This window comes from Achromobacter sp. HZ34 (genome assembly GCF_002209485.1).
Taxonomy (GTDB): Bacteria; Pseudomonadota; Gammaproteobacteria; order Burkholderiales; family Burkholderiaceae_B; genus Bordetella_C.
Map to the genome: position 1 here is coordinate 288,221 of NZ_NJIX01000008.1, position 57,671 is coordinate 345,891.

Consider the following 57,671-nt stretch of genomic DNA (forward strand, 5'->3'; position numbering starts at 1 on the left):
TTGGACACCTGCCAGATGCCGTAGATCCACACCACCAGCAGGCCGATTTCCGTAAGAAGGGTCACCGTGGGCGAGAACAGCGCCCACACGGTATTGACGCGGTCGTTCACTTCCAGGTTGCGATTATTGGCATCGCGAAAACGCTGCACTTCGCGTTTTTCCTGGGCAAAGGCCTTGACCACCCGGATGCCGGGAATGGTATCGGCCAGCACATTGGTGATTTCCGACCACACCCGGTCCACTTTCTCGAAGCCATGGCGCAAGTGATCGCGCACCACATGGATCATCCACGCGATGAAAGGCAGGGGCACCAGCGTGACCAGCGCCAGCCAGTGATTGATGGAAATCAGGATGGCCGCGGTCATCACGATCATCAACACATCGGTGGCGAAATCCAGAAGATGCAGCGAGAGAAAGACGCAGATGCGATCGGTTTCGCTGCCGATGCGTGCAATCAGATCGCCCGTGCGCTTGCCGCCGAAGTATTCCAGCGACAGGTTCTGCAGGTGCGCATAGGTGGCGGTACGCATGTCGGCGCCTATGCGTTCGCTGACCCAGGCCAGGATATAGGTGCGCGCCCACCCCAGCACCCAGGCCAGCAGGGCCGAGCCCAGCAGCCCCAGCAGCAGCCAGCGGACAGTGTCATAGTTGATCGGCGCCCCGCTCTGGAACGGGATCAGCACGTCGTCCATCAACGGCATGGTCAGGTAGGGCGCCACCAGGGTGGCGGCGGTCGCCAGCAGGGTCAGCACGAACCCGGTGATCAGCGGCGTCCGATACGGCCGGGCGAAGCGCCACAGGCGCAGCAATGCCCAGGTCGATGAGGGGGCGGCGGCTTCGCCATCACAGGTCGGGCATTCTTCCTGCCCCGCCGGCAACGGCGCCTGGCAGCTGGGGCAAACCCGGACGTCTGGCACCTCTTCCGCCATGGCGGGCGTACCGGCAGGCGCATTCAGCGTCGCATGCCGGCGCGTGTAGGCGTCCAGCAGGCGCAGCGCCGCGGGGTTGCGGCCCAGCGTATAGCGCCAGACCGCCAGCCGGGCGTGCTCACCATAGAGTTCCAGCGCGCCCGCCCCGGCGTGATCGGACAGCGTCAACACGCGTGTGTCGGCCAGCGCCCAGCGCCGCCATTGGGCGTGGTCGGGATCATGCGCCAAAATGGCGCGATCGGTTACCAGGAGCAAGCCTGGCCGGAACTTAAGCTCCGTATCGAGGTCTAGTTCCAACGATGCCAGTACCGACTCGTCCGGACCCAATTGGGCCAGGACGTCGGCAGGCAAATTGCTGGGCAATAACTGACCGTCGTATGTGGAAACAGACGAATGATTCTTCATCGAAAACGTTCAAAACCGCGATCGGACCAACAAGGCAAGTTCGCGGTTCCAGCTGGGGGGCTGAAAACGTGTTCCTTCCTTACAACAGAGCAAGCACCATGAGTACTGGGCAATGCCCGACAAAATGGGCCTCATTTTCTATAATCGGCAACATCTGCCAGAATCGCGCAGACAAACAAAAAGCGCTTGAAACGCGCCTCGGTCCTACCGCGGCCCTGCCGCAAATGCCTGGATGCCCTTCCGTCCGCCATCGGATATCTGCTCAAATTAAAACATGAAAAAGAAAGACATTGAATTTCTCGATGTCGTGGCTTTGCGCGGCCCGAACATTTGGACCTACCGGCCGGTGCTGGAAGCCTGGGTCGATATTGGCGAACTGGAAGAATTCCCCTCCAATCTCATCCCCGGTTTCTACGAGCGCCTGTCCACCTGGCTGCCCACGCTGATCGAACATCGCTGCAGCCCCGGCGTGCGCGGCGGCTTCCTGCAACGCCTGCGTGAAGGCACGTGGCCGGGCCATATCCTGGAACACGTCACCCTGGAACTGCAGAACCTGGCCGGTCTGCCCGGCGGCTTCGGCAAAGCGCGCGAGACTTCCGAACGGGGTGTCTACAAGGTGGTCGTGCGGGCCTGGCAGGAACAGGTCACGCGCGCGGCGCTGGCTGAAGGCCGCGACCTGGTCATGGCGGCCATCGAGGACCGTCCCTTCGATGTCGACGCCACCGTGGCGCGCCTGCGCCGCCTGGTCGACCGCCACGGCCTGGGCCCCAGCACCGCCTGCATCGTCGATGCCGCGGATGACCGCGACATCCCTTATACCCGCCTGTTCGAAGGCAATCTGGTGCAGTTCGGCTACGGCGCGCGCCAGCGCCGCATCTGGACCGCCGAGACCGACAAGACCAGCGCCATCGCGGAAGGCATCTCGCGCGACAAGGACCTGACCAAGGCACTGCTGTCCGAATGCGGCGTGCCGGTGCCGGAAGGCCGCCTGGTCAAGACCGCCGCCGAGGCCTGGGAAGCCGCGCAGGACATCGGCCTGCCCGTGGTGGTCAAGCCCTACGACGGCAATCACGGCCGGGGCGTCTTCACCAACCTGACGACCTACGAGGAAGTGGCATCGGCCTATGCCGTGGCCGACGAGGAAGGCAGCGGCGTGATGGTCGAGCGCTTCGTGGTGGGCAACGAACACCGCCTGCTGGTGGTGGGCGACCGCATGGTGGCCGCGGCCCGCGGCGAGCCGGCCTGGGTGGTGGGCGACGGCGTCTCCACCATCGACGAGCTGATCGAAAGCCAGATCAATTCCGATCCCCGCCGCGGTCGCGGCGAGGATTGCCCGCTGAACCCGGTGCGCCTGGACTCCGCGGCCCGCCTGGAAGTGGCGCGCCAGGGCCTGACGCCGGAGGCCGTGCCCGCCGCCGACCGCCGCGTGCTGATCCAGCGCAACGGCAATGTCGCCTTCGACTGCACCGACGTGGTCCATCCCGAAGTGGCGCGCGCCGTGGTGCTGGCCGCGCGCATCGTCGGCCTGGACGTGGCCGGCGTGGACCTGGTGGCCGAAGACATCTCGCGGCCGCTGGAAGAACAGCGCGGCGCCATCGTCGAAGTCAATGCGGGCCCCGGCCTGTTGATGCATTTGAAGCCGGCCGAGGGCACGCCGCGTCCGGTCGGCCGCGCCATCGTCGACCATCTGTTCCCCGAAGGCGAAGACGGCCGCATCCCCGTGGTGGGCGTCACCGGCACCAACGGCAAGACCGTGGTATCGCGCCTGATCGGCCGTCTGCTGTCGCTGTGGGGCAAGCATGTGGGCGTGGCCTGCAGCGAAGGCCTGTATTTCGACCGCCGCCAGGTGCAGAAAGGCGATTGCGCCAACTGGGCGTCCGGCCGCCGCGTGCTGATGAACCGCTCCGTCGACGCTGCCGTCATCGAGAACAGCAGCGCCGTGGTGCTGGGCCAGGGCCTGGCCTACGATCGCTGCCAGGTTGGCGTGGTCACCAATATCGACGCGGCCGATCATCTGGGCGACTTCGACATCAGCGATGCGGACCGCATGTTCAATGTGCTGCGCACGCAAGTGGACGTGGTGCTGCCCTCGGGCACGGCCGTGCTGAACGCGCGCGATCCGCGCGTGGTGGAAATGGCCGCCCTTTGCGATGGCGACGTGCTGTATTTCGGCATCGATCCGCGCAATCCCGTCATCGCCTCGCACGTGGCGCTGGGCAAGCGCGCGGTGTATGTACGCGACGGCCAGGTGATCATGGCCACCGGCTCGCAGGAAGAAGCGCTGGCGGCCGCGGCCATCCTGCCGCTGACCCACGGCGGCCGTGTCGCCTTCCAGCTGGAAAACGTGCTGGCCGCCGTCGGTGCGGCCTGGGCGCTGGGCGTGCCGGTGGACCTGATCCGCGTCGGCATCGAGACCTTCGACGTCGACCAGGCCGATGCGCCCTGGCAGTTCACCGCGTATGAACGCGACGGCGCCACCGTGGTGGTGGACGGCGCGCACAATGTGTCGGCGCTGCACGCGCTGACCGACGCCATCCAGCACTTCCCGGCCCGGCATCGCACCATCGTCTACGGTGCCGGCCTGGACCGCCGCGACGAAGACCTGGTGGCCCAGGGCCTGGCGCTGGGCGCGGTGTTCGATCGCGTGGTGCTGTACGACGACAGCACCGTTCCCACCAAGCGGCCGGCCGGCCAGGCGCGCGCGCTGCTGCGCGCCGGCCTGGAACAGGCCCAGCGCGTAAAGGAAATCGTCGACGAGCCCGACCACGCGCTGGCTGCCAACGACGTGCTGGCGCGCCTGCGTCCCGGCGACTTCGTGCTGCTGCAAACCGACGAAGGCGCGTCCGAACCCACCATCAACCTGGTCCGTCGCTGGATCCAGCAAAGCTGACGACAGGAATCATCCGCATGGAAGTCTCCCGCATACGCGCGCTGCGCGGCCCCAATCTGTGGAGCCGCAATACCGGCATCGAGGCCATCGTGACCTGCTCCGATGCCGAATGCTCGATCGACCGCCTGCCGCAGTTCGAAGCCCGACTGCGCATGCGTTTCCCGCAACTGGGGCTGCTGCGGCCCGAAGGCCACCTGGAAGACGTTTCGCTGGCGCACACGCTGGCCCACGTCGCTTTGGCGCTACAGGCCCACGCCGGTTGCCCGGTCACCTTCTGCCGCACCCAAGCCACCATCGAACCCGGCATCTACCAGGTGGTGTTCGAATACAGCGAGGAATCGGTCGGCCGCCTGGCGCTGGAACTGGCCGAGCAGCTTTGCCTGGCGGCCATGGACGACCAGCCCTTCGACCTGGCCGATGCCCTGCACCGCCTGCGTGACATGGACGAGGACCTGCGCCTGGGGCCCAGCACCGGTTCCATCGTGAATGCCGCCGTGGCGCGCGGCATCCCTTTCCGCCGCCTGACGCAAGGCAGCATGGTGCAGTTCGGCTGGGGGTCGCGCCAGCGCCGCATCCAGGCTGCCGAAACCGACCTGACCAGCGCCATTTCGGAATCGATCGCGCAGGACAAGGACTTGACCAAGATGCTGCTGGACGCCGCCGGCGTGCCGGTGCCGCTGGGCCGCACGGTCGACAACGTCGAGGACGCGTGGACCGCCGCGCAGGCGCTGCAAGGTCCCGTGGTGGTCAAGCCGCGTGACGGCAGCCAGGGCCGCGGCGTGGCGGTGAACATCGAGACCCGCGAACAGATCGAAGCGGCCTATGCCGCCGCCGAAGCCATCAGCGACGACGTCATCGTCGAGCGCTACATCCCGGGCCACGACTTCCGCATGCTGGTGGTCGGCGACACCCTGGTGGCCGCCGCGCGCCGCGATCCGCCGCAGGTGTCCGGCGACGGCAACCACACCATCAGCGAACTGGTGGCCGTGGTCAATACCGATCCCCTGCGTGGTGACGGCCATGCCACCACGCTGACGAAGATACGCATCGACGACATCGCCAAGGGAGTGCTGGCCAAGCAAGGCTATACCCCTGACTCCGTGCCGCCCGCGGGCGCGCGCGTGGTCCTGCGCAACAACGCCAACCTCAGCACCGGCGGCTCGGCCACCGACGTGACCGATGAAGTGCATCCTGAAATGGCGGCGCGCGTGGTCACGGCCGCGCGCATGATAGGCCTGGATCTATGCGGCGTGGACGTGGTGGCGGAGTCGGTGCACCAGCCGCTGGAAGACCAGCGCGGCGGCATCGTGGAAATCAACGCCGCGCCGGGCCTGCGCATGCATTTGAATCCGTCGTTCGGCAAGGGCCGCGCGGTGGGTGAAGCCATCATCGCCAATATGTACAAGGAAGGCGAGGACGGCCGCATTCCGGTGGTGGCCGTGGCGGGCACCAATGGCAAGACCACCACGGTGCGGCTGACCGCGCACATCCTGGGCCAGAACGGCAGCACGGTGGGCATGACCAATTCGGATGGTGTGTATATCGGCGACCGCCGTATCGACACCGGCGATTGCAGCGGCCCGCGCAGTGCCCGCAGCGTGCTGCTGCATCCCGAAGTGGATGCGGCCGTGCTGGAGACGGCGCGGGGCGGCATCTTGCGCGAAGGCCTGGCCTTCGATCGCTGCGACGTGGCCGTCGTGACCAACATCGGCATGGGCGATCACCTGGGCCTGGGTTATATCAGCACGGTTGAAGACCTGGCGGTGGTGAAGCGGGTGATCGTGCAGTATGTGGCCAGCAAGGGCACGGCGGTGTTGAACGCGGCCGATCCCATTGTGGCGGAGATGGCGCTGGCCTGCCCTGGCAGTGTCACGTATTTCGCGCACGACAAGAATCATCCGCGCATGGTCACGCATCGTGCGCAGGGCTTGCGGGTGGTGTATCGCGACGGCGACAGCATCGTCGCCGCGCAGGGGGGGGACGAGCACGCCATTGCCCTGTCCAGCATTCCCTTGACGCGCAGGGGCAGCATTCCCTTCCAGGTGGAAAACGCCATGGCCGCGGTTGCCGCGACGTGGGCGTTGGGGGTGGATTGGACGCAGATCGAGCGGGGCCTGGGGTCTTTCGTGAACGACGCCGCGTCGGCGCCGGGACGCTTCAATGTGTTCGATTATCGCGGTGCGACGGTGATTGCCGACTATGGGCACAATCCGGACGCCATGATTGCCCTGATCCAGGCGGTCGACGCCATGCCGGCCAAGCGCCGGGTGGCGCTGATCAGCGGGGCGGGCGATCGCCGTGACGAGGACATCCGGCGGCAGACCGAACTGCTGGGCGAGGCGTTCGACGAGGTGCTGCTGTACCAGGACCAATGCCAACGAGGCCGTGCCGATGGGGAAGTCATCGCGTTGCTGCGCGAAGGCTTGCGCAATGCCAGCCGGGCGAAGTATTCGGACGAGATCGACGGCGAGTTCATTGCCATCGATACGGCGCTGGGACGTTTGAAGGCCGGTGACCTGTGCTTGATCCTGGTCGACCAGGTGGAAGAGGCCCTGGCGCATATCGCGCAACGCATCGAGGAGAGCAACGCCAGGGCGTAGAGACTGGGGAGACTGCACTTCCTGGATTCGGGGCCGCTCGCCTGGACATTTCGGGCGCCTTCCCTCCTCCCCGAACAAGCCATGGGCGCCCGCAGGGCGCCCATGGCTTTTTTTATCGGCGAGGCGAGCCCCGCTGCAAGCAAATTGATCAGCAGTAACAAACCTTTAATTGGGGCCCTCCCCGGGAACGCTTATTGCTCTACCCCAGAGCACAAGCGCGGCCATCCCCCGATGCCCGGCGCCCATCATCAACCAGGAGGTTCCCCATGCTTCACTACGCCGTCGTCTTCTTCATCATCGCCATCATCGCGGCCGTGCTCGGCTTTGGTGGCATCGCCGCGGGCGCGGCCGGCATCGCGAAGATCCTGTTCTTCGTATTCCTCGTGCTGGCCCTGCTGTCCATCCTCAGCGGCGCCTTCCGCAGGAAGTGACCACGCTCGGCCCCTGACTTCAAAAAGCAGGCCATGACGCAAGAATGGCCTGGCTTTTGAAGCCAGGGCCACGCAAGCCCGTAATTCCCATTTTTGGACTGATCGCGAAATCGGTTCGGCAGGACATGCCGATCGGCACTATTCGTTGCAGATGTCCTGTTAAAAAATTCGCGTAGCAACCAGGAGGTACCCCCATGATGCAAACCCGTAAACTGATCGCCGCCGCCGCGCTGGGATTTGGCGCAGTCGTCACCTCGGTCGCCTATGCCGCCGACGATGCCAAACCCAAACAATCGGTCGGCGAATATACGTCCGACGCGGCAATCACCACCAAGGTGAAGGCCGAAATCGTCGGCAACTCCGCGCTCAGCGTGCTGGACATCGCCGTGGAAACCCAGAACGGCGTGGTTACCCTGAGCGGTTCGGTCGCCACCGCCGCCCAAAGCGACGAAGCGACTCGCGTCACCCGCACCGTCAAGGGCGTGACCCAGGTGAAGAACAACCTGAAGGTCGATCCCTCCAAGTCGCACAAGTAAGCAAGACGCCGCGCGCGGCCAGTCCCGCGCCAGGAAAAATCGCCGCGATCCGGTAAAGATCGCGGCGATTTTTTATCGCCAGTGCCATTCGCCTGCGCGCCTGAAGCACTGCTCATCCCGCTCCACCGAGAAGACGGCCGCGCGTAGCCTGCCGCGCAGGGAACGAAAGAAGACGTGCGTCCACAAATTGCACCGCGGTGTACCGCCGCCGTGCCAGTGCTGATCGCGTCCGATCAGCCCCATATTCGAATGGAGCCGTCGATGACGAACGTTTCTTCTTCCCACCCTCCGGACCCAACGCCGAACGACCCGGCAAGGCCAGTCGACCCCGTCGGCCAAGGCCGTGTCGGCGTACTCGGTTTTCAGCCCGGCAACGCCGGCACACCGTCCGGCGCAGCGCGCAGCTCGCTGGGCCGGGCCTCGCCCAAGACGCTTTCATTGCCTTTCGGGGACGTGAAGCTCTGCATGAAACCGGGCAAGGCAGGAGACGACCACAAGCCACGCTTCGCGCTTGCCTTGCAAATGCCCATGCCCCCGTCAGCCATCCCAGCCTCCATCGCGCGGCCGAACCAGGCGGAAATCGACGACGCGGAACACGGAGTCTACCTTTCAGAAGCGGCGGCGCAAGGAAAGATGCGCAAGGAGCGGAACCTGGCGAACCGGCATCTGCAAGGCCAGGAGATACTATCCACGCCAAAATTACACAGTTCGGAAGACCCGCGCAGTACAGATGGCCAGGTCAGGCTGATTGCCGACAGAAGGACCGTTCCCCTCGATGTGCAAGCGTATTGGGGCCGGTCGCGCGGTGCGTACGAGACCCGCCTCGACGTGCCCTATTGCACCATGTCCTCCGGCGCCGGGGTAGCGAACAAGATGAATGTACGCATGCTGGACGGGCAATTCGAAGCCCCGCTAAGCGACATCCTCGTCGACGGTTTCGATCTCTCCATCGATGGACAGAAACAGAAGGTTCACCTGCACGCCATGTTCAATGGACATGGCGGCCGGCGTTGCCTGGACCACGCGAAGAATGCCTATTCGTCCGTGCTGCGGAAGAACCTGGAAAGATTCTGCCAGGGGAAGTTGTCGGACCGGGCCGTCGTCAATGCGCTGAATATCACGTCCGTCGAGGCGTCCCGCAGCCTGGCCCCGGAGACCACAGGCGGCGCCACGGCCAACGTCATCGTCACCATCGGCGACAAGGCCTGGATATCGACGCTGGGCGACGTAGGCGCCATTCTCGTCAGGCCCGACCGGACGGAGCAACTCAGCGACCCGGACACAGTCGGTCCGCGCGCCCTGGGAGACCATGACATTCCTGGGGTCAGCGCCCGTCCCAAAGTGTTCTCGATAGCGTTGTCCGACATGCAGGACGGTGGCGGCAAGCACTGCTACCTGGTCCAGTTCACCGATGGCGTACGCAAGACAATGTCGGAATCGACCATCGCGCTGCGGGTCAGGTACCGTGACTCAAAGGGATATACGCCCGCACTCATTGCCGAACAGCTCGTCGAAGAAGCGGCCTATCGCGGTACCCGCGATGATGCAATGGTGATGGTCATCCCGGTCTCAGCGCTGGTGACACGTCAGGCTGCCACGCCTGCGAGCTGAATCACCAGACCAGGAACAGCAACACCCACGCGTAGCAGAACGGCGCCAGGCCAGCCGCGAACACCAGCCACGCGGCCAGGCGGCGGCCCACGCCGGCGCCCTGGCGTTGTCCCATCACCCGCCAGGCCAGGCGCAGGGTCCACGCGATGGCCAGCGTCAGCAACGTGAAACGCACCGGATTGGCCCAATGCGCGGCCATCCCTTCGTGCTTGAGCAAGGTGATGGTGGTGGACGTCAGCCCCAGGAACACGCCGATGCCGGCCGTGGGAATCAAGGGCTGCGCCAGCTTGTGCAGGCCCGCGCCGCCGATCCAGGTGCGCGGCGCCAGCGCCGGCAGGATGCGGTCGGCCAGCCACAGCGCCAGGTACAGCACGCCGCCGATCACGGCGGTGGTGGCCGCCACGAAGATCAGCAGGCAGGCGCCGTCCAGCCAGGAAAAGCTGTCGTTGACTTCCGGATAGTGCGTCAGGATGAACCAGGGCGCGTTGTCCAGCAGCGGCCAGGTGATGTCGCGCTCGATCAGCCACGTGGCCAGCCACTGCTTCATGGTCACGAACCACGGGCTGGAGGTCCACAGGAACGCGCCCATGGCGATGCCCATCATGCCGTACACCATCAGCACGGTCTGCCAGACGTCGCCTTCGGACGTCTCCACGACTTCATGTTCAGGCGAACGCGGACCCAGCGTCAGGGCGCCGCGATAACCGCTGCAGCGGCCGCACATATGGCAGTCGCCCGCCGTCTTCATCTGGCGCAAAGGCACCAGCGGGGCACAGTTGATGGGCTCGATGCGGATGACGGGATGGCGCCAGGCCTGCTCGTCCACCTTGAAATGCCACGGCGCCAGCTTGGCCAGCAGATTGAATACACCGTTGACCGGGCACAGGTATTTGCACCAGACCCGCTTGCTGCGGCCATAGCGCCAGCCCACGATCATGGCGGCCACGGTGGACCCGCCCAGCACCGCCAGCACCGCCAGCGGATATTGATACACGCTGACCATCTGGCCATACACCGTGGTCAGCGCAAAGGCCACGAAAGGCCAGCCGCCCCAGCGCATCCAGCGGGGAATGGCACGCCCCTGGCCCCGTTCGCTGGCCCATTCGGTAAGCATGCCTTCCGGACAGAACAGCCCGCACCAGGCGCGTCCCATCACGGGCATGGACACCAGCACGAAGGGCCACCAGATGCCCCAGAAGGCGAACTGGGCGACGATGGTCAGGTTGTTGAAGACGGACGCAGTGTTGTCGGGCAGGGGCATGGCCGCCGGCACGATCAACAGAAACGCATATAGCGCGACGATGCCCCACTGCAGCTTGCGCAGCAAAGAGGCATGGTCGCGCAGGAAATCGGCGACCCGCGAGCTTGCCCGCCCCAGTCGCCCCGCTGCCACAACAGCCATCGTACTCACCTGCCTTGCGTACCGCGTCCGGTACGCTTTTGTGTTGCCTGAGTCCCAGACTTTAACAGTTCAGGTTCAACAGTTCGGGTTCAACCCTTCAGCCGACCTGCCTGGCGGCCTGCGTCTTCTGGGCCTGCAGCCGCGCCGCCTTGGCATCGACCATGCGCAGCGTCAGCCACACACCGATCCAATACACGGCGAATGCCAGCACCGAAATCAAGGCCGGCATGGCGCGATAGCCACCGAAGTCCGCCAGGATCTTGCCCAGGCCGCCGCTATCGCTAAGCAGCCAGCTGGTGTCCCAGACCGGATCGACGATCGTCGGCACCACGTCCAGGGAGATCAGGCGGTCCAGGCCACCGATCAACAGGGAACCCGCCAGCAGCAACAGCAGGAATTCCGTCAGGGCAAAAAAGCGCCGCCAGGTAATCAGCTTGCCGCCCAGTTGCAGCAGCCAGAACGTCAGCAGGGCCGCGATGAAACCGCCCACGCCGGCCAGCGCCAGCATCCACGCGCCGCCACTGGCGTCGCCGGCCGACACCGTGCCGTACAGGAACACCACGGTCTCGCTGCCCTCGCGCGCCACGGCGATCATGACCAGGATCAGCAAGCCCCACCAGTTGTCCTTGCTCACCGAGTCGCGCGCACCGGTCTCCAGCTCGCGCTTCAGGGTGCGGCCGTGCTTCTTCATCCACAGCACCATCTGCACCACCAGCGCGCAGGCCACCAGCGCCATGCCGGCCTGGAACCATTCCTGGCCCTCGTCCGACAGCCACGACGACACGCCCAGCAGCACCAGCGCCAGCGCGCCCGCCAGGGCCAGGCCCGCGGCCACCCCGCCCCATAGATAAGGCAAGCCACGGCGTCCCTCGGGGGAGGAGCGCAGCCAGGTGTACAGAATGCCTACGACCAGCAGGGCTTCGACGCTTTCGCGCCAGACGATAAAAGAGACCTGTTCCATGACACTGCCGATCCGCACGAGGCGGACCGCTTCATTCCTTGGGTTTGACGACCAGCGTACCCTTTACGTCCTGATGAAAATCATCGAAGAAAGGATATTCGCCGGGTCGCGAAATCGTGATGACGACAAACGACTTGACGCCGGGCCCCAGCACTTTCTCCTTGCGCAGGGGAATACTCTCGAACTCGACCGGCTCTTTGCTCTCGTTGCTCAGTTCGATCTTGAATCGACCCGCCGGCACTTCCAGCCGTTGCGGTTCGAACGTCCCATCCGCCTTGAAGGTCAGCTGGAACGTGGGTAATTCATCAGCCAGCGCCGGCATGCCCGCGCTGGCCGAGGCCAGCAACAGGACCGCCGACGCCAGGAGCGATCGGCGATGTGTCATCAGTAGCCGCCCTTCTTGCCGGTGCCGGCGTAGACGAAGTCATACTCCAGCTCGAACGGTTGGAAGAACGGGCCCACGCCGGTTTCCTTGTCGATGTGGCGGCCGAAATGGTTCATGCTGTCGGCCGTCGGCGGCGCTACGTAGTACTTCAGGTGGTACTTGCCCGGGCCTTCCAGCTTGACGTTGTCGCCATAGTGCGGGCCGTCGTTGGCAACCATGGGCATCAGTTGGCCCTTGATCACGTTCTGGCTGCCCTGCTTCTGCAGCTCGAACTTCACCACCAGGTAGGGCATCCACTCGCCTTCCGGAAAACCGGTGGGATTGCCCGCGGTCGCATGGATGTCGGCTTCCAGATGGATGTCGGAATCCTTGGCGGCGCGCATCACGCCCGGGGGGTCCATTTCAATAGGCTGCAGATACACCGCGCCGATTTCCATGCCGCCCTTCTCTGCCGGCTTGCCGATCGGATATTCAGCGGCCAGCGCCGCGCTCGAAAACACAATACCGGCGGCCAGGGCCAAGGCCTGCTTCATCATGGGACTACTTCCTTCTAGTTATGCAATCGACCAAATAGACCGTCGGCTTTGCATACCGTTCCCGAACATCACCTCGAAACCACAAGAATAATGTAAACAAGAACCGTTCGCATAAGCCTAACGCACGAAGCTTACCATAGCCTTAAAAGGCGCCGCGTAAGCTGGGGGTCGAGAGCGGGGTTAAGTGACGCGTCACGAAATGGTAATACATCTCATCACGGCGAGGAAATTAGCAGAACGTTCGTCAAGAAAACATTAACGTGGCCGCAAAACAAAACGGCCGGGCGAACCCAGCCGTATTCAGCCGCCTTTCTCCAGCCGCCTTCCCAGGCGCGTCGCCTCAGCCGTACAACCCAGCCGCGCGCTCACGCCTGTAAACGGCCAGCGCTGCCGACCTCACTTGCGATTGTTCGGCGTCGTTCCCGGGAAGGGAAAGTTCGAGAACATCGAGCGGGTCTGGTCCTGCATCTTGTCCTGCATCTGCACGAACAGGTTCTTGCTCTGCTCGATGTAGCTGTTCATCATGTTCTGCATCATCGGCGTCTGCCCGTTCATGAACTGGGTCCACGCCTCGGGGCCGAACTGATTGCCGTACAGGCCCTTGGACTGCTCAGCCATGCGGTCCTGGATTTCCATGAAGGCCTGGATGTTCTTTTCCAGGTAAGACCCCATGATGCCCTGCATCGCGTTGCCGTAGAAGCGGATGATCTGCGACAGCATGTTCGACGAGAACATGGGCACACCGCCACCCTCTTCTTCCAGGATGATCTGCAGCAGGATGCTGCGCGTCAGGTCTTCGCCGCTCTTGGCGTCGATGACCTGGAAATTCTCGGAGGCCAGCACCAGCTGTTTGACATCGGCCAATGTGATGTAGGTGCTGGTCTGCGTGTCGTAAAGACGGCGATTCGGATATTTCTTGATCAGGCGAAGTGCCGCGCCTGTTTGTGTCTGCGTCATGGTTGTCCCCAGCTTGGGTCGATCGCGTTGTACTTATGAGAAAAGATTTGTCTTCCACGGTTCCGGCATGCACGCGCGGCGCCTGGCCCGGGCGGCGCGCGCGCAGCCTCTCCGCACCCTCAATGCATATGCAGGCCGCCGTTCAGCGAGAAATCGGCGCCGGTGGCGAAGCCCGATTGGTCCGAAGCCAGCCACGACACGATGGAGGCGATTTCCTCCGGCGTACCCAGGCGCCGCACCGGGATCGTGGCAACGATTTTCTCCAGCATGTCAGGGCGGATGGCGCGCACCATGTCCGTGCCGATATAGCCCGGTGAAATCGTGTTGACGGTCACGCCCTTGCTGGCCACTTCCTGCGCCAGCGCCATCGTGAAGCCGTGGATGCCGGCCTTGGCGGTGGAATAATTGGTCTGCCCGAACTGCCCTTTCTGGCCGTTGACCGAGCTGATGTTGATGATGCGGCCCCACTGGCGGTCGACCATGGGGTCCAGCACCTGCTTGGTGACGTTGAACAGGCTGTTCAGGTTGGTATCGATGACCGTGCGCCAGTCGTCCAGGGACATCTTGCGGAACAGCCCGTCGCGCGTGATGCCGGCATTGTTCACCAGCACGTCCACATGGCCGTAGTCCTGCCGTACCTTGTCGAACGCGGCCTGCGTGGAATCCCAATCCGAGACGTTGCCGACGGACGCATAAAAGGTGTGGCCCTGGGCCGCCTGCTCGTCCAGCCACTGCTGGTAATTGCGGCTGGGACCGCAACCCGCGACCACGCGAAACCCGTCCTTGGCCAGGCGCTGGCAAATCGCGGTGCCGATGCCGCCCATGCCGCCCGTCACATATGCCAATTTATCGCTCATTGAATTCTCCTGTTTGTCTCGCGGGGGTATTTCAATCCGGGAATGCGTGCCCCGGAGGTGCAGCAACGGTTTTCGAATCCTGGGCCCATGCTACATGGCCCGTACTTTGACATAGCGGCCCGGCGCCGGCTCCAGCGGCGGATAGGCCTTGCTGCCTTGCTCGGCGGGCGCCTTGATCTGGCGGCCGCTATGCGGCGCCAGCCATGCCAGCCAATCCGGCCACCAACTGCCGGCGTGTTCCGTGGCGTGCGCCAGCCACGCCATCGGATCGCCGGGGAGAAACTCATCGCCACCCGGGGTTTGGCCTGCCTTCTGGTCCACCGTCCAATAACTGCGCCGCTGCTTGGCGGGCGGATTGATGACGCCGGCGATGTGGCCCGAGGCACCCAGCACGAAGCGGCGCTGGCCGCGCAGCAGCTGCGTCGAAGCATAGGCGGCCGGCCACGGCACGATGTGGTCCTCGCGCGAGCCGTAGATATAGACGGGCATCGCCAGGCGGGTGAGATCCAGCGGCTGCCCGGCGGCGGTGCAGCGGCCGGGCACCTTCAAATTGTTTTCCAGATAGGTATTGCGGAAATACCATGCGAAAAACGGTCCCGGCAGATTGGTGCCGTCGGCGTTCCAGAACAGCAGGTCGAAGGCGGGCGGGGTCTGGCCTTTCAGGTAATTGCCCACCACGTAGTTCCACACCAATTCGTTCGGGCGCAGGAAGCTGAATGTCGTGGCCAGTTCGCGGCCCAGCATCAGCCCGCCATTGCCCAATTGCCGGTCGCGCAACAAGGCGTGGGTTTCGTCGACGAATACATCGAGTATCCCCGTATCGCGGAAGTCCAGCATGGCCGTCAGCAAGGTCAGGGCCGCCACGGGTTGCTCGCCGCGCGCCTCGGCCAAGGCCAGCGCCGATGCCAGCAGCGTGCCGCCGACGCAGAAGCCCAGGGCATTGACCTGCTCCTGGCCGCTGATCTCGCGCGCCACGGCAAGGGCGCGCAGCACGGCTTCGTCCAGGTAGTCCGACCAGGTGGCGTGGTCCGCGCCGTCTTCGTCGCCCGCTACCGGATTGCGCCAGGACACCATGAATACGGTGAAGCCGGCCTCCACCGCATGGCGCACGAAGGAATTGGCCGGCTGCAGGTCCAGGATGTAGAACTTGTTGATGTTGGGCGGAATGATGACCAGCGGCCGCGCGTGGACCTTGGCCGTGGCGGGTGCGTACTGGATCAGCTGGAACAGCTTGTTCTCGTACACGACCTGGCCCGGCGTGGTCGCCACGTTGACGCCCAGTTCGAACTGGCTTTCGTCCGTCTGCGAGATGCGGCCCTTGCGCAAGTCGCTGATCAGATTGGACATTCCCACATCCAGCGCCTTGCCGGCCGAGGCCACGATGGACTGCTGGGCCTCCGGATTGAGCGCCAGGAAGTTGGACGGCGCGATGGCGTCGATCCACTGCATCACGGAAAAACGCAAGCGCGCGCGCATGGCGTCGCTGACGTCGGCGGCGTCGACCATGCGCTGCATGGCCTTGGCGGACAACAGATAGGCGTGCGCCATCAGCAGATGCTGGGCGCTGCTGCTCCAGGCCTCACCGGCGAAACGGCGATCGCCAGGCGCGGCGAGGCGGCCCTGGCGGGCGTCGTCCATCAGGCCTTGCCAATCGCGGGCGAACTCCGCCTGGATCTGGGCCAGGACGGCTGGCGCCACGCCCACGGAACCGGGCCATGCTGCGGATGGATGGGCTGTCACCTCGACACCTTGTTATGAATGGCTTTTGCGGGGATGGTGCATTGCGGTCACTGTTACTGTCAATGCGGGAAATCTCAGGGGTATTGCGTCGCAGCGTCCGGCTGCAGCCACGCCAGCATAGCCATGCGACCGGTGGCGCCGTCGCGGCGATAGGAAAAGAAGCGCTCGCGGTCGTTATAGGTGCACAGGCCGCTGACGTGGACGTCCTGCACGCCGGCGCGGCGCAGGCGCAGGGCCGCCAGGTTGGCCAGGTCGGCCAGCCACTTGCCGGGACGGTCGGGATAGGGACGGAAAAACGTGGCGGCCTGCTCATCGCCGGCGGTGAACGCGCGCAGCACGTCTTCGCCCACCTCGAAGGCAGCGGGGCCGATGCCGGGGCCGACCCACGCGCGCCATTGGGTTGCCGCGGGATTCTTGCGGCGCAGGGCGGCCAGCACGTTTTCCAGCACCCCGCCCGACAGGCCACGCCAGCCCGCGTGCGCGGCGCCCAGCACGGTGGCGTCCTGGTCGACGATCATGACTGGCAGGCAATCCGCGGCCATCACGGCCAGCACCCGGCCGGCTTGCGCGGTGACGGCGCTGTCGACGGCAGGTTCCTCGTCGGCTTGGGCCTGGGCTTGGCCTTGGGCCTGGCCCGGGGCTTGGGCCTGGGCCTGGGATTGCGCCTGGATTTGCGTCGATCCGCGCGGCAGATCCGCGTCGATGACCTCGCTGCCATGCACCTGGCGCAGCCACAAGGGCTCGGCGGGCAGCATGGCGCGCAGCCGGCGGCGGTTCTCCGCCACGGCCTGGGGGTCGTCGCCCGCGCGCAGCCCCAGGTTCAGGGTGTCGTGCGGCGCCCGCCCCACCCCGCCGCCGCGCGTCGTACAGAAATAGCGCACACCGGGCCAGGCCGGCCCCGTGACGACCGGCAGGCCGGGCAAATCAACCAAGGGGGTTTGCTGCATGAAGCGTCTCTGAGGTAGATGCCAAGGGATGCCGTCTCATCACTGCCACTGCACGGTATCGAGGACGGCCTGCATGTCCGCCGGCGCGGGCGCCTCGAAGGCGCGCTCGCCGGCGCCGCCCGGGTCGTCGAAATGCAGGGCCCGGGCATGCAGCATCTGGCGTGCAGCGCCCGCCACGCAGCGGCCACCGTACAGGACGTCGCCCAGCAACGGATGCCCCAGGCTGGCCATATGCACGCGAATCTGGTGGGTGCGGCCGGTTTCCAGGCGACAGGTGACCAAGGTGGCCGGCGTGTCCTCGGCCAGGCCCCAGCGGCGCGGTTCGTAATGGGTGATGGCCTGCTTCGGCGCCACCGGACGTTCCACGCTCATCCGCACCGGCACGCGCGGATCGCGGCCGATTTCCCGGTCCACCGTGCCTGCCGCCGCCAGGTGCCCATGCGCCAGGGCCATATATTCCCGCCCCATGCTGCGCGCCTGCAGTTGGCGCACCAGATGGGTCTGGGCCCGTTCCGTGCGCGCCACCACCAGCAGGCCGGACGTGTCCTTGTCCAGCCGGTGCACGATGCCGGCCCGCGCCACGGACGCCAGTTCGGGATAGCGGTACAGTAGCCCGTTGAGCAATGTGCCGGTCCAGTTGCCGGCGCCGGGATGGGTCACCAGGCCGGCCGGCTTGTCCACCACGATCCAGTCCGGACTGGCCTCGACCACGCCAAAATCCACCGGTTCGGGGGTATAAGCCAGGCTTTCCGGGGCCGGTTGCTCGAAAATCGTGAGAACATCGCCCGGTCCGACGGTCTGGCGCACCTTGGCCGGAGCGCCATTGACCAGCACGTGCCCCCCCTCGATCCAGCCTTGCAGGCGGCTGCGTGAGTGCTCCGTCAAAAGGCCCGCCAAAATCTTGTCCAGGCGGTCAGAAGGGGCGTTCAGGGGCAGGCGCAGGGTCTGCGGTTCGTCGTCGGACGGGAAATCCGCAATCGCGGCTGTATCGGACATGGAGACAAATCATATAATCGACCGCAGCCATGCTAACACCAAGGAAACAACCGTCGTGATTCTCCGCGTTCCCGCCCATCCAATCCACGCCTCCCGATTCGGGTCGGTCGCGCGTACATTCTTCCTGTTGCTCTTCACCCTGGTCCTTGCCGCCTGCGGCACGACCAACTCCAAATACGACAAAACCGCCGGCTGGAGCGCCGAGCAACTGTACGCCGATGGCAAGCAGGAAATGTCGGCGGGCAATTGGAAAGATGCGCGTGAGCGTATGACGGCCGTCGAAAGCCGTTACCCCTTCGGCATCTATGCCCAACAAGCGCTGATCGATGTCGCGTACATCAACTGGAAGGACGGTGAAAACGAGCAGGCGCTCGCGGCCATCGACCGGTTCCAGCAGCTTTACCCCAATCACCCCGGCACGGATTACGTGCTGTACCTGAAGGGCCTGATCAACTTCACGCCCGCCAGCGCGTTCATGACCAGCGTCACCGGCCAGGACCCCAGCGAGCGCGACCCCAAGGGCCTGCGCGCGTCGTATGACGCCTTCTCGGAGCTGATCAAGCGCTTCCCTGACAGCAAGTACGCACCCGACGCCACGCAGCGCATGGCCTGGCTGGTCAACGCCATCGCCATGAACGAAGTGCACGTGGCACGCTACTACTACGAGCGGGGCGCCTACGTGGCCGCGGCCAACCGCGCGCAGACCGTGATCACCGATTTCGAAGGCGCTCCTGCCGTGGAAGAGGCCCTGTATGTGATGGTGCTGTCCTACGACAAGCTGAAAATGCCGGAACTCAAGAACGACGCGCAGCGCGTGCTGGACAAGAACTATCCGAACAGCAAATTCCCGTCGCAGGGTTTCACGGTCGACAAGGAATGGTGGGATCCGTGGGGCTGGTTCTGATTTCAGCCTGATCGAAGCCGCTTCGATCTGGAAGAATTCAAGGAAAAAAAATGGGCCGCGCATTGCGGCCCATTTCTTTGCCTGGAGATTTCCTGCCGAAAATTTTCTTCAGCCGGGCTTACTCCGCCGCGTCCGTCCCGCCCTTGGCCGCGCGCGCTTCCTCGCCCTTGCGGTCCAGGAAGCCCAGCGCCTCGTTCAGCTCACGCGTGCGGGCGAAGGGCGGCAGCCCGCGCCATAGCCGCTTGCCGTAGCTTTTTTCCACCAGGCGCCCATCGCCCACCATCAGCACGCCCCAATCCGACATGGTGCGGATCAGGCGCCCCGCGCCCTGCTTCAACGAGATCGCGGCTTCCGGCAACTGGTATTCAGCAAAAGGATTGCCGCCCCGTTCCCGGCATTCGCGCAAGCGCGCCTCGATCACGGGATCGTCCGGCGGCGCGAAAGGCAGCTTGTCGATGGCGACCAGCGTCAGGATGTCGCCGGGCAGGTCGATGCCTTCCCAGAAACTGGCGCTGCCCACCAGCACGGGATGCGTCAGCGTGCGAAAGCGGTCCAGCAGCTCGCGCCGCGTGCTCTCGCCCTGGCGCAGCAAGGGCCACTCCACCCCGGCACGATCGAACTCGTCTTCCAGCAGGTTGGCGAAACGCTCCACCGCGCGCAGCGTCGTGCACAGGACCAAGGCCCCGCCCGGGCTGGCATGCAGCAAGGGCATCAGCGTCTCGACGAAACGTTCGGCGTAGTTCGGCGCCTGCGGCTCGGGCAGGCCCTTGGGCACGAACAACAGCCCCTGGTTGCCGTAATCGAAAGGCGACTCCCAATGCCCCGTCGTCGCATCGCGCAAGCCCAACTGCCGGGTGAAGTGGCCGAAATCGCCGTGCACCGACAGGGTGGCCGACGTCAGGATCCAGGCTTGGCCCGGCTTGCGGAAGCGCGAAAACGCCTGCGCCACGGACAGCGGCGCCGAGTGCAGGCGCACATGGTGCAGGCCGTGTTCGACCCAACGCACGGCCGGCCCGGACCACTGCAGCCGGCCCATCGCGGGAATGGGCTTGCCGGCTGATTTGGCGGCTGCATGGGCCGCGGCTGTCGCCGCATGGGCGGCGTCGGCGCGCTCGGCCGCATTCGCCGACCGCCGGGCCGCCCCTTCCAGCAGTTCTTCAGCCAGCGCCTGCTCGGCGTTGTGGGACATCTCCACCACACCGTCCAGCGCCATCACGGAATCCTGCGACGCCGCCCAGGCCGCCAGCACCTCGGCGTCATCGGGACCGTCGTCGGCACGCGGGCCGCCGGGCCGGCCGGGGGTCGCCCACTTCTTCAGGCGGACCAGCAGATCCGCGCCCAGGCGCGCGGCCGCCATCAGGTCGGGATGCTTCTCGGCCACCTCGGTCAGGGCCTTGGTCACCGTCTTGATGGTGTTGGACAGGGCTTCCAGCGCGGCATCGAATTCATCCGCGTCGGGCATGGCTTCGAACGTGGCCTTGCGCCCAGGCATGCGCTCGACGGCCGCACAGGACAGGCGCAGCTCGCGCGCGGCGTGCTCGACCAGGCGGCCGGCGTCGCTCCAGTTGGTGGCCTCCCGCGCATAGGCCAGGCCGGCGGCCTCGGCGGCGCGGCCGAAATCCAGGAACTGATGGGTGGAAACGCTGCTGCCCAGGAAGCGGGTCGCGGTATCGGGCAACTGATGTGCTTCGTCGAAGATGACGGTATCGGCTTCGGGCAGCAGATCCGTCACGCCCTCCTCCCGCAGCACCAGATCGGCCATGAACAGCGCGTGGTTCACCACCACCACGTCGGCCTCCTGGGCCTGGCGGCGGGCCTTCACCACGAAGCAGTCGCGGATGCGCGGGCATTCCTGCCCCAGGCAGTTTTCGCGGGTCGATGTCACGCGCGACCAGATATCGGCATCTTCCGGCACCTGGGCCAGATCGGCGCGGTCACCGGTCTTGGTGATCGCCGCGAATTTCTGGATGTGGCGCAGCTGGCTGACCTCGCCGCGCGATTTCAGCGCGCGTTCATCGCCCGACAGGCGATCCAGGTGATAGTGGCAAACGTAATTGCCCCGCCCCTTCAGCAAGGCGGCGGTAATCGGCACGGCCAGCGCCGCCCGCACACGCGGCAGGTCGCGCGAGAAAAGCTGGTCTTGCAGGGTACGGGTGCCCGTGGAAACCAGCACCTTGCCGCCCCCCAGGAAGGCCGGCACCAGATAGGCCCAGGTCTTGCCGATCCCGGTGCCCGCCTCGGCCACCAGGGTGCCGCGCTCCGCGATGGCGCGTTCGATGGCCTGCGCCAGCGCCACTTGCGACTCGCGCGTGCGGTAGCCCGGCAGGGCGCGCGCCAGCGGGCCGTCGGCGGCGAAAAAATCGGTGATATCCAGGTCCAGCATAGGGGGAGCAGTAAAGAATGGCGCGACCCCGTGCAGACGGGGTCGCCAACCGCAATGATACCGTTCCACCGTGTATCTCGCGGTAAAAAGGGACAAAATCCCCCGCCGTGCGACTCAGCCGATGTTGAGCGTGTGGCACAATCCGCCTCTTGCCCACGGGGCGTCCCGGGCGGCAAGCCCGCCGGGGACGGTTTTCTTTTTCCATTTTGTCGTTGTATCGAGATGTCCGAAACTTCCGCTACCACGAGCGCCGGCCAAGCCGGCGTCGATCAGGCCCGCATCATTGCTCAGCTGGCTGAAGAACTCGGCGCGCGCGCCACGCAGATCGCCGCTGCCGTCGAATTGCTCGACGATGGCGCGACCGTGCCTTTTATCTCGCGCTACCGCAAGGAAGCCACGGGTGGCCTGGACGATACCGTCCTGCGCAATCTGGAAGTCCGCCTGGGTTACCTGCGCGAACTGGAAGAGCGCCGCATCGCCATCCTGGATTCCGTTGGCCAGCAGGGCAAGCTTACGCCCGAGCTGGAAACGGAAATCCGCGCGGCCGACACCAAGCAGCGCCTGGAAGACCTTTATGCGCCCTACAAGCCCAAGCGCCGCACGCGTGCCCAGATCGCCCGCGAAGCCGGCCTGGAGCCGCTGGCCGAAGCCATCCTGGCCGACGCCGCCTGCGATCCCGCCGAGCTGGCCGCGCAATACCTGAATGCCGAAGCCGCCATCAACGACGCCAAGGCGGCGTTGGACGGCGCACGCGACATCCTCGCCGAGCGTTATGCCGAGGATGCCAACCTGTTGGCCGACATGCGTGCCCATCTGTGGGGCACCGGCCTGCTGTACTCCAAGATGGCCGACGGCAAGGAAGCCGAAGGCGCCAACTTCCGCGACTGGTTCGATTTCAATGAGCCGCTGCGCACCCTGCCCTCGCACCGCGTGCTGGCGCTGCTGCGCGGCCGCCAGCAAGGCGTGCTGGAACTGCGCCTGGGCCTGGAAGCCGAACTGGAAGCGCAGACGCCGCATCCCTGCGTGACGCGTGTCGCCAGCCATTTGAAGCTGGGCAACAACCTGTTCGGCCTGGATGCGTCGCCGCGCAACCGCTGGCTGGGTGAAGTGTGCCGCTGGACGTGGCGCGTCAAGCTGCTCACCACGTTCGAAAGCGAACTGGTCGGCCGCCTGCGCGAGGAAGCCGAAGCCGAGGCCATCCGCGTGTTCTCGGCCAATCTGAAGGATCTGCTGCTGGCCGCGCCGGCGGGCCCCAAGAACGTGCTGGGCCTGGATCCCGGCATCCGCACCGGCTGCAAGGTGGCGGTCATCGACGCCACCGGCAAGGTGGTGGACAACGCCACGATCTATCCTTTCGAGCCGCGCCGCGACCGCGAAGGCTCGATCAAGGTACTGGCTGCCCTGGCCGCCAAGCACAAGATCGAACTGGTGGCGATCGGCAACGGTACGGCCTCGCGCGAAACCGAGAAACTGGTGGCGGACCTGTCCACGGCCTACCCCGACCTGAAGCTGACCCGCGTGGTCGTGTCCGAAGCGGGCGCTTCGGTGTATTCCGCATCGGAACTGGCCGCGCAGGAATTCCCCGACCTGGACGTCACCATCCGCGGCGCGGTCTCCATCGCGCGCCGCCTGCAGGATCCGCTGGCGGAACTGGTGAAGATCGAGCCCAAGGCCATCGGCGTGGGCCAGTACCAGCATGACGTCAACCAGCGCGAGCTGGCGCGTTCGCTGGACGCGGTCATCGAGGATTGCGTGAACGCGGTGGGCGTGGACGTCAACACCGCCTCGGCGCCGCTGCTGACGCGGGTGTCGGGCCTGAATTCCCTGCTCGCCAAGAACATCGTTTCCTGGCGCGACGAAAACGGTGCGTTCCCCTCGCGCGAAGCGCTGCGCAAGGTGCCGCGCTTTGGCGACAAGGCCTTCGAACAGGCGGCCGGCTTCCTGCGTATCCAGGGCGGTGAGAACCCGCTGGATGCATCGTCCGTGCACCCGGAAGCCTATCCCGTGGTCGAACGTATCCTGGACCGCATCAAGACCGAAGTGCGCCAGATCATGGGGCAGCGCGATGCGCTCAAGGGTGTCTCGCCGTCGGACTTCACCGACGAGCGTTTCGGCCTGCCGACCGTGCGCGACATCTTCACCGAACTGGAAAAGCCGGGCCGCGATCCGCGTCCCGAGTTCAAGACGGCGACGTTCAAGGAAGGCGTGGAAACGCTGAAGGATCTGCACGAAGGCATGATTCTCGAAGGCGTGGTGACCAACGTCGCCAACTTCGGCGCCTTCGTGGACATCGGCGTGCACCAGGATGGCCTGGTCCACATCTCGGCCCTGTCGGAGAAATTCGTCAAGGATCCGCGCGATGTGGTGCGGGTTGGACAGACCGTGCAGGTCAAGGTGCTGGAAGTCGACGTGGCGCGCAAGCGTGTGGCGCTGACCATGCGTTTGAACGACACCGCGCAACCTGCGCGCCGTACCGCCGGTGCCGAAGGCGGCGGCCGTGGGGCCGGTGCCGGCCGCCCGGGTGGCGCTGGCGGTGGGCAGGGCAACCGCGGCGGTCGCGGCGGCCAGGACAGCCGCGGCGGCAACGGTGGTGGCGCTGGCGCCGCGATGAACAGCGCGATGGCCGATGCGTTCGCGAAGCTGAAACGCTAAGGCGGACGACTGGCGCGGGGTGCTGGCAACACAGCACCGCAGCCGCGCCGACCGCACTGTTGCTAGTCGCGACGCAAAAGGGGATCTCGATAGAGATCCCCTTTTTTCCGACCCTTGGCACTTTGCCAGACCCGAGCTTGCGCAAAACTACCTTCACGCGTTCGATTTGAAGCTGTCGTCCGCGCGCATCAGGAACAGCTTCAGCGCCAGCAGGAAGCCGCCGAACATGAAGATGCCGCCGGCGACCAGGCTGGCGCCTATGGACTGGCGATACATGTCGACGACAATGAGCTGTTGCTCCGGCGCCAGGGCGGCAACCGCGCTCAGGCCGCGTTCCAGGAAGGTGCCGGCGTCGATGCCGGCGTTCAAGGTAGCGAACTGCATATTCAACACATAGGCCATGACAGCACCGGATACCGCGGTGCCCAAGGACCCGCCGAGCGAACGCACGAAAGACATCGTTGCGGTAGCAGCGCCACGCACCGACTCACTCACCGAGTTCTGCACGATTACCGTGGCGATGGACATGCCCATACCCATTCCACACCCCAGCACGCCAACCGCGAACAGAAAAGCGGGCACGCTGAATCCGAAGTGCGCGAAAACCGCCAGCAGCACCAGTCCAAGACACTCCAATCCCACCCCCAGCGGCAACATCGCGTGAATGCGCGCCGGAGTGGTGCCAAAGCGCCCACCCACCACCGAGCTGATAACCATGGTCGCTACCTGCGGCAGGACCATGGCGCCCGATTGCGTCGGTGTCTGATGCAATACCAACTGGTAATAAAGCGGCATGAAAATCAGCGATCCCATCATGGCGAAGGACATCAGGCCGGACGCCGCCACGCATATCGAATACGAGGCATTGCGAAAAAGCTTCAGGTCGATGAGCGGTTCGCGTGCCCGCCGCTCGACAAAGTACAGCATGGCAAACGCGCCGATCGCCACCACGATCAATGCCGCTCGGGCGAAATCGCTACTTGCCAGCGGAATCCCGGCTGAATTGAACAGCAGCAACAACGCCGAGGTGCCGACAGTCACCAGTGCCGCGCCCATATAGTCGATCGCATGATGGCCACGCTGCAGACCGCCGGGCAAGGAGGAAAGCACCAGAAGCAGTGCCGCGATACCCAGTGGAGGATTGATCAGGAATATCCAGCGCCAGGAAAGATGCGTCGTGATGACGCCCCCCAATATCGGTCCGGCAACACTGCTTACCGCAAAAGTCGCGGTAAACAGGCCTTGATAGCGCGCCCGGTCGCGGTTCGGCACGATGCTGGCGATGATGGTCTGCGCCAGGGTCATGAGCCCGCCCGCGCCCAGCCCCTGCAGGGCCCGCGCCAGGATCAGACCCGGCATGGAATCCGCGACGCCGCACAGTACCGAGGCCCCGACGAACAGGACGATGCTCAATGCGAACAGCGGCTTGCGGCCGTACATATCCGAGAGCTTGCCGTACAGCGGCGCGCTGACGGTCGACGTCAGCATGAAGGATGTCACCACCCAGGCCAGGTGGTTGAGGCCGCCCAACTCCGTGGTGACGACCGGCAGGGCCGTCGCAACGATGCTCTGGTCCAAAGCCCCCAGCAGCATGGCCAGCAGCAGGCCGGCAAATACCCGCTTGCGCGCAGCGGGCGGCAGAACCGTAGATGAAATGATCAGATTTCCCAGGGCGGGGTGGTATTGAAAGTTACCGGCTCCGGCAGCAGGAAGCGGGCGATGAGATCCGCGTGTTCCTGCGCCGTGATCAAGGCCACGACCTGTTCCGGCTTGGCCTTGGGGCCGCGCTGGATGGACGTGGAGAATGGCTCGCGCGATGCGGCGCCCATCAACAGCATGCCGGACTGGCCTGGCAGCGAGGGCGCCAGGCGCATGATGTCGGCGCGCACGCATTGCGCGGCAGCGTCGATGTCCAGATCGTCGGTCAGGTGGCTGAGGTCGTGCAGCGTATCCAGCAACTGCGCGCAGACGAAGTCCTCGAAGCTGCCGTAGCGCATTTCACTGTCGTCCTGGTCATGCAGGACGACGCCGCAACCGGTCCGTCCGTCGGCCAGGCGGATCAGGGCATACACGTCGCCCGCGCCGGACATGCCGAATGGCAGGAAGGCATTGCCATGCTGGCTGGACGGCACCAGCCACTCTTCACACAAGGTGCGGGCCTCGTCCAGGCCGGTCCATTCGAAATCATAGGTGCTGGCCAGGGCCGGCGGCTGGCTTTGCAGGATGGCTTGGTAGTTGTCCTGGAAATCGTCCGGATAGGCCGTCAACCCGCGCTCGATACAGTCGGCCAGGACCGGCGCGACCGGCACGCCGATTTCAGTGGCCAGTTCCCGCAAACCGGTGAGATCTTGCAAACCGCCCATGTCAGGCCGCCTGCAGGCTGGCCAACGCTGTCCGCGTCGCTTGAGCGCCGGAGTCGGACGCGTCGGCATCCAGGCCTTCCGGGCTATGCGCCACGACCGCGCCATCCATCTCGACCACGTAGCCAACTCGTTTGACGACTTCCACGCCCTCCACTACCACCGAAGTCTGGGAATCGTAATTCGCCAACACCTTGGCCCCACCGCCCTGCAGGCGCTTCACTACCGCCCCCGCTTCCTTGGGATCGGCGTAAGCCACCGACAGCAGCAATTCCACGCCTTCGGCCGACATCAGACGGAAGCGGAACTTGCCCTCCTCGTCGCGGAAGCTGACGAAACGCGCGCTCTTGGCGGCGGCCTTCTTGCCGCTACCCTTGGCAGCGGCACTGCCGCGCAAGGTCCGCAGGCCCACTGCCTCACGCACGCGCTCCATCAGCGGCGCGGCCAGCTTGCGGGCCTTGACGGCGCCCGCCAGCAAGATGTCCTCGATGTCGTCCGGCCGCGCCATCAGGGCGTCATAGCGCTCGCGCTTCTCCGCCAGCTCGCGTTCCAGGCGATCGCACAACGCCTGCTTGGCTTCGCCCCAACCCATGCCCGCCAGCAGCGCGGCACGGAATTCGGCCGATTCCTCGTGCGTCGCAAACGCGCGGAACAGCGTGAACAGGTGGCTGTCGTCGGGATTCTTGGCTTCCCCCGGCTGGCGCGAATCGGTGACGATGCGCATCACCGCCGCGCGCAGCGCCGCGGCACCGCCCTCGAAAAGCGGAATGGTGTTGTTGTAGCTCTTGGACATCTTGCGGCCGTCCAGGCCCGGCAAGGTCGCTACTTCCTCGGCGATCACCACTTCGGGCAGCACGAAATAATCGCCCTTGTACGTGTGGTTGAAACGCTGGGCGATGTCGCGTGCCATTTCCAGATGCTGGATCTGGTCGCGGCCCACCGGCACCTTGTTGGCATTGAACATCAGGATGTCCGCGGCCATCAGCACGGGGTAGGAGAACAGGCCCATGGTGACGCCGTCATCCGGCTCCACGCCTTTCTCGGTGTTCTGGTCCACCGAAGCCTTGTAGGCATGGGCGCGATTCATCAAGCCCTTGGGCGTGACGCAGGTCAGCACCCAGCTGAGTTCGGGAATCTCGGGAACGTCGGATTGGCGATAGAAGGTCACGCGTTCCGGATCCAGCCCTGCCGCCAGCCAGGTGGCGGCGATTTCCAGGCGCGAACGGGACACCCGTACCGGGTCATCCGCCTTGATCAGTGCGTGGTAATCCGCCAGGAAGTAGAACGCGTCGACCCCGGGGGAGGCACTGGCCTCGATCGCCGGGCGCAGGGCGCCTGCGTAGTTGCCGAGGTGGGGAGTACCGGTGGTGGTAATGCCGGTGAGGACGCGGGTGTTCATGGCGGCAGTTCGCGAAGGAAGCAGGAAAGCACGTAGTTTAACGTGCCTCCTTGGCCACCCCGCTTACAGCGCCACCGTATCGCGCCGGTCGGAGTCCAGGTACTCCTTGGACTGCATTTCCAGGATCCGCGACACGGTGCGGTGGAATTCGTTGGACAGCGTGCCTTCGGTATAGATCTGCTCCGGCTCCACCGCCGCCGACATGATCAGCTTGACGCGATGGTCGTAGAACACGTCGATCAGCCATGTGAAGCGGCGCGCCTCGGACGCATGGCGCGGCTCCAGCTTGGGCACGCCCGACAGGATCACGGCCTGGAAGCGGCTGGCCAGTTCCAGATAATCGTTCTGCGAACGGGGCCCGCCGCACAGCGTGTTGAAATCGAACCACACCACGCTGCCGGCCAGCGCCACGCAGCGGATCTCGCGATGCTCGATGTGCAGCACCGGATCTTCGCGCGGCCGGTCCGCCAGGCTGTCGAAGGCCGCATTCAGCGCTTCCTCGGCCGCCTGGTCCAGCGGACAGTGGTAGGACTTGACCTGTTCCAGCGTACGGCGCCGGTAATCGACACCGGCATCGACGTTGAGGATATCCATGCGGTTTTCGATCAGCTCGATGGCCGGCAGGATGCGTTCGCGATACAGGGCATCCGGATACAGCGTCTTCGGCTCATAGTTCGACGTCATCACGAAGGACACGCCGTACTCGAACAGCTTGAGCAGCAGACGGTGCAGGATCATGGCGTCGGCCACGTCCGACACGTGAAACTCGTCGAAGCAGACCAGCCGGTAGCGCTTGGAGATACGCCGCGCCACTTCATCCAGCGGATCGGCCATGCCCTTCACTTCCTGCATCTCGCGATGCACGCTGCGCATGAACTCATGGAAGTGCACGCGCGTCTTGCGCACCACCGGCACGGTGGCGTAGAAGGCATCCATCAGGAAGCTCTTGCCGCGCCCCACCCCGCCCCACAGGTACACGCCGCGCGGCACGTCGGGGCGGTTGAGCAGCTTCTTCAGCTTGCTGGACCGCATGGCCTTGAAGGACACCCAGTCGTCGTAATACTTCTGCAGCCGGTCGACCGCCCGTCGCTGGGCATCGTCGGGCTGGAAGCCGCGTTCGGACAGGGCCTGCTGGTAGTACTCGCGTACGTTCATGGAGTTCATGGGCGGCAGAGCAGCCCGGCGTCACAAAAGAAAAGGGAGCGAGCCATGACAACCCGCCCCCCGGATCACGTCGATCAGGATCAGAAGTTCAACGTGCGCTTGTCGACCGCCAGCGCGGCTTCCTTGACGGCTTCGGACAACGTCGGGTGCGCATGGCAGATGCGCGCGATGTCCTCGGCGGCGCCGCGGAATTCCATGATGGTCACGGCTTCGGAAATCAGTTCCGAGGCCATCGGGCCGATGATGTGCACGCCCAGGACCTCATCGGTCTTGGCATCGGCGATCACCTTGGCGAAGCCCGTGGTGTCGCCCAGGGCGCGCGCACGGCCGTTGGCCAGGAAGGGGAAGCTGCCGGCCTTGTACTCGCGGCCTTCGGCCTTGAGCTGCTGTTCGGTCTTGCCCACCCAGGCGATCTCGGGCGAGGTGTAGATGACCCACGGCACGGTGGCGAAGTTGACGTGGCCATGCTGGCCGGCGATACGCTCGGCCACCGCCACGCCTTCTTCCTCGGCCTTGTGCGCCAGCATGGGGCCGCGCACCACGTCACCGATGGCCCAGACGTTGGGCAGATTGGTCTTGCACTCGTCGTCCACGGCCACGAAGCCGCGCTCGTCCAGCTTCAGGCCCACCGTGTCGGCCTTCAGGCCGTCGGTGTAAGGTACACGGCCGATCGAGACGATCAGCTTGTCCACGGCCAGCTTCTGCTCGACGCCCTTGGCATCGGTGTACGTCAGGTTCACGCCCTTGGCGCCAGCCTTGGTCTCGGTGATCTTGACGCCGGTCTGGATGTTCAGGCCTTGCTTGGTGAAGACCTTCAGCGCTTCCTTGGCAACCTGGCCGTCAGCGGCCATGAGGAACTCGGGCAAGGCTTCCAGCACGGTCACTTCGGCGCCCAGGCGGCGCCACACGCTGCCCATTTCCAGGCCGATCACGCCAGCGCCGATCACGCCCAGCTTCTTCGGCGTGGCGCCGATGGCCAGCGCGCCGTCGTTGGACAGCACGTTCTTTTCGTCGAAGGGCAGGCCCGGCAGCGCGCGCGGTGCCGAACCGGTGGCCACGATGATGTGCGTGCCGACCAGGTCTTCCGTCGTCGGACCGGTCACCTTGATGGCATAGCCGCCATCGGCCTTGCCGGCGAACTCGCCCTTGCCGTGGAAGAAGGAAATCTTGTTCTTCTTGAACAGGTACAGGATGCCGTCGTTGTTCTGCTTGACCACGCTGTTCTTGCGGCCAATCATCGTTCCCACGTTGACGGTGGCGCCCTTGGCTTCGATGCCGTGTTCAGCGAAGTGATGGTTCAGCTGTTCGAAGTGTTCGGACGATTGCAGCAGCGCCTTGGAGGGGATGCAACCCACGTTGGTGCACGTACCGCCGGGGGCGGGGCCGCCCTTCTCGTTCGACCAGGCGTCGATGCACGCCACCGACTTGCCCAGCTGGGCCGCGCGGATGGCGGCGATGTAGCCGCCAGGGCCCGCGCCGATGACGATGACGTCGAATTGTTTGGACATGGTGTTCTCGCTAGAGGGGGCGGACGGCGGAAGAAACACGCGCCCCGCCCGGGTGAAAGGAGGCGCCGGTGTAACCGGCTGGCCGGTACGTTTGCCAAGGCCTGGAACCCATGTCCCAGGCGCGCGCGGCAAGCGCGTACCGGCCGACAGCCGCTTGCCGATGCAAGCGGCCGTCGGCGGCGCTGCTTAGATTTCCAGCAGCAGGCGCTGCGGATCTTCCAGGGCTTCCTTCATGGCGACCAGGCCCAGCACGGCTTCGCGGCCGTCGATGATGCGGTGGTCGTAGGACATGGCCAGGTAGTTGATCGGACGGATCACGATCTGGCCGTTCTCCACCACCGGACGTTCCTTGGTGGCATGGATGCCCAGGATGGCGGCTTGCGGCGGGTTGATGATCGGGGTCGACAGCATCGAACCGAACACACCGCCGTTGGAGATGGAGAACGTACCGCCGGTCATCTCTTCGATGCCCAGCTTGCCGTCGGCGGCGCGGCGGCCGAAGTCGGCAATGGCCTTCTCGATGTCGGCGATCGACAGTTGGTCAGCGTTACGCAGGATCGGCACCACCAGGCCGCGCGGGCTGCCCACGGCGATGCCGATGTCGAAGTAGCCGTGGTAGATCACGTCCTTGCCATCGACCGAAGCGTTCAGGATCGGGTACTTCTTCAGCGCGGCCACGGCGGCCTTGACGAAGAACGACATGAAGCCCAGCTTCACGCCGTGTTCCTTCTCGAACTTTTCCTTGTACTGGTTGCGCAGGTCGATGACCGCCTTCATGTTGACTTCGTTGAACGTCGTCAGGATGGCGTTTTCCGACTGCGATTGCAGCAGGCGTTCGGCGATACGGGCACGCAGGCGGCTCATCGGCACGCGCTGTTCCGGACGGCCGTCCAGGGACAGCGTCGGGGGGGCGACAGGGGCGGCGGCAGGCTTGGCTGCACCACCAGCCTTGGCTTCCAGCGCATCACCCTTGGTGATACGGCCATCGCGGCCCGAACCGGCCACGTCACCGGCGGCGACGCCCTTCTCGGCCAGGATCTTGGCGGCGGCGGGCGAAGCGACCGACGACGACGAGGACGAAGCGGCAGCCGGGGCAGCAGCCGGCGCGGCGGCAACGGCGGCGGCAGCCTTGGGCGCTTCGGCGGCGGGCGCGGTGGCCGGGGCAGCAGCGGCCTTGGCGGCGGTGTCGATGCGGGCGATCACTTGGCCCGAGGTCACGGTGGCGCCGTCGGCTTCGACGATCTCGGCCAGCACGCCGCTGGCGGGAGCCGGCACTTCCAGCACGACCTTGTCGGTTTCCACTTCGATCAGGATCTCATCCGCTTCGACGGCAGCGCCAGGCTGCTTCTTCCAGGTCAGCAGGGACGCTTCCGAAACCGATTCGGACAGCTGGGGGACGACAACTTCAGTAATAGCCATTTTTATGAATCCGTATAGTGAATGTTCGTGACGCGGGGCGCCCGCGGGCGCCCCTTACGCTTATCCAGCGCTTACTTGGTCAGCATGAAACCCTTGTACTTCGGGGCCAGCGCCTGTTCAACCAGCGCCTTCTGCTGTTCCTGGTGCTTGGCCATGTAGCCCACCGCGGGCGAAGCCGAGGCGGCTCGGCCGGCGTACGCCAGCTTTTGCCCTTCACTCATGTTTTCGTACAGATGGTGCTGCACGTAGAACCACGGGCCCTGGTTCTGCGGTTCGTCCTGCACCCAGATCACTTCCGTGGCCTTGGGGTACTTGCGCAGTTCGGTTTCGAAAGCCTTGTGGGCAAACGGATAGAGCTGCTCGACACGGATGATCGCGACGTTGTCCAGCTCGCGTTCCTTGCGGCCGTTGACCAGGTCGTAATACACCTTGCCCGAGCAAGCCAGCACGCGCTTGACCGAACCGGGCTTGATCGAATCGTCCAACTCGCCGATCACAGGCTTGAAGCTGGCCCCCGCCAGTTCGGTCAGGGGCGAACCGGCATCCTTGTTACGCAGCAGCGACTTCGGCGTCAGGATGACCAGCGGCTTGCGGAACGGGCGGATCATCTGGCGACGCAGCAGGTGGAAGATCTGCGCGGCGGTGGTGGGTTGCACCACTTGCATGTTGTTGTCCGCGCACAGCTGCAGGAAGCGTTCGATACGTGCCGACGAGTGCTCCGGACCCTGGCCTTCGTAGCCGTGCGGCAGCATCAGGGTCAGGCCCGACTGGCGGCCCCACTTGGCTTCACCGGCGCTGATGAACTGGTCGATCACGACCTGGGCGCCGTTGACGAAGTCACCGAACTGCCCTTCCCAGATGGTCAGCGTGTTCGGTTCGGCACTGGAGTAACCGTATTCGAACCCCAGCACGGCTTCTTCGGACAGCACCGAGTCGATCACGACGAAAGGCGCCTGGCCTTCCGACACGTTCTGCAGGGGAATGTACGTACCGTCGTCCCAACGCTCGCGGTTCTGGTCGTGCAGCACCGCGTGGCGGTGGGTGAACGTGCCGCGGCCCGAGTCCTGGCCGGTGATGCGGATGGCATAGCCGGACGCCACCAGGGTGGCGAAGGCCAGATGCTCGCCCATGCCCCAGTCCAGGTTCAGGTTGCCCTGCGCCATGGAGCGGCGGTCGTTCAGCAGCTTGGCGACCAGCGGGTGCGGCGTGAAGCCTTCGGGAACGGTGGTGATCTTCTCGCCGATACGCTTGAGTTCGGCCAGCGGCACCGCGGTGTCGGCCTGGTCGGTCCACTTGGCGCCCATGAAGGGCGACCAGTCGATGGCGTACTTGCTCTTGTAGTCGGTCAGCACCGGTTCGATGGTGCGATGGCCGTCTTCCATCAGCTGGCGGTAGTCCTTCACCAGCTGTTCGGCATCGCCCTCGGCCAGCACGCCCTGGGCCAGCAGCTTGTCGGCGTAGACCTTGCGGGTGCCGGGGTGATGGCCGATGCGCTTGTACATCAGGGGCTGCGTCAGCGAGGGGGTGTCCTGCTCGTTGTGACCCAGCTTGCGGAAGCAAACGATGTCGACCACGACGTCATGCTTGAACTGGGCGCGGTAGTCCAGCGCCAGGCGGGTGACGAACACCACGGCCTCGGGATCGTCGCCGTTGACGTGGAACACCGGCGCTTCGATCATCTTGACGACGTCGGTGCAATACAGCGTCGAACGCGAATCGCGCGGGTCGGACGTGGTGAAGCCGATCTGGTTGTTGATGACCAGGTGCATGGTGCCGCCCGTGCCGTAGCCGCGGGTCTGCGCCAGGTTCAGCGTTTCCATGACCACGCCCTGGCCGGCGAAGGCGGCGTCGCCGTGCACCAGCACCGGCAGGACCTGCTTGCCTTCATGATCGCCACGGCGTTCCTGGCGGGCGCGCACGCTGCCTTCGACGACGGGGTTGACGATTTCCAGGTGGGACGGGTTGAACGCGAGCGACAGGTGCACCGGACCGCCACGGGTCGACAGGTCGCTGGAGAAGCCGTTGTGGTACTTCACGTCGCCATCGGACAGGCCTTCGGCGTGCTTGCCTTCGAATTCAGCAAACAGGTCGCCGGGCATCTTGCCCATGATGTTGACCAGCATGTTCAGGCGGCCGCGGTGGGCCATGCCCACGACGATTTCCTGCACGCCGTTTTCGCCGGCGTGGTTGACCACTTCGTCCATGCAGGCGATGAAGCTTTCACCGCCCTCCAGCGAAAAGCGCTTCTGACCCACGTATTTCGTGTGCAAGAAGCGCTCGAGACCTTCGGATTCGGTCAGCTGCTGCAGGATATGGCGCTTATGCTCCGGCGTCACGGCCGGCGCGCTCAGCGTCGATTCCAGGCGTTCCTGGATCCAGCGTTTCTGCACGGGATCGGACACATGGGAGAATTCGGCGCCGATCGTACGGCAGTACGTATCGCGCAATGCCTTCAGGATGTCGCGCAGCGTCATCGTGCTGGCGGTCGTGAAGTAGGTATTCGTGGCGGAGTAGACCTGGTCCAGGTCGGCTTCCGTCAAGCCGTAGAAGGCCGGATCGAGCTCGGGGATGGCCGGGCGTTCCTGGCGCTTGAGCGGATCGAGGTCGGCGTAGCGCGAGCCCAGCGTGCGGTAGGCGCCGATCAGCGACTGTACCGACACTTGCTTGGACGCCATCGACAGATCCGGTTCCTGGCCGCGGTGCACGAAGGCATTGGCCTTGGCGCGCTGGGCGAAGGATTCGATGATCGGCGCATGGGCGCGGTCGCGAGTGGTTTCCTGTCCATCCGTCGCGGGCTGGTGTTGCAACTGATCGAAATAGCTACGCCAGTTGTCCGATACCGCCGCCGGATTGTCGAGGTAGGCTTCATAGAGCTCCTCGACGTAGGGAGCATTGCTCCCGAACAGATAAGAATTAAGTCTGGATTCGTTCTCAGTCGACATGTGTTGCTTCACCTTACCGGGTGCTTCACCCGTGCGATGCAGGAAAACCTTCCGCGACACGGCTTCACCGATTAGCGGATAGCGGGGCAGAAGGCACGTACAAGCCTCAATAGCCTATTCGGCGGAGTATAGCGCTTTGGCAAAAGAAAGACCGGCGGGTTCCCGAAACGGGATCTTTAAATTTACATGACGAGACTTGATGCTGCGGTGCATACAACACTGGATCCGATTTCAGGGGGTATTCAGTAGCCGGCGTCCGTACCCGCACGACACCAGCACGAACACCGCCAGGCCCGCCACATAGCCGCAGGCCGCCGCCACCAGGAAACCGAACACCACCGCGAAGGCCAGGGCGCAGGCCACCAGCACGGCCGGAATGGACGAAGAAAAAGTCAGCCCCACCCTGTTGCCAGCTGATCACCCCGAACACCCTGCTTTGCGGCACCGCAACATGCAACGAATGCTGTTTCGCATTGCGTGCGATGTGACCGGTGACAGCAATAAGCGCTATTCTTGCCGTCTTCCGAATTCCGAATCCTGATTCCGATCACGGCTTTGCCGCCCCACTTTTCGCATCGTTAAAGGCAGTATGCAATGGATGACAACCTGACCAAATTGGCGTTGGACTATCACCAATATCCGACGCCCGGCAAGATTTCGGTCACGCCGACCAAGACCCTGGCCACGCAGGACGACCTGTCCCTGGCCTATTCGCCCGGCGTGGCCGCGGCCTGCATGGCCATTCATGCGGAAGGCGACGATGCCGCTTCCAAATACACCTCGCGCGGCAACCTGGTGGGCGTGATCACCAACGGCACCGCGGTGCTGGGCCTGGGCAACATCGGCCCGCTGGCCGCCAAGCCGGTGATGGAAGGCAAGGGCTGCCTGTTCAAGAAATTCGCCGGCATCGACGTGTTCGACATCGAACTGGCCGAGACCGATCCGGACAAGCTGGTCGACATCATCGCGGCGCTGGAGCCCACGCTGGGCGGCGTCAACCTGGAAGACATCAAGGCGCCCGAGTGCTTCTACATCGAGAAGAAGCTGCGCGAACGCATGAAGATTCCGGTCTTCCATGACGACCAGCACGGCACCGCCATCATTTCCTCGGCCGCCATCCTGAACGGCCTGAAAGTGGTCGACAAGCGCATCGAAGACGTCAAGCTGGTGTGCTCGGGCGCCGGCGCCGCCGCCATCGCCTGCCTGGACCTGCTGGTGCACCTGGGCGTCCAACTGAAGAACATCTACGTCACGGACTCGCGTGGCGTGATCTGGGTTGGCCGTGAAGAAAACATGGAGCCCAACAAGCTGCGCTATGCGCAGAAGACCGACGCGCGCACCCTGGCGGACATCGTCAAGGACGCCGACGTCTTCCTGGGTTGCTCGACCGCCGGCGTGCTGACCGGCGACATGGTCAAGACCATGGCCCGCCAACCGCTGATCCTGGCCCTGGCCAATCCCGATCCGGAAATCCGCCCGGAAGTGGCCAAGGCCGCGCGCCCTGATTGCATCATCGCCACGGGCCGTTCGGACTATCCGAACCAGGTCAACAACGTGCTGTGCTTCCCCTTCATCTTCCGCGGCGCCATGGACGCCGGCGCCAGCCGCATCACGGAAGAAATGAAGCTGGCTTGCGTGAAGGCGATCGCCGAACTGGCCGAAGCCGAGCAGAACGATGAAGTGGCCCGCGCCTATCCCGGCCAGGACCTGACCTTCGGGCCGGAATACATCATTCCCAAGCCTTTCGATCCGCGCCTGATCGTGCAGATCGCGCCGGCCGTGGCCCAGGCTGCCGCCGATTCGGGCGTGGCTGCGCGTCCCATCGAGGACATGGAAGCCTATCGCCAGAAGCTGATGGGCTTTGTCTACCACTCCGGCCAACTGATGCGTCCGCTGTTCCAGCAGGCCAAGAAGGCGCCCAAGCGCGTCATCTACGCCGATGGCGAAGACGAACGCGTGCTGCGCGCGGTGCAGACCGTGGTGGACGAGAAGCTGGCCCAGCCCATTCTGATCGGCCGCCCCGCGGTGATCCAGATGCGCATCGAAAAGGCTGGCTTGCGCCTGAGCGCCGGCTCGGATTTCCAGATCGTCGATCCGGAAGACGACGAGCGTTTCAACGAGACCTGGAATGCCTTCTATCAGCTGCGCGCCCGCCACGGCGTGACGCCGACCATCGCCAAGGCGATGGTGCGCAAGCACAACACGCTGATCGGCGCCATGTTGCTGCGTCGTGGTGACGGCGATGCGTTGCTGTGCGGCGTGAGCAGCCGCTACGACAACCAGCTGAAATACATCGACGAGGTGATCGGCCGCAAGGAAGGCGCGTCCACGTATGCCGCGTTGAACGTGCTGATGCTGCCCGACCAGACGCTGTTCATCGCCGACACGCACGTCAACGAGAATCCGGACGCTGAACAGGTGGCGGACATCACGGTGCAGGCTGCCGACGAGATGCTGCGCTTTGGCGTGGTGCCGAAGATTGCCCTGCTGTCGCATTCGAACTTCGGTAGCCGGCCGACGGAATCGTCGAACAAGATGGCCAAGGCGCGCGAGCTGGTCGAACAGCGTGCGCCCGATCTTGAAGTGGATGGCGAGATGCATGCCGATGCTGCCTTGTCGGCCAAGATCCGTGCGGCTTCGTATCCGGACAGCAAGCTGAAGGGTCCGGCGAATCTGCTGGTCATGCCCAATCTGGACACGGGCAACATCACGTACAACATGCTGAAGATGACTGGCAGCAACGGTATCGCGATGGGCCCCATCCTGCTGGGCGCGGCGCGTCCGGTGCACATCCTGACCAACAGCGCCACCGTGCGCCGCATCGTCAACATGACGGCCCTGGCCGTAGTGGATGCGCAGCAGGAAGCGACGCAACGGCGCCGTTGATTGCTGGCGCTGATACCAGCGCGCGGTAAAGCGAAGCCCCCACCGTTGTGCGACGGTGGGGGCTTTGACTCCGGTCCAGTAAAGAACGCCTCTTCAATCAGGGGGCCATTGGGGGTCTCCCCCAAAAAAATTAAATCTCTCTCAAGTTGCTTCGGTCTTCGCAAAAGGCGCGGGACGAATCAAGCCGGGAAGAAATCTCCCCACTTCAATCCAGCCTCGTCCGCAACGCGGCCCAGGTCGGCCAAGGTCTCGGGAGCCAGATACAAGCCCGCGGCACGATTTCTTTGGTCAGCCTGCGCTTCCATCTCCCCCGGGTAGTACACCTGCTCATGCCCCGGCGCCACCGGCACATCCTTGAGCGACGCGATGTAGGCATCCATGCGCGCATGGAATTCCTCCACCGGCATCAGGGCAGCCACATTCACCGCCAGCATGAAATGCCCCGCCCCGCTGCGGTTCACCGGGTCATAAGGCCCATGCACGCCATCCAGGAACTGGCTGCCGGAAAGCACGCCCGACAGCACGTCGATCATCACGCCCATGACGTAGCCCTTGTGCCCCGCCATAGGCAGTATGAAGCCCTCCAGCGCGGCAGCCGGATCGGTGGTGGGATGGCCATCCTTGTCCACCGCCCAATGGCTGGGTATCGCTTCGTGCCGGTTATTGGCCAGGTAGATCTTGCCGCGCGCCACGCCGGAATTGGCCATGTCCATCACCACAGGCGGCCGCGCGCCAGCGGGCGCCGCGATGGACCAGGGATTGGTGCCTATCTTCTTCTTCAGCCCACCCCAGGGCGCCATATTGGGCCCGGCATTGCTCATGAGCATCGTCACGCATCCGGCCTGTGCACCGATGCGCGTGTAGTACATGCAGGTGCCGAAGTGATTCGAATTGCGCACCGACACCACCGCCACGCCATGCTTGCGCGCCCGCTGCACGGCCTCGTCGGTGGCGCGCCGCGCCACCACCTGGCCGACGCCATCGGCGCCATCCAGCACCGCCACCGCGCCGCCGTCGACGGCAATGCGGCAATCGGTATGCGCCTTCATCGCCCCCGACCGCAACCGCGCGTAGTACCACCCCAGCCGCAGCATGCCGTGCGACTGATGCCCCCACAGGTCGGCCTGCACCAGCGTGTCGGCCGCCAGCGCGGCGTCGTCCGGCGGTACATCGACACTGCGGTACACCGCGGCGGCAAAGGCGCGTAAGGCGTCGGGATCCAGCGGCGTGGGCGTGGCGCTCGCGCCTGGACTGTTGTCAGGATTCTGCATATCGTTTCCTTCTTACTCGTTGCTAGTTGCCGCCGGCTGGTCGCTGCTTGCCGCTTCCGTCAATCCGCGATGCGGATGCCGCGTTCCTTGATGAACTTGCCCCAACCCGCCAGCCTTGCGGAACAGCGCGTCGAATTGCGCGGGCGTGCCGGCGGCGGGCTCCAGCCCTTCGTCCGCGAAACGGCTGCGCACGGCAGGGTCCTTCAATGCCTCGCCCATCGCCGCATTCAGCTTCTGCACCACAGAGGCGGGTGTACCGGCGGGAACGAACACCCCGAACCAAACGGTCATCTCGAAACCGGGATAGGTTTCCGCCACGGTAGGCACGTCAGGCAACGCCGGCACGCGCTGTGCGCTGGCAACCGCGATGGGCTTGAGCTTGCCCGCCTTGATCTGCCCCACGAAGCCGGGCACCGTGCCGAAGGACATCATGATGTTGCCGCTGATGAGATCGGCCAGCGAATTCGCGGTTCCCTTGTAATGCACCATCATCAACTCGGCATTGCTGGCCTGTTCCAGCATCTCCGCGGCCAGGTGCGACATCTGGCCCGCGCCCGGCGTGCCCACCGTTACGTGGCGCGGATTTTGTTTGGCATAAGCCACCAGTTCCGGCACGGTATTGAACGGCGCCTTGGGATAGGCCGCCAGCAGCGTCGGAGAACTGGCCAGCTCGATCACCGGCACGAAATCCTTCTCAGTGTTGTACGGCAGGGACTTGTACAGCCACGGGTTGCTGGTGAGCGCGCTGTTGGTCATCAGGATGGTATAGCCATCCGGTGCGGCCTTGGCCACGTGATCGGCACCGATGATGCCTGAGGCGCCGGGACGGTTTTCCACCACCACCGATTGGCCCAGGATGGGCATCAGCTTCTGCGCCACCAGACGCGCCACGACATCGGATCCGCCACCAGGGGCGAACGGCGCGATCATGCGTATGGGGTGGTCCGGGTAGCCGGCCGCCGCTGCCGTGCCGGCCAGCGTGAGCGCCAGCGCCATGGTGAAGGCCTGCAAATGCCTGTGCATCATTGTCTCCTTGGTTTTTTATGATTGGAAGACTATAAACACCGTTCATGCCCCAAAAAAGCCACTTTCCAAGCGAAATACATCAGAAAAACTGAAGTGAGATGCGCAACCTCGATATGGAATTGCTGCGGACCTTCGTCGCAGTCGTGGAACGGGAGTCCTTCGCCGCCGCCGCGCACAGCGTGACGCGCAGCCAGTCGGCCGTGACGCAGCAAATGCAGCGGCTGGAAGCGCAGACCGGCAAGCGCCTGTTCGAACGCGTCGGGCGCGGCAAGCGGCTGACTGGCGAAGGCCGCCAACTGCTCGACTATGCGCGCCGCCTGCTGGCCATCAACGACGAAGCCTGCATGGCCATCGACGGCAGCAGCGTCTCGGGCGAGGTCCGCCTGGGCGCGCCGCACGATATCGCCGACACCATCCTGCCGAACCTCCTGGCGCATTGCTCCAGCCTGTACCCGGAGCTGCGCATCGCCATCCACATGGGACGCAGCCCGCATCTGGTGCAGTCGCTGCGGCAGGGTGACATCGACATGACGGTAGCCGCCTGCGAAGCGCCCGAATTGCGGGCCTTGACCTTGCGCACCTCCCCCATCGTCTGGATGTGCGCATCCGGGTACCGGCACGATCCGGCGCGCCCCCTGCCGCTGATCGTCGCCGCCGAATCCAGCCTGTTCCGGCGCCTGGCCATCGAGCATCTGGAACGCGCCGGCGTGCCGTGGCGCATCACTTACACTTCTCCCACGGTCGTGGGGGTGCGGGCCGCGGTACGCGCCGGCCTGGGCGTGACGGCGCGGTCCGTCGAAATGCTGGGCAGCGACCTGCGCGTGCTGGGCGACGATGCCGCCTTGCCGCGGCTGCCGGACGTCAGCTTCAATCTCTATCTCAGCTCCGTGGGCACCAAGCCCTTGGCGCAACGGCTTTTCGACTCACTGCAGCATTGCAGTTTCTGAAGGAGACACCATGCTTCCTGCAACGACGCGGCTACTCAAGGAGACCCTCATGCTCACCGCAACGCTGCGGCATCTGGAGGCTGCATCATGGTGACCGACGCCCTGCTCGCCTGGCTGCATTACCTGGCCATCTTCGGCCTGCTGGTTCCGATGGCCGCCCAGGCCGTGCTGCTGCGCCCCAATATGCAGGCGGCGACCGTAAGGCGCCTGGCCACCTACGACATGTTCTACGCTGCCTGTGCGGTGCTGGTCCTGGCGACCGGCCTGCTGCGCCTGTTCCTGGGCGCCAAGGGCGTGCAGTTCTACACGCCCAATCCCTGGTTCCACGCCAAGATGACCCTGTTCGTCGTCATCGCCCTGTGCTCGGCGCGGCCCACCATCGCCTTCATCAAATGGCGGCGCCAGGCCAGCCACCTGCCGGGTTTCGTCCCCACCAACCAGGAAATCGCCCGCATCCGCCGCTGGGTGATGATCGAAGCGCACCTGTTCCTGCTGCTGCCCCTGTGCGCGGCCATGATGGCCCGCGGCGTGGGACGGTAATATCGGCGGGTTGGAAGCGCGCACTGACACTGCCCATGATCTGGCGACTGCATTCGGCGCTGGGCATCCCGGCGGATAGTCTGATTCAAGCGCCTTCCCCGCTTGAATCAGATTATTTATCGTTTTACGTCATTAGTCGTGCAGGTTATTGTTCAGCCTCTAATCATTGCGTAAATCTATAAACGCAAACTGGAGACTGAATGATTGCCGCGTTGCTCGCCTCGGTTGCCCCTATCGCAATGCTGATTGCCCTGGGGTGGGAGCTACGCCGTCGCAAGGTCCTGTCGGATCCGTTCTGGGCGCAGGCCGAACGTCTCAGCTATTACATCCTGCTGCCCGCGCTATTCGTGCATGGCTTGGCGACCGCCAAGCTGGATGGCCTGCCTATCAAGGCGATGGTGGTGACGCTGGTCTGCTCGACGACCCTCGTGGCGCTGATGGTGCTGGCGACGCGCAAGACCGCCGGCGTGGGCGATCCGGCCTTCACTTCGATATTCCAGGGCGGGATCCGCTTCAACAACTACGTGGGGATTTCCGCGGCGGCCGGGCTGCTGGGCTCCCAGGGCGTGGCATTGGCCGCTGTCGCCAATGCCGCCATCATTCCCACCGTCAACGTCCTGTGCGTGCTGGTGTTCGCCCGCTACGGCAACATCGGCCAGCTGTCCTTGAAGAATGTGCTGAAGCAGCTGGCGCTGAACCCGCTGGTGGTGGCCAGCGTCGTCGGCATCGTGCTCAAGGCCACGGACTTTCCCCTGCCCGGCATATTCGAACAGGTGCTCAAGTCGCTGGGGCAAGCCTCCCTGCCGCTGGGCCTGTTATGTGTCGGCGCGGCCCTGGACTTCGCGGCCGCCCGCACGTGGATGCGGCCGACGATCTTCGCATCCGTATTCAAATTCGCCCTGATGCCCCTGGTCACCGTGCTGGCGTGCCACGTCTTCAACCTGAGCGGCCCGGCCGCGACTGCCGCCATCATCTTCCAGGCCCTGCCGACCGCGTCGTCTTCCTACATCATGGCGCGCCAACTGGGCGGCGACGCCCCCCTCATGGCCGGCATCATCGCCGTCCAGACCGTCATCGCCGGCATCTCCCTGCCCGCCTCGGTGCTGCTACTGACTTCGTGGCTATGAGCCGCAGCGCATAAAAAAAACCTGTGCAAAGCACAGGCTTTTTTCATCGCGAACCAAGCGACGCAAACTTAGCGACGCAATTACTTCTTCTTGCGATCCGGCACGTTGCGGCTGACCGAACCGGTGAACAACTGGCGCGGACGGCCGATCTTGTAGTCGGGATCGGACAGCATTTCGTTCCACTGGGCAATCCAGCCCACGGTACGCGCCAGCGCGAAGTTGGCCGTGAACAGCGCGGTCGGGATGCCGATGGCGCGTTGCACGATGCCCGAGTAGAAGTCGACGTTCGGGTACAGCTTGCGATCCACGAAGTACGGATCTTCCAGGGCGATACGTTCCAGTTCCATCGACAGCTTGAACAGCGGATCGTTTTCCAGGCCCAGGGCCGCCAGCACTTCCTTGCACGTCTGCTGCATCAGCTTGGCGCGCGGGTCGTAGTTCTTGTACACGCGATGGCCAAAGCCCATCAGGCGCACGCCCGAGTTCTTGTCCTTGACCTTCTCCATGAACTCGCCAACCTTGGCCACGCCGCCTTCGGCTTGCAGCTGCTCCAGCATCTGCAGGCAAGCTTCGTTGGCGCCGCCGTGAGCCGGGCCCCACAGGCAAGCCACACCGGCCGCGATGGCAGCGAACGGGTTGGTGCCCGACGAACCGCACAGGCGCACGGTCGAGGTCGACGCGTTCTGCTCGTGATCGGCATGCAGGATGAAGATGCGGTCCAGCGCGCGCTCGACCACTTCGTTCACCTTGTAGTCTTCGCACGGCGTGGCGAACATCATGCGCAGGAAGTTGCCGGTGTACGACAGGTCGTTCTGCGGATAGATGAAGGGCTGGCCTTGCGAATACTTGTACGCCATCGCCACCAGGGTCGGCATCTTGGCGATCAGGCGGATCGCGGAGATGTGACGGTGCTGCGGATTGGTGATGTCCAGCGAGTCGTGATAGAACGCCGACAGTGCGCCGACCAGGCCGGTCAGCACCGCCATCGGGTGCGCGTCACGGCGGAAGCCGCGCAGGAAGAAATGCAACTGCTCGTTGACCATCGTGTGATGGGTCACCTGCGAGTCGAAGTCCGCCTTTTGAGCGGCATCCGGCAGTTCGCCATTCAGGATCAGGTAGCAGATGTCGAGGAAGTCGGTTTTCACCGCCAGCTGTTCGATGGGGTAGCCGCGATACAGCAGCTCGCCCTTGTCGCCGTCGATGTAGGTGATGGCCGAAGAGCAAGCCGCCGTGGCCATGAAGCCCGGGTCATACGTGAACATACCCGTCTGGCCGTACAACTTGCGAATGTCGATGACGTCCGGACCTACCGTACCCTGGTAAATCGGGAATTCGACGGGAGCGGAGCCGTCCGAAAAAGATAGGGTGGCTTTGTTGTCTGACAGTTTCATCACATTCCTCTCTAAGTTATAGCTCGCGCATCTTGTGGATGATTTCGCGTAGCGTCGGCGTGTCCAGATCGCCTTCCGGCTCTTTTCTCGCCAGCAACAGATCGAGCAAGTCGTTATCGCCGATTTCGAACAGCTGCGTCAAAGCCGCAACGTCTTCATTCGTCAAGGACGACTCGTACGCGTCCAGGTACTTGGTAATAATCAGGTCGTTCTCGAGCAGACCGCGGCGCGCCCGCCAACGCAGGCGGGTGCGGTCAAGATCGGTAAGCTCGCTCATATTCACACCCTTCTATGACTAGACCGCGCGCCGGACCATCAGTTCCTTGATCTTGCCAATGGCCTTCGTCGGGTTCAGGCCCTTCGGGCAGACGTCGACGCAGTTCATGATGGTATGGCAACGGAACAGACGATACGGATCTTCCAGGTTGTCCAGACGCGAGCCCGTCGCTTCATCGCGGCTATCGGCGATGAAACGGTAGGCTTGCAGCAGGCCAGCCGGGCCGACGAACTTGTCCGGGTTCCACCAGAACGACGGGCACGACGTCGAGCAGCACGCGCACAGGATGCACTCGTACAGACCATCCAGTTCCTCGCGAGCTTCCGGCGACTGCAGGCGCTCACGCTCGGGCGGCGGCGTATCGTTGATCAGATACGGCGAGATCGAGTGGTACTGGTTGAAGAAGTGCGTCATGTCCACGATCAGATCGCGAATCACGGGCAAACCCGGCAGGGGCTTCAGCACGATAGGCTGCTTCAGCTCGAGCAGGTTGGTGGTACAGGCAAGCCCGTTCTTGCCATTGATGTTCATGGCGTCCGAACCGCACACGCCTTCACGGCACGAGCGGCGCAGGGCCAGGCTGTCATCGACATCGTTCTTGATGCGCACCAGCGCATCGAGAAGCATCTTGTCGGTGGGCTGGAGTTCGACGTCCAGCTTTTGCATATAGGGACGCTCATCCTTGTCAGGATCGTAGCGGTAGATCTCGAATTTAACGATACGCTTGGTGCTCATGCCAGCATCCTGCTTAGAAAGTACGCGCCTTGGGCGGGAAGGACTCGACGGTCAGCGGCTTCATCTGAACCGGCTTGTAGTCAAGGCGGCTACCCTCCGTGTACCAGAGAGTGTGCTTCAGCCAATTCTCGTCGTCGCGGGTCGGGTGGTCGTCCAGTGCGTGCGCGCCGCGGCTCTCGGTACGGTTGGCCGCCGACTTGATGGTGGCGCGTGCCACTTCAGTCATGTTGGCCAGTTCCAGCGCCTCGATACGGGCGGTGTTGAACACCTTGGACTTGTCGTTGAACGAAATGTGCTTGGCCTGTTCGGCCAGCTCTTCGATCTGACCCACGCCTTCGTTCAGCAGGTCCAGCGTGCGGAACACGCCGCAGTGACGCTGCATCGAGGCACGGATCGCGTTGGCGACATATTGGGTCTTCTCGCCACCGGTACGGCTTTCCAGCGCGTTGACGCGGTCCAGCGAGAAATCGACGGACGACTGCGACACTTGCTGGTGCGCGCGCTGGCGCTCCGGGTGCGAATTGACGATGTGGTTGCCCGTGGCGCGGCCGAACACGATCAGGTCCAGCAGCGAGTTGGTGCCCAGGCGGTTGGCGCCGTGCACCGACACCGCGGCGCATTCGCCGATGGCGTACAGACCGTTGACGACCTTGGCCTCGCCATCCTTCCAGTCGACCACCTGGCCGTGGTAGTTGGCCGGAATGCCGCCCATCTGGTAATGGATGGTGGGCACGACCGGAATCGGTTCCTTGATCGGGTCGACGTTGCCGAACTTGATGGCGATTTCACGGATCGAGGGCAGACGCTTGTTGATGACGTCCGCGCCCAGGTGATCCAGCTTCAGCACCACGTAGCTGCCGTCCGGACCGCAACCGCGGCCTTCCTTGATTTCCTGGTCCATCGAGCGCGACACGAAGTCACGCGGTGCCAGATCCTTCAGCGTGGGCGCATAGCGCTCCATGAAGCGTTCGCCATCCTTGTTCAGCAGGATGCCGCCTTCGCCACGCACGCCTTCGGTGATCAGCACGCCCGCGCCGGCCACGCCGGTGGGGTGGAATTGCCAGAACTCCATGTCCTGCAAGGCGATGCCCGCGCGCGCCGCCATGCCCAGGCCGTCACCGGTGTTGATGAAGGCATTGGTGGAAGCAGCCCAGATACGGCCCGCGCCGCCGGTGGCCAGCACCGTGGTCTTGGCTTCGAGCAGGTAGATTTCGCCGGTTTCCATTTCCAGCGCGGTCACGCCGACGACGTCGCCGTTTTCAGCGCGCACCAGGTCCAGCGCCATCCATTCCACGAAGAACTGGGTCCGCGTGGCGACGTTGCGCTGGTACAGGGTGTGCAGCAAGGCATGGCCCGTACGGTCGGCGGCGGCACAGGCGCGCTGCACCGGTTTTTCGCCGAAGTTGGCGGTATGGCCGCCGAAGGGGCGCTGGTAGATGGTGCCGTCCGGGTTACGGTCGAACGGCATGCCGAAGTGCTCCATCTCGTAGACGGCGCTGGGCGCTTCACGGCACATGAATTCGATGGCGTCCTGGTCACCCAGCCAGTCCGACCCCTTGACGGTGTCGTACATGTGCCAGTACCAGTTGTCTTCGCTCATATTGCCCAGCGAAGCGCTGACACCGCCCTGCGCCGCAACGGTGTGCGAACGGGTCGGGAATACTTTGGACAGCACCGCCACGGACAGGCCGGCTTGGGCCAGTTGCAGGGAACAGCGCATGCCGGCACCGCCGGCGCCTACCACCACCACATCGAATTGGCGGCGCGGCAAGGATTTCTTGACAGCGACCACGGCTTAGAGCCTCCAGATAATTTGCGCGAAATACACGACCGAGCCGACCAGCCACAGGATGGTCAGGACCTGCAGCAGCAGGCGCACGCCCACGGCGCGCACATAGTCCATCCAGATGTCGCGCACGCCGATCCAGGCGTGATAAGCCAGCGACAGGAAAGCCAGCGTGACCAGCAGCTGGCCCAGCGGCAGCGCGTAGACGTGGAAAGTGAAGAGCGCCTTCCAGCTTTCGTACGTAAAGCCCGGCATGACCAGCACGCCGATGAACAGCACCAGCGTATAGACCGCCATGATGATCGCGGTCAGGCGCTGGGCCAGGAAATCCATCACGCCATAGTGGGCGCCGACAACCAGGCGCTTGGGCCCGTAATTCTTACTCGCGGCCATTACCAGACTCCGAACAATTTGAGACCGAACACCACGGTCAGCGCCAGGCTGACCCCGAACACGACACCGGCCGACTTGCGGGCCGATTCCTTGTCGATACCCATATGCAGATCCAGCATCAGGTAGCGGATGCCAGCGCAGAAATGGTGCAGATAGCCCCAGATCAGAACCAGCAGTATCAGTTTGACGATCGGATGGCCCACCACCGAGGCCACGCTGGCGAAGCTTTCAGGCGACGCCAGACTGGCGCCAAGCAACGGCAGGATGACCAAGGGAATACAGAGGAACAACAACGCGCCACTGACGCGATGAAGAATCGACAGACGGCCAGCCAAAGGCAGGCGGTACTTGGCGATTTGACCAATGGTGATATTGCGAAACTGCGGACGCGGCTTGGCAGCTGTGTCGGACATGACGACCTCGGTTGTCTCGAAACTAAAACTCGTGATGGCGGGAATGCCGGATCCTGGACGGGTCTCCAGACTCAACCCTCGGGGGTAAAACTTATCTATTTTCGCCCATGTAACGGGTTGCTATCAAATCGACTGAAAAACTCCATCAATTCAAACTATTGCGATAGTGATAGCGATCGGTACGGTACAAGCCACGACGGACTTCCATGGGCCGATCGCCATAAGTGTAGGAAATGCGCTCCACCTGCAACAGGGGCGTTCCCATCGCCAGGTCCAGCGCGGTGGCGGCCTCTTCCGTAGCGGAGACGGCGCGCAATTTTTCATCGGCGCGGATCATGCTCACGCCGAACTCGGATTCGAAAAAACCGTAGAGCGGCGCCTTGTTGGCGCTGAGCGCTTCCACGGTCAGGCCGCGGAAGGCCGATCCCGGCAGGTAGATATCGTCCAGCACCGTGGGCACGCCGCCGAACGTCAGCAGGCGACGCAGCGCGAACACGGTTTCGCCGGCGCGCAATTCAAGTGCCCGCGCCACGTCGGCCGGCGCGCGCAGGCGGCGACAGTCGATGATGCGGCTTTCGGCGGTTTCGGTTTCGGCGCCCTCGTCGGCGGCCAGGCGCAGGAAGCGGAAACGGACGCGCGCTTCGTGATGCGTGGCGACGAAAGTGCCCTTGCCCTGGCGGCGCAGCAGCACGTGTTCGGCGGCCAGTTCATCGACGGCCTTGCGCACGGTGCCCTGGCTGACCTGGAAACGGGCAGCGAGATCAATTTCGCTGGGGATCAGTTCACCCGGCTTCCACTCGCCACGATCCAGGCTCTGCACCAGCAGGTCCTTGATCTGGCGATAAAGCGGACTGAAAGCGGCGCTCGCGCCGGCCGGACGGCCAGCGGCATTCTTATTCCAAGCGGGGGCTTCTAGCCGGGGATCTGCCATTGATTTTTTTCGGTTTGCCGGCGGCCGCGACGTCGCAGGCAGGTACCTGAAACGGGGCTGTCGCCGAGCGGCGCTATTGTTGCACAACGGCATGACGCATGTCCAACGTCTTATGTCTTATATAAGATATAAGTCCAAATTGACGTAAACGTCATGTTCGCCTTAGGATACGCCCTGCTTAGCGGGGCTTCCACCGTAGTGTCATTGCACTGCAATAGGCAATCGTTCCGCAGGCGCAAAAGACTTTTCCAAAGTCAGCAGGGATCCGCTTTTGGCGGACTCAACGATTACACTATTCGCCGAGATTTTTCTCGACGACCCTTACGGAGAATTTTCATGTCCAAGCCCGCTATGCGCGTTGCCGTCACCGGCGCCGCCGGTCAAATCGGCTACGCCCTGCTGTTCCGCATCGCATCCGGCGAAATGCTCGGCAAAGACCAGCCCGTCATCCTGCAATTGCTGGAAATCCCCGACGAAAAGGCGCAGAAAGCCCTCAAGGGCGTCATCATGGAACTGGACGATTGCGCCTTCCCGCTGCTGCAGGAAGTGACTGCGCACAGCGATCCGCGCACCGCCTTCAAGGACATCGACGTTGCCCTGCTGGTTGGCGCCCGCCCGCGCGGCCCCGGCATGGAACGCAAGGACCTGCTGACCGTCAACGCCCAGATCTTCACCGCTCAAGGCAAGGCCTTGAATGAAGTGGCCAAGCGCACCGTCAAGGTCCTGGTGGTCGGCAACCCCGCCAACACCAACGCCTACATCGCCATGAAGTCGGCGCCGGACCTGCCCGCCAAGAACTTCACCGCCATGCTGCGCCTGGATCACAACCGTGCCCTGTCGCAACTGTCGGCCAAGTCCGGCAAGCCGGTCGCGGACATCGAGAAGCTGGTCGTGTGGGGCAACCACTCGCCCACGATGTATCCGGACACCCGTTTCGCTACCGTCGGCGGCCAGGCCCTGAACAAGATCATCAACGACGACGCCTGGAACAAGGACACGTTCATCCCCACCGTGGGCAAGCGCGGCGCCGCCATCATCGACGCGCGCGGCCTGTCGTCGGCTGCCTCGGCCGCCAACGCCGCCATCGATCACGTGCGTGACTGGGTGCTGGGCACCAACGGCAAGTGGGTCACCATGGGCGTGCCCTCGGATGGTTCCTACGGCATTCCCGAAGGCATCATCTACGGCGTGCCGGTCACCACGGCCAACGGCGAATACACCGTCATCAAGGATCTGGAAATCGACGCGTTCTCGCGCGAACGCATGGACTTCACGCTGAAAGAGCTGCTCGAAGAGCGCGATGGCGTGAAAGACCTGCTGAAGTAATCCGGCAGTAACTGAAAAATGGGCCCGCGCAAACGGGCCCATTTTTTCAGCCCGCGTGACTGATTCATCGCGTGGCCGGCGAGCGGTTGCCGCTACCATCGAATATCCCACCGTTGTTGAGCCAAGGAGCAGACAAATGAGTACCTCCAGTACCCAGGAAACCAAAGAGCAGGAAAAGCCGGGTTTCAAGCCGAAGAAATCGGTGGCCCTGTCCGGCGTGGTGGCCGGCAATACGGCCCTGTGCTCGGTTGGCCGCAGCGGCAATGACCTGCACTATCGCGGCTACGACATCCTGGACATCGCCGATACCAGCGAGTTCGAGGAGATCGCCTATCTGCTGGTTCACGGCAAGCTGCCCAACAAGGCCGAACTGAAGGCCTACAAGCTGAAGCTGCGGGCCCTGCGCGGCCTGCCGGTGCAATTGCAGGTGGCGCTGGAAGCGCTGCCGGCCGCCAGCCACCCGATGGATGTGATGCGCACCGCCGTGTCGGTGCTGGGCTGCGTGCTGCCCGAGAAGGACGATCACAACACCCCGGGCGCGCGCGACATCGCCGACCGGCTGATGGCCAGCCTGGGGTCGGCCCTGCTGTACTGGTATCACTACAGCCATAACGGCCGTTCCATCGACGTCGAGACCGACGACGACAGCATCGGCGGGCACTTCCTGCATCTGCTGCATGGCAAGGAGCCGTCCGATGAATGGGTCAAGGCGATGCACACGTCGCTGATCCTGTACGCGGAACATGAGTTCAACGCCTCGACCTTCACCTGCCGCGTGGTGGCAGGTACCGGGTCGGACATGTATTCGGCCATCACTGGCGGCATCGGCGCGCTGCGCGGGCCCAAGCATGGCGGCGCCAATGAAGTGGCGTTCGAAGTGCAAAGCCGCTACGACTCGCCCGACGACGCCGAGGCCGATATCCGCCGCCGCGTCGAGAACAAGGAAGTGGTGATCGGCTTCGGCCATCCGGTGTACACGGTTTCCGACCCGCGCAACAAGGTGATCAAGGATGTGGCGCGCAAGCTGTCCAAGCAGGCCGGCACCACCAAGCTGTACGACATTGCCGAGCGCCTGGAATCGACCATGGCGGAAATCAAGAAGATGTTCCCCAATCTGGATTGGTTCTCGGCCGTCAGCTACAACATGATGGGCGTACCCACCGCCATGTTCACGCCGCTGTTCGTCATCGCCCGCACGGCCGGCTGGTCCGCGCACATCATCGAGCAGCGTATCGACAACAAGATCATCCGGCCTACCGCGAATTACACGGGCCCGGAAGATCGGAAGTTCGTCCCGATCGAGAAACGGAAGTGATGTAAACAAAGCCGGCTGACGCCGGCTTTGTTTCATTTGTCGGAGGCAAACCCTTCGACATTGCGCGGTACCGCAGTCTTGGGGCGATAGCCCAAAAAAAGGGGCCTTGGGGGGCTAACCCCCCAAAAAACAAAAATCTCTTTCACCGGAGGAGCCGTTGTAGAAGGCAGACGCCCTGGCGCCAGAAATTCCGTATTTATGTAGGAATTATGTAAGAGATCGGGTTACCCTTTCCGCTTCCTGAAAGCTGTCCCCCCTTCCGTTTCCCAATGTCCCCTGTGCTCACCTACGCGCTGACCGTCGCTTTCAACGTTTTTGTCGCCTGTTTCTTCATCGCGGTCGTCTCCCTGGCCACGATCTATCTGTTCAAGCTCAACGAGCTGAACGACACCATGCGTCATCCGATGCTGGCCAAGCAACCGTTCAAGAAACTGCCGCGGGTACTGCAGGCGGGCATCCTGCAGGATTACTTCCTGCACCTGTTCTTCCCGAAGATGCAATTCGGCCTGTTCGGCTATGCCAATCGCATCCTCGCCCACATCGATCCGAAGAAAGTCCCCCTGCGCCTCAAATGGCCCTTGATGGGCCTCTGGGCCGGCTGCTGGGTCGGCCTGATCGCCATGATCGCGCTGTGGACGCTGATGCTCCTGCGCCGCTGAACGCATTGCAGCGCTGATGCCATTGCAGCGCTGATGCCGCCGCGGCACGGAATCGCTGCCTGCCGTCGCCGCTGCGCGGCCGATCGCCCCACATACCATTGCATCGCGCCCCCTTTGCGTTCAAGCTTGCGCTTTTCGCGAGGAGACGCTTGTGATCAAGATCTGGGGCCGGGCCAACTCGGTCAACGTACAAAAAGTGCTGTGGTGCTGTGAGGAACTGGGCTTGCCCTACGACCGCATCGACGCAGGCCTGCAGCACGGCCGCAATAACGAGCCGGAATACCTGGCCATGAATCCCAACGGCCGCGTGCCGACGCTGGAGGACGGTGATTTCGTCCTGTGGGAATCGAATTCGATACTGCGTTATCTGGCCATGGAATACGGCGCCGGCCACCCGGACCTGTACCCCGCCGCCCCGCGCGTGCGCGCCAGCATCGACCGCTGGCTGGACTGGACCCTGTCCACGCTGCAACCCGCGGAACGCAATGTGTTCTGGGGCATGGTCCGCACGCCGCCAGCGGAACGCGACATGGTCGCCATCCAGAAGGGCGCCGACGCCTGCGGCGCGCTATGGCGGATGCTGGACACCCACCTTGCCGGCCGCAAGTACGCGGAAGGCAACGCTTTCTCCCTCGCTGACATTGTCCTCGGCGCCTACTGCCGCCGCTATCTGGACCTGGACGGCATCCAGCGTCCGGACCTGCCTGCCCTGCGCAATTGGTACGAGGGCATAAAACAGCGCCCTGCCTTCCAGCGCTACGTCGCGCCGGCCTTGACCTGATCGGCGCGCGGCTGCGGCTACTGCCACCGCTGGTGGCAGGTGATCGGTAGCGCTTCAGGTTAACGAAACCTCATCCCCCGTATATCTATGCTGTTGACCGGCCTCGCGCTGCGTCGCAGCGATCCGGCGATCAATGACTTCCTACGTCACAAAACATCCATGACCATCGAACTTCACACCTGGAATACGCCCAACGGCCGCAAGATCAGCGTTGCGCTGGAAGAAATGGGCCTGCCCTATTCGGTGCACCCCGTCGACATCCGCAACGGCGAACAGCACAAGCCGGAATTCCTGCGCATCAGCCCCAATAACCGCATTCCGGCCATCATCGACCCGCAAGGTCCGGAAGGAAAATCGGTCAGCGTGTTCGAATCGGGCGCCATCCTGCTGTACCTGGGCGAGAAAACCGGCAAGTTCCTGCCAGCCAGCCTCGCCGACCGCATCCCGGTGCTGGAATGGCTGATGTGGCAGATGGGCGGCTTCGGCCCCATGCCCGGCCAGGCCCATCACTTCCTTGGCCTGGACAACGAAGCCGACCGCCGCTACGGCGCGCAACGCTATGTGGCGGAGACCCGCCGCCTGTACGGCGTGCTGGATCGCCGCCTGGCCGAAGTGGAATTCGTCGCGGGCCCCTTGTCGGTGGCCGACTTCGCCATCGTCGGCTGGGCCTGGCGCCACGAAAAGCACAAGGTCGACCTGGCCGACTTCCCCAACGTGAAGCGCTGGTACGAAGCCCTGATGGCCCGCCCCGGCGTCAAGCGTGGCTTCGAAGTGAAGCTGGATAAATAACGCAGGAAACCGCCGGGCACGCGGCTCAGCCTTTTTTCTCACATAACGGCGGCGCCGCGGGATTCGCGGCGAAGACATCCACGATTGCATCGGCCACCGCCCGCACGCGGCCCGACCGATGCAGGTCGCCATGCAGCACCATCCAGATGTCATAGTGCTCCGCGCGATCCGGCCACACCCGCTTCAAGCGCGGGTCGCTTTCCGCCAGGTACACCGGCAACTCGGCCAGCCCCAACCCGGCCCGCACCGCCTCCCGCAGCACCAGGCCCGAATTCACTTCCATCGCCACCCGCGCGTTCGCATAGGGTTCACCGGCCAGGGTATCCGGCCGCGTCATCATCAGCGCACGCTGGTAGATCACCACCGCATGCCCTTCGAACGCCGTGCCCCGGCGCGGCTCGCCGTGCGCTTTCAGATAAGCCTTGCTGGCGTACAAACCCATCTCCCGCCGCGACAGCCGGCGCGAAATCAAATCCGGATTATCCGGCCGTATGTTGCGCACGGCGATGTCGGCATCGCGCCGCGCCAGATTGGTCAACTGCATGGAAGTGGTCAGCACCACGCGCAAATCCGGATGCGCGGCCTGCACCTGCTGCACCGCGGCGATCATCAGATGGCTTCCTATGGTGTCCGATGTGGCCACCCGCACCGTGCCGGATACCCGCTCGTCGGTGCCCTGGGTCTGGCGCACCAGTTGATCGGCCGCGCGCTCCATGGCCTCGGCCGCCTGCAAAGCCAATTCGCCCGCCCGGGTAGGCACGTAGCCATTGGAAGTGCGCAGGAACAGGCGCGCGTCCAGCGATTTTTCCAGGGCGGCCAGACGGCGTCCCACCGTCGCCTGGTCTATCTGCAGCAGCGCCGCGGCGGCGCGCAGGGTGCCGGTGCGGTAGACCGACAGGAATATCCGGGTATTGTCCCAATCCATGGAATCCGTTCCTTGTTCACGCGCGCAGCCTGCGAATCTGCATCCTCGGACAGCAATAATACGTATATTTGCATCACTCCGGCGGCGTTATGATGCGCCGCACGATGAGTACGCACACTACCTCCCCTGCCCTGCATACCCCCGCCGCCCCCCTGCTGCCCCTGGTCACGCTGGCCATCGGCTTCGTCATGGCCATCCTGGACGTCACGGTGGTGAACGTGGCGCTGACGGACATCGCCAAGCAGCTGACCGTGCCGTTGGCGGGACTGGTGTGGGTGGTCGACGGCTACACCTTGACCTTCGCCGCCATGCTGCTGGCCGGCGGCGGCCTGGCGGACCGCTATGGCGCCAAGACCCTGTACCTGAGCGGCCTGGCGGTGTTCGTGCTGGCTTCCGTGCTGTGCGGCCTGGCGCCCAGCGGCGCAGCGCTGGTGGCCGCGCGCTTCCTGCAAGGCCTGGGCGCGGCGCTGTTCATGCCCAGTTCCCTGTCCCTGCTGGCCCATGCCTATCCCGACGAGACCGTACGCCAGCGCATGCTGGGCCTGTGGTCGGCCATCGTGTCGGTGGCCGCCGCATCGGGGCCGCTGGTGGGCGGCATCCTGATCGACCGTTTCGGCTGGCGCAGCATCTTCCTGATCAACGTGCCGCTGGGCCTGGTGGGACTGATACTGGCGAGCAAGGTCATCACGCCCGTGGCGCGCCATCCCAAGACCATCAACTTCCTCAGCCACGCTTGCGGCATGGCGGCCCTGGGCGCACTGAGCTACGTCCTGATCCAGGGGCCGGTGGAAGGCTGGCTGTCGGCGCCTATCGTGGGCGCCGCCACCTTGACGGTGCTGGCCGCCGGCGCCTTCATCCTGCACGAACGCCGCAGCGCCGAGCCGCTGCTGCCGCGCGCCTTGTTCGAAACGCCCCGCTTCGGCGCCGCCAACCTGCTGGGCTTCCTGATCAACTTCGGCGGCTTCGGCCAGCTGTTCCTGCTCAGCCTGTTCCTGCAACAGGCCCGCAACGCCACGCCCCTGCAAGCCGGCCTGCAGTTGCTGCCCACCATCGCGGTCTATACCGTGGGCAATCTGGCGGTGCCGAACCTGGTGGGGCGCTTCGGTCCCCACCGCACGCTGCTGGCCAGCATCATCAGCTCCACCGTGTTCGCGGCCCTGACCACCCTGGTGCTGCGGCCCGACACCGCTTACTGGATCTTCGCGCTGCTGCTGGCGCTGGCTAACCTGGGCATGGGCGTCGCCGTGCCTGTCATGACGGCCACCGTCATGCAGGTGGCCGGACGGATGCATTCGAACGTGGCGGCGGCCAGCCTCAATGCCAATCGCCAGATCGGCGTGCTGGTCGGTGTGGCCTTCATGGGGACCGTCCTGCATAGTCAGAACGACTGGGGCATCTCCCTGCCTGTCGCCTTCGGCGCGATCACCCTGGTCTACCTGGCCGGCGTGGGCCTGGTATGGCGCTACCTGACCCCGGCCAGCCCTGCCGCGTGACATTTTCGCGGCGCCGCGAGTGCGGCCCGCGGCGCCCCGCTGGCCTGTGGGGCGATCCGTCCTTGCAAGGACGCCCTCGTATACAGCTAATTACGGTCCTTCACGCCGCTGAAACTGACTATTACCTTACTCGTTGTTAGCATGGGGGTCTTCACTCAGCACACGCCCATGCAAGAACAGCCCGATACCTCCGCTCCGCCGTCCCCACCCTATCAACCGGTCGTCCTGTCCATCCTGCATCGGCGCGCCTGCCGCGAGATACTCGACGCCCCTTGCGGTTTCGGTTGGCTGGGGCAAACTTTCAAGGGGCAGGCGACCGACTCCATCCACATCGACGGTGTCGGCATGTGGGAATTCCCGTCTCGCTACAGCGGTTACCGTGACGTACGCGAACACGATCTGGACCACCCTCTGCCAGCCATGGGCCCGTCCTACGACGCGGTGGTCTGCGGCGAAGCGTTGCATTTGCTGTGCAATCCCGGCGTGGCGCTGGAGAGCTTCCGCAAGCAGTTGCGGCCCGGCGGCACCCTGATCGTCACCACGCCCAACACCTGGTATATGCGTTCCAGGCTGCAGTACCTGTTACGAGGCTTCCATTCCGGCTTCGCGCCCGCCGTGGGCAAGCGGCGCGGTGAATATATTCCCTTCATTCCCTGGTCATTCACGCAACTGCATCTGATGCTGAGCCGGTACGGCTACACGGACATCACTTTGCATGACGTCGATGAGCCCAAGCCCAAGCGCATGGTCGAGTATGCCCTCGCCGTACCCGGGCTGATGTACATCCGCCGCAAGAAGCAGCGTGCAGGGTGCGACGAGGAACGGCGCTACTGGGAACAGGCCGGATCCAGGCAGTCGATGTATGGACGTTGGCTGGTGGTCTCCGCGCGGGCGCCGGCGGAAAGTTGAATGCGCCAGCTGGGGCAGCGATCTGGGGCTGAAGTGCGAAAGGGCCGCCGGCCGCGCGCGCGTTGACGCAGTTGCGGTATCGTCCCGCCTGATCCCTGTTCCGAGATGCCGATGTCCATCAACGCCTCCCCCTGTCCTTGCGACAGCGGCCGCCCCTATTCGAGTTGCTGCGGCCGTTGGCATGCCGGTGCCTTGCACTTGCAGGCCCCCGATGCCCAGGCCTTGATGCGGTCCCGCTATAGCGCGTTCGTCCTCGACCTGACCGACTATCTCCGCGACACCTGGTATCCAGGCACCCGCCCCGGCAACATCGAAACCAATCCGCCCGGCCTGAAATGGCTGGGCTTGAGCGTCAAGGCACATCGCGTACAGGACGAGACCCACGCCACCGTGGAGTTCGTCGCGCGCAGCCGCTGGCAAGGCAAAGGCGAACGCCTGCACGAAACCAGCCGCTTCGTGCTGGAAGATGGCCGCTGGTTCTACGTGGACGGCGACATCCACCAGAAGTAAGGCTTCGGCCGATCGTATACCTTTAGACAATTCAACGACACGCTTCTATACTCGCGCAGCCACCTCTGTTGGTCCACCTGGGAGCTGCCATGAGAATAATCACCACTGCACTTTTCGCCGCACTGACCCTTGCCTCGACGGCCGCGCTGGCCGCGGACAACAAGAACGTACGCGTCACGCCACTGGGCGGCATCGACGGCGAGTTCTGCCCGCAGGATCGCGCCTTGATCTTCGAGGATCCCAACGGCACGCGCATTCTCTATGATCCGGGCCGCACGGTGGCCGGCGCCGACGATCCCCGCCTGGGCAAGATCGACCTGATCCTGA

The 57,671-nt window shown here is 64.2% G+C and carries 49 protein-coding genes (2 of these 49 running past the window's edge); 20 read left to right on the forward strand and 29 right to left on the reverse strand.

Annotated elements, in window-relative coordinates:
- Window positions 1-1,334: the 5' portion of an ABC transporter ATP-binding protein gene (locus CEY05_RS27230; RefSeq protein WP_088600399.1), read on the reverse strand. It extends 970 nt beyond the left edge of the window; the window shows 1,334 of its 2,304 coding nt (coding positions 1-1,334); the start codon lies at window positions 1,332-1,334; its stop codon lies beyond the left edge, outside the window.
- Window positions 1,335-1,608: 274 nt separating this feature from the next.
- Here CEY05_RS27230 and cphA (CEY05_RS27235) point away from each other — a divergent pair, with 274 nt between their 5' ends.
- The 5 genes from cphA (CEY05_RS27235) (at window position 1,609) to CEY05_RS27255 (ending at window position 9,402) form a co-directional block, all read left to right on the forward strand.
- Window positions 1,609-4,224 (forward strand): cyanophycin synthetase, encoded by a 2,616-nt coding sequence (gene cphA / locus CEY05_RS27235; protein WP_088600400.1) that lies wholly within the window; start codon window positions 1,609-1,611, stop codon window positions 4,222-4,224.
- Window positions 4,225-4,241: 17 nt separating this feature from the next.
- Entirely contained in the window at window positions 4,242-6,824 is a 2,583-nt protein-coding gene (cphA, locus tag CEY05_RS27240; RefSeq protein WP_088600401.1) for a cyanophycin synthetase, read from the forward strand.
- A gap of 266 nt (window positions 6,825-7,090) precedes the next feature.
- Window positions 7,091-7,255: a DUF1328 domain-containing protein gene (locus CEY05_RS27245; protein ID WP_082621299.1), complete on the forward strand. Its 165-nt coding sequence runs from the start codon at window positions 7,091-7,093 to the stop codon at window positions 7,253-7,255.
- A gap of 197 nt (window positions 7,256-7,452) precedes the next feature.
- Window positions 7,453-7,791 (forward strand): BON domain-containing protein, encoded by a 339-nt coding sequence (locus tag CEY05_RS27250; RefSeq protein ID WP_088600470.1) that lies wholly within the window; start codon window positions 7,453-7,455, stop codon window positions 7,789-7,791.
- Window positions 7,792-8,052: 261 nt separating this feature from the next.
- Window positions 8,053-9,402, forward strand: a complete 1,350-nt coding sequence (locus tag CEY05_RS27255) for a PP2C family serine/threonine-protein phosphatase (protein ID WP_158219438.1) — start codon at window positions 8,053-8,055, stop codon at window positions 9,400-9,402.
- Between the two features lies 1 nt (window position 9,403).
- Here CEY05_RS27255 and CEY05_RS27260 read toward each other — a convergent pair whose 3' ends face one another.
- The 9 genes from CEY05_RS27260 to CEY05_RS27300 all read right to left on the reverse strand — a co-directional run bounded on the left by CEY05_RS27260 (window position 9,404) and on the right by CEY05_RS27300 (window position 18,183).
- The gene (locus tag CEY05_RS27260; protein ID WP_088600403.1) at window positions 9,404-10,804 is read right to left on the reverse strand and encodes a 4Fe-4S binding protein; all 1,401 of its coding nucleotides are present in this window, start codon (window positions 10,802-10,804) and stop codon (window positions 9,404-9,406) included.
- A gap of 97 nt (window positions 10,805-10,901) precedes the next feature.
- The gene (locus CEY05_RS27265; protein ID WP_088600404.1) at window positions 10,902-11,765 is read right to left on the reverse strand and encodes an FTR1 family protein; all 864 of its coding nucleotides are present in this window, start codon (window positions 11,763-11,765) and stop codon (window positions 10,902-10,904) included.
- Window positions 11,766-11,796: 31 nt separating this feature from the next.
- Window positions 11,797-12,150: a cupredoxin domain-containing protein gene (locus tag CEY05_RS27270; RefSeq protein ID WP_088600405.1), complete on the reverse strand. Its 354-nt coding sequence runs from the start codon at window positions 12,148-12,150 to the stop codon at window positions 11,797-11,799.
- Entirely contained in the window at window positions 12,150-12,686 is a 537-nt protein-coding gene (locus CEY05_RS27275) for an iron transporter (RefSeq protein ID WP_088600406.1), read from the reverse strand. The genes CEY05_RS27270 and CEY05_RS27275 overlap by 1 nt, the downstream gene beginning before the upstream one ends.
- A gap of 396 nt (window positions 12,687-13,082) precedes the next feature.
- The gene (gene phaR, locus CEY05_RS27280; protein ID WP_088600407.1) at window positions 13,083-13,643 is read right to left on the reverse strand and encodes a polyhydroxyalkanoate synthesis repressor PhaR; all 561 of its coding nucleotides are present in this window, start codon (window positions 13,641-13,643) and stop codon (window positions 13,083-13,085) included.
- A gap of 119 nt (window positions 13,644-13,762) precedes the next feature.
- Window positions 13,763-14,500, reverse strand: a complete 738-nt coding sequence (gene phbB / locus CEY05_RS27285; protein WP_088600408.1) for an acetoacetyl-CoA reductase — start codon at window positions 14,498-14,500, stop codon at window positions 13,763-13,765.
- A gap of 90 nt (window positions 14,501-14,590) precedes the next feature.
- Window positions 14,591-16,240, reverse strand: coding sequence for a class I poly(R)-hydroxyalkanoic acid synthase (phaC, locus tag CEY05_RS27290; RefSeq protein ID WP_088600409.1), 1,650 nt, complete (start codon window positions 16,238-16,240; stop codon window positions 14,591-14,593).
- Between the two features lie 74 nt (window positions 16,241-16,314).
- Complete coding sequence (pgeF, locus tag CEY05_RS27295; RefSeq protein ID WP_088600410.1) at window positions 16,315-17,187, reverse strand: peptidoglycan editing factor PgeF; 873 nt, start codon at window positions 17,185-17,187, stop codon at window positions 16,315-16,317.
- 39 nt (window positions 17,188-17,226) lie between these two features.
- On the reverse strand, window positions 17,227-18,183 hold the full coding sequence (locus CEY05_RS27300) for an RluA family pseudouridine synthase (protein ID WP_088600411.1): 957 nt from the start codon (window positions 18,181-18,183) through the stop codon (window positions 17,227-17,229).
- Between the two features lie 55 nt (window positions 18,184-18,238).
- Here CEY05_RS27300 and CEY05_RS27305 point away from each other — a divergent pair, with 55 nt between their 5' ends.
- Window positions 18,239-19,087 carry an outer membrane protein assembly factor BamD gene (locus CEY05_RS27305; RefSeq protein WP_369825996.1) on the forward strand — a complete coding sequence of 283 codons (849 nt, stop codon included), beginning with the start codon at window positions 18,239-18,241 and terminating at the stop codon, window positions 19,085-19,087.
- A 118-nt stretch (window positions 19,088-19,205) separates the two neighbouring features.
- Here CEY05_RS27305 and CEY05_RS31540 read toward each other — a convergent pair whose 3' ends face one another.
- Complete coding sequence (locus tag CEY05_RS31540) at window positions 19,206-21,470, reverse strand: ATP-dependent DNA helicase (RefSeq protein WP_198952923.1); 2,265 nt, start codon at window positions 21,468-21,470, stop codon at window positions 19,206-19,208.
- A gap of 222 nt (window positions 21,471-21,692) precedes the next feature.
- On the opposite strand from CEY05_RS31540, the gene tex reads away from it, so the two are divergent.
- Window positions 21,693-24,122, forward strand: a complete 2,430-nt coding sequence (gene tex / locus CEY05_RS27320; protein WP_088600413.1) for an RNA-binding transcriptional accessory protein Tex — start codon at window positions 21,693-21,695, stop codon at window positions 24,120-24,122.
- Between the two features lie 153 nt (window positions 24,123-24,275).
- On the opposite strand, the gene CEY05_RS27325 is transcribed toward tex, so the two are convergent.
- The 8 genes from CEY05_RS27325 to CEY05_RS31320 form a co-directional block, all read right to left on the reverse strand.
- Window positions 24,276-25,715 carry an MDR family MFS transporter gene (locus tag CEY05_RS27325; protein WP_233161727.1) on the reverse strand — a complete coding sequence of 480 codons (1,440 nt, stop codon included), beginning with the start codon at window positions 25,713-25,715 and terminating at the stop codon, window positions 24,276-24,278.
- A 65-nt stretch (window positions 25,716-25,780) separates the two neighbouring features.
- Entirely contained in the window at window positions 25,781-26,485 is a 705-nt protein-coding gene (locus CEY05_RS31875; protein ID WP_233161728.1) for a hypothetical protein, read from the reverse strand.
- Between the two features lies 1 nt (window position 26,486).
- Complete coding sequence (locus CEY05_RS27330) at window positions 26,487-27,881, reverse strand: tryptophan--tRNA ligase (protein WP_088600415.1); 1,395 nt, start codon at window positions 27,879-27,881, stop codon at window positions 26,487-26,489.
- Between the two features lie 63 nt (window positions 27,882-27,944).
- Complete coding sequence (zapE, locus tag CEY05_RS27335; RefSeq protein ID WP_088600416.1) at window positions 27,945-29,036, reverse strand: cell division protein ZapE; 1,092 nt, start codon at window positions 29,034-29,036, stop codon at window positions 27,945-27,947.
- An 89-nt stretch (window positions 29,037-29,125) separates the two neighbouring features.
- Window positions 29,126-30,553, reverse strand: a complete 1,428-nt coding sequence (gene lpdA / locus CEY05_RS27340; protein ID WP_088600417.1) for a dihydrolipoyl dehydrogenase — start codon at window positions 30,551-30,553, stop codon at window positions 29,126-29,128.
- Window positions 30,554-30,739: 186 nt separating this feature from the next.
- Entirely contained in the window at window positions 30,740-31,972 is a 1,233-nt protein-coding gene (odhB, locus tag CEY05_RS27345) for a 2-oxoglutarate dehydrogenase complex dihydrolipoyllysine-residue succinyltransferase (protein ID WP_088600418.1), read from the reverse strand.
- A 71-nt stretch (window positions 31,973-32,043) separates the two neighbouring features.
- A complete protein-coding gene (locus CEY05_RS27350; RefSeq protein ID WP_088600419.1) occupies window positions 32,044-34,914 on the reverse strand; it encodes a 2-oxoglutarate dehydrogenase E1 component in 2,871 nt (956 codons plus the stop codon).
- 231 nt (window positions 34,915-35,145) lie between these two features.
- A complete protein-coding gene (locus CEY05_RS31320) occupies window positions 35,146-35,316 on the reverse strand; it encodes a hypothetical protein (protein WP_158219439.1) in 171 nt (56 codons plus the stop codon).
- A 192-nt stretch (window positions 35,317-35,508) separates the two neighbouring features.
- Here CEY05_RS31320 and CEY05_RS27355 point away from each other — a divergent pair, with 192 nt between their 5' ends.
- Window positions 35,509-37,800: an NADP-dependent malic enzyme gene (locus CEY05_RS27355; protein WP_088600420.1), complete on the forward strand. Its 2,292-nt coding sequence runs from the start codon at window positions 35,509-35,511 to the stop codon at window positions 37,798-37,800.
- 179 nt (window positions 37,801-37,979) lie between these two features.
- Here the strand turns inward: CEY05_RS27355 and CEY05_RS27360 are convergent, their stop codons facing one another.
- Window positions 37,980-39,071 (reverse strand): Ldh family oxidoreductase, encoded by a 1,092-nt coding sequence (locus CEY05_RS27360; protein ID WP_088600421.1) that lies wholly within the window; start codon window positions 39,069-39,071, stop codon window positions 37,980-37,982.
- 12 nt (window positions 39,072-39,083) lie between these two features.
- Window positions 39,084-40,094: a tripartite tricarboxylate transporter substrate binding protein gene (locus tag CEY05_RS27365; RefSeq protein ID WP_158219440.1), complete on the reverse strand. Its 1,011-nt coding sequence runs from the start codon at window positions 40,092-40,094 to the stop codon at window positions 39,084-39,086.
- Window positions 40,095-40,195: 101 nt separating this feature from the next.
- Between CEY05_RS27365 and CEY05_RS27370 the strand changes: the two genes are divergently transcribed.
- The 3 genes from CEY05_RS27370 (at window position 40,196) to CEY05_RS27380 (ending at window position 42,711) form a co-directional block, all read left to right on the forward strand.
- Window positions 40,196-41,044, forward strand: coding sequence for a LysR substrate-binding domain-containing protein (locus tag CEY05_RS27370; protein ID WP_088600423.1), 849 nt, complete (start codon window positions 40,196-40,198; stop codon window positions 41,042-41,044).
- Between the two features lie 87 nt (window positions 41,045-41,131).
- Complete coding sequence (locus tag CEY05_RS27375; RefSeq protein ID WP_088600424.1) at window positions 41,132-41,584, forward strand: DUF2214 family protein; 453 nt, start codon at window positions 41,132-41,134, stop codon at window positions 41,582-41,584.
- Window positions 41,585-41,784: 200 nt separating this feature from the next.
- Window positions 41,785-42,711 (forward strand): AEC family transporter, encoded by a 927-nt coding sequence (locus CEY05_RS27380; RefSeq protein ID WP_088600425.1) that lies wholly within the window; start codon window positions 41,785-41,787, stop codon window positions 42,709-42,711.
- Window positions 42,712-42,791: 80 nt separating this feature from the next.
- Here the strand turns inward: CEY05_RS27380 and gltA are convergent, their stop codons facing one another.
- The 7 genes from gltA to CEY05_RS27415 form a co-directional block, all read right to left on the reverse strand.
- Window positions 42,792-44,102, reverse strand: coding sequence for a citrate synthase (gene gltA / locus CEY05_RS27385; protein ID WP_088600426.1), 1,311 nt, complete (start codon window positions 44,100-44,102; stop codon window positions 42,792-42,794).
- 16 nt (window positions 44,103-44,118) lie between these two features.
- Window positions 44,119-44,379, reverse strand: a complete 261-nt coding sequence (locus tag CEY05_RS27390; RefSeq protein ID WP_088600427.1) for a succinate dehydrogenase assembly factor 2 — start codon at window positions 44,377-44,379, stop codon at window positions 44,119-44,121.
- Between the two features lie 18 nt (window positions 44,380-44,397).
- Window positions 44,398-45,114, reverse strand: a complete 717-nt coding sequence (locus tag CEY05_RS27395) for a succinate dehydrogenase iron-sulfur subunit (RefSeq protein WP_088600428.1) — start codon at window positions 45,112-45,114, stop codon at window positions 44,398-44,400.
- A gap of 13 nt (window positions 45,115-45,127) precedes the next feature.
- Complete coding sequence (sdhA, locus tag CEY05_RS27400) at window positions 45,128-46,906, reverse strand: succinate dehydrogenase flavoprotein subunit (protein WP_088600429.1); 1,779 nt, start codon at window positions 46,904-46,906, stop codon at window positions 45,128-45,130.
- Between the two features lie 3 nt (window positions 46,907-46,909).
- Entirely contained in the window at window positions 46,910-47,293 is a 384-nt protein-coding gene (gene sdhD / locus CEY05_RS27405; protein ID WP_088600430.1) for a succinate dehydrogenase, hydrophobic membrane anchor protein, read from the reverse strand.
- Window positions 47,293-47,706 carry a succinate dehydrogenase, cytochrome b556 subunit gene (gene sdhC, locus CEY05_RS27410; RefSeq protein WP_088600431.1) on the reverse strand — a complete coding sequence of 138 codons (414 nt, stop codon included), beginning with the start codon at window positions 47,704-47,706 and terminating at the stop codon, window positions 47,293-47,295. Before sdhC ends, sdhD begins: the two co-directional genes overlap by 1 nt.
- A gap of 145 nt (window positions 47,707-47,851) precedes the next feature.
- Entirely contained in the window at window positions 47,852-48,637 is a 786-nt protein-coding gene (locus tag CEY05_RS27415; protein ID WP_088600432.1) for a GntR family transcriptional regulator, read from the reverse strand.
- A 336-nt stretch (window positions 48,638-48,973) separates the two neighbouring features.
- On the opposite strand from CEY05_RS27415, the gene CEY05_RS27420 reads away from it, so the two are divergent.
- From CEY05_RS27420 to CEY05_RS27440, 5 genes are all read left to right on the forward strand, one after another.
- Window positions 48,974-49,963 (forward strand): malate dehydrogenase, encoded by a 990-nt coding sequence (locus tag CEY05_RS27420; RefSeq protein ID WP_088600433.1) that lies wholly within the window; start codon window positions 48,974-48,976, stop codon window positions 49,961-49,963.
- 136 nt (window positions 49,964-50,099) lie between these two features.
- Window positions 50,100-51,278: a 2-methylcitrate synthase gene (gene prpC / locus CEY05_RS27425; RefSeq protein WP_088600434.1), complete on the forward strand. Its 1,179-nt coding sequence runs from the start codon at window positions 50,100-50,102 to the stop codon at window positions 51,276-51,278.
- Window positions 51,279-51,547: 269 nt separating this feature from the next.
- Window positions 51,548-51,937 (forward strand): hypothetical protein, encoded by a 390-nt coding sequence (locus CEY05_RS27430; RefSeq protein ID WP_088600435.1) that lies wholly within the window; start codon window positions 51,548-51,550, stop codon window positions 51,935-51,937.
- Between the two features lie 151 nt (window positions 51,938-52,088).
- The gene (locus CEY05_RS27435) at window positions 52,089-52,718 is read left to right on the forward strand and encodes a glutathione S-transferase family protein (protein WP_088600436.1); all 630 of its coding nucleotides are present in this window, start codon (window positions 52,089-52,091) and stop codon (window positions 52,716-52,718) included.
- A 159-nt stretch (window positions 52,719-52,877) separates the two neighbouring features.
- The gene (locus CEY05_RS27440) at window positions 52,878-53,507 is read left to right on the forward strand and encodes a glutathione S-transferase family protein (RefSeq protein ID WP_088600471.1); all 630 of its coding nucleotides are present in this window, start codon (window positions 52,878-52,880) and stop codon (window positions 53,505-53,507) included.
- A gap of 25 nt (window positions 53,508-53,532) precedes the next feature.
- Here the strand turns inward: CEY05_RS27440 and CEY05_RS27445 are convergent, their stop codons facing one another.
- Window positions 53,533-54,432: a LysR family transcriptional regulator gene (locus tag CEY05_RS27445; RefSeq protein ID WP_088600437.1), complete on the reverse strand. Its 900-nt coding sequence runs from the start codon at window positions 54,430-54,432 to the stop codon at window positions 53,533-53,535.
- 104 nt (window positions 54,433-54,536) lie between these two features.
- Here CEY05_RS27445 and CEY05_RS27450 point away from each other — a divergent pair, with 104 nt between their 5' ends.
- The 4 genes from CEY05_RS27450 to CEY05_RS27465 form a co-directional block, all read left to right on the forward strand.
- The gene (locus tag CEY05_RS27450) at window positions 54,537-55,925 is read left to right on the forward strand and encodes an MFS transporter (RefSeq protein ID WP_233161729.1); all 1,389 of its coding nucleotides are present in this window, start codon (window positions 54,537-54,539) and stop codon (window positions 55,923-55,925) included.
- Window positions 55,926-56,093: 168 nt separating this feature from the next.
- Window positions 56,094-56,834 carry a class I SAM-dependent methyltransferase gene (locus tag CEY05_RS27455; protein WP_143220667.1) on the forward strand — a complete coding sequence of 247 codons (741 nt, stop codon included), beginning with the start codon at window positions 56,094-56,096 and terminating at the stop codon, window positions 56,832-56,834.
- A gap of 111 nt (window positions 56,835-56,945) precedes the next feature.
- Complete coding sequence (locus tag CEY05_RS27460; protein WP_088600438.1) at window positions 56,946-57,344, forward strand: YchJ family protein; 399 nt, start codon at window positions 56,946-56,948, stop codon at window positions 57,342-57,344.
- A gap of 89 nt (window positions 57,345-57,433) precedes the next feature.
- On the forward strand, window positions 57,434-57,671 hold the start of the coding sequence (locus CEY05_RS27465) for an MBL fold metallo-hydrolase (RefSeq protein WP_088600439.1). It continues 734 nt past the right edge of the window; only the first 238 of its 972 coding nucleotides appear in the window; the start codon lies at window positions 57,434-57,436; its stop codon lies beyond the right edge, outside the window.

Excerpts from the sequence above, each read along its gene's own strand:
- cphA (WP_088600400.1), top strand. The coding sequence starts at position 1,609 with ATGAAAAAGAAAGACATTGAATTTCTCGATGTCGTGGCTTTGCGCGGC.
- cphA (WP_088600401.1), top strand. The coding sequence starts at position 4,242 with ATGGAAGTCTCCCGCATACGCGCGCTGCGCGGCCCCAATCTGTGGAGC.
- CEY05_RS27245 (WP_082621299.1), top strand. The coding sequence starts at position 7,091 with ATGCTTCACTACGCCGTCGTCTTCTTCATCATCGCCATCATCGCGGCC.
- CEY05_RS27250 (WP_088600470.1), top strand. The coding sequence starts at position 7,453 with ATGCAAACCCGTAAACTGATCGCCGCCGCCGCGCTGGGATTTGGCGCA.
- CEY05_RS27255 (WP_158219438.1), top strand. The coding sequence starts at position 8,053 with ATGACGAACGTTTCTTCTTCCCACCCTCCGGACCCAACGCCGAACGAC.
- CEY05_RS27260 (WP_088600403.1), bottom strand. The coding sequence starts at position 10,804 with ATGGCTGTTGTGGCAGCGGGGCGACTGGGGCGGGCAAGCTCGCGGGTC.
- CEY05_RS27265 (WP_088600404.1), bottom strand. The coding sequence starts at position 11,765 with ATGGAACAGGTCTCTTTTATCGTCTGGCGCGAAAGCGTCGAAGCCCTG.
- CEY05_RS27270 (WP_088600405.1), bottom strand. The coding sequence starts at position 12,150 with ATGACACATCGCCGATCGCTCCTGGCGTCGGCGGTCCTGTTGCTGGCC.
- CEY05_RS27275 (WP_088600406.1), bottom strand. The coding sequence starts at position 12,686 with ATGATGAAGCAGGCCTTGGCCCTGGCCGCCGGTATTGTGTTTTCGAGC.
- phaR (WP_088600407.1), bottom strand. The coding sequence starts at position 13,643 with ATGACGCAGACACAAACAGGCGCGGCACTTCGCCTGATCAAGAAATAT.
- phbB (WP_088600408.1), bottom strand. The coding sequence starts at position 14,500 with ATGAGCGATAAATTGGCATATGTGACGGGCGGCATGGGCGGCATCGGC.
- pgeF (WP_088600410.1), bottom strand. The coding sequence starts at position 17,187 with ATGCAGCAAACCCCCTTGGTTGATTTGCCCGGCCTGCCGGTCGTCACG.
- CEY05_RS27300 (WP_088600411.1), bottom strand. The coding sequence starts at position 18,183 with ATGTCCGATACAGCCGCGATTGCGGATTTCCCGTCCGACGACGAACCG.
- CEY05_RS31540 (WP_198952923.1), bottom strand. The coding sequence starts at position 21,470 with ATGCTGGACCTGGATATCACCGATTTTTTCGCCGCCGACGGCCCGCTG.
- tex (WP_088600413.1), top strand. The coding sequence starts at position 21,693 with ATGTCCGAAACTTCCGCTACCACGAGCGCCGGCCAAGCCGGCGTCGAT.
- CEY05_RS27325 (WP_233161727.1), bottom strand. The coding sequence starts at position 25,715 with ATGCTGCTGGGGGCTTTGGACCAGAGCATCGTTGCGACGGCCCTGCCG.
- CEY05_RS31875 (WP_233161728.1), bottom strand. The coding sequence starts at position 26,485 with ATGGGCGGTTTGCAAGATCTCACCGGTTTGCGGGAACTGGCCACTGAA.
- CEY05_RS27330 (WP_088600415.1), bottom strand. The coding sequence starts at position 27,881 with ATGAACACCCGCGTCCTCACCGGCATTACCACCACCGGTACTCCCCAC.
- zapE (WP_088600416.1), bottom strand. The coding sequence starts at position 29,036 with ATGAACGTACGCGAGTACTACCAGCAGGCCCTGTCCGAACGCGGCTTC.
- lpdA (WP_088600417.1), bottom strand. The coding sequence starts at position 30,553 with ATGTCCAAACAATTCGACGTCATCGTCATCGGCGCGGGCCCTGGCGGC.
- odhB (WP_088600418.1), bottom strand. The coding sequence starts at position 31,972 with ATGGCTATTACTGAAGTTGTCGTCCCCCAGCTGTCCGAATCGGTTTCG.
- CEY05_RS27350 (WP_088600419.1), bottom strand. The coding sequence starts at position 34,914 with ATGTCGACTGAGAACGAATCCAGACTTAATTCTTATCTGTTCGGGAGC.
- CEY05_RS27355 (WP_088600420.1), top strand. The coding sequence starts at position 35,509 with ATGGATGACAACCTGACCAAATTGGCGTTGGACTATCACCAATATCCG.
- CEY05_RS27360 (WP_088600421.1), bottom strand. The coding sequence starts at position 39,071 with ATGCAGAATCCTGACAACAGTCCAGGCGCGAGCGCCACGCCCACGCCG.
- CEY05_RS27365 (WP_158219440.1), bottom strand. The coding sequence starts at position 40,094 with ATGCACAGGCATTTGCAGGCCTTCACCATGGCGCTGGCGCTCACGCTG.
- CEY05_RS27370 (WP_088600423.1), top strand. The coding sequence starts at position 40,196 with ATGCGCAACCTCGATATGGAATTGCTGCGGACCTTCGTCGCAGTCGTG.
- CEY05_RS27375 (WP_088600424.1), top strand. The coding sequence starts at position 41,132 with ATGGTGACCGACGCCCTGCTCGCCTGGCTGCATTACCTGGCCATCTTC.
- CEY05_RS27380 (WP_088600425.1), top strand. The coding sequence starts at position 41,785 with ATGATTGCCGCGTTGCTCGCCTCGGTTGCCCCTATCGCAATGCTGATT.
- gltA (WP_088600426.1), bottom strand. The coding sequence starts at position 44,102 with ATGAAACTGTCAGACAACAAAGCCACCCTATCTTTTTCGGACGGCTCC.
- CEY05_RS27390 (WP_088600427.1), bottom strand. The coding sequence starts at position 44,379 with ATGAGCGAGCTTACCGATCTTGACCGCACCCGCCTGCGTTGGCGGGCG.
- CEY05_RS27395 (WP_088600428.1), bottom strand. The coding sequence starts at position 45,114 with ATGAGCACCAAGCGTATCGTTAAATTCGAGATCTACCGCTACGATCCT.
- sdhD (WP_088600430.1), bottom strand. The coding sequence starts at position 47,293 with ATGGCCGCGAGTAAGAATTACGGGCCCAAGCGCCTGGTTGTCGGCGCC.
- sdhC (WP_088600431.1), bottom strand. The coding sequence starts at position 47,706 with ATGTCCGACACAGCTGCCAAGCCGCGTCCGCAGTTTCGCAATATCACC.
- CEY05_RS27415 (WP_088600432.1), bottom strand. The coding sequence starts at position 48,637 with ATGGCAGATCCCCGGCTAGAAGCCCCCGCTTGGAATAAGAATGCCGCT.
- CEY05_RS27420 (WP_088600433.1), top strand. The coding sequence starts at position 48,974 with ATGTCCAAGCCCGCTATGCGCGTTGCCGTCACCGGCGCCGCCGGTCAA.
- prpC (WP_088600434.1), top strand. The coding sequence starts at position 50,100 with ATGAGTACCTCCAGTACCCAGGAAACCAAAGAGCAGGAAAAGCCGGGT.
- CEY05_RS27430 (WP_088600435.1), top strand. The coding sequence starts at position 51,548 with ATGTCCCCTGTGCTCACCTACGCGCTGACCGTCGCTTTCAACGTTTTT.
- CEY05_RS27440 (WP_088600471.1), top strand. The coding sequence starts at position 52,878 with ATGACCATCGAACTTCACACCTGGAATACGCCCAACGGCCGCAAGATC.
- CEY05_RS27445 (WP_088600437.1), bottom strand. The coding sequence starts at position 54,432 with ATGGATTGGGACAATACCCGGATATTCCTGTCGGTCTACCGCACCGGC.
- CEY05_RS27450 (WP_233161729.1), top strand. The coding sequence starts at position 54,537 with ATGAGTACGCACACTACCTCCCCTGCCCTGCATACCCCCGCCGCCCCC.
- CEY05_RS27455 (WP_143220667.1), top strand. The coding sequence starts at position 56,094 with ATGCAAGAACAGCCCGATACCTCCGCTCCGCCGTCCCCACCCTATCAA.
- CEY05_RS27460 (WP_088600438.1), top strand. The coding sequence starts at position 56,946 with ATGTCCATCAACGCCTCCCCCTGTCCTTGCGACAGCGGCCGCCCCTAT.